The sequence below is a fragment of the Lacinutrix sp. MEBiC02595 genome, assembly GCF_053601555.1.
In genome coordinates this window covers 115,344-173,014 of sequence record NZ_JBSHNU010000180.1, presented here as the reverse complement: position 1 = coordinate 173,014, position 57,671 = coordinate 115,344, and the positions used below count along the sequence as shown (strand labels likewise).

Here is a 57,671-nt window from a genome sequence, read left to right as displayed (position 1 = left end):
CCAAATTATTCCAAATAAGGTTATCTACTTTTTTATGAAAGGTTTTCTTTTCAATATAATTCCAATCGGAACTTGTAGCATCTTTAAGCCAAGTATATTGCCATTTCTGCTTTATTAAAATAGCACTCCTATCTGCTTCGATATGAATATCCATTCTATCTGTTTTCTTTGTATAATAAGGCATTTTTTTACGATTAAAAATTAACAAAAAAAAACCTCTTCTTAAAGGAATAAGAAGAGGTTATGAATTTTAAGATTTATTGTTGCTCATAATCTGCATCCCATTCTGTACCATCATCTCCTTTTTGACCATCCATTTTAATCATAAAGTTTTTGGCTGGAAAGTAAGGTTTCATGTGTATATCTAAAAACACACGATCTTTCTGGTTAGGATCTTGTTCAAATCTTTTAATAGAGAAATCTTCAATAAGCTTATCCGGTCCTGTAATACCATCTAAAAACTTAACGATTTGTCCCATTAATTCTTTTCTAGTTTTTGCATTAAAATTCTCAAAAGCACGACGGTTTAAGAAATCCATTAATACTTTGGTTACATAATCGAATACTCTAACTACAGAATAGGTTTGTAAACCTAGATTATCTCCATTAAATAAAGTTTTAGCAGAGAATGCCATTACTTTACCGTATTCATTAACCATTGGTACTAATCCCATTTTTTCTAAATGTGCAATTTCACTCTTTTTAAGATCAAAACGTACACCATCTATTTCATTAATACCACCAAACTTTTTACCTGCAGTAACTTGAGACATTAAGGTTTGGTATATTTTACCTGCTAAAGCACCTGCTGGTGGCACATATAAATCATCTTCCTCTCCCACTTCATCTACTTTTTCTCTACCTACTAACCAGTTACAAGCCATGATTACGTTAGACTTATATTTGTCTCCACTTGTTAAATTAGCAGCTTCAAACATTTCCATAACATCATCTGGCTCATCTAAATGCTCAAAATCGGTTACTAACATTGCTTTATTTTCATATGCAATTTTAGCCCATTTTTCAACCACTTTATTAGATCCTAAATAACCAGGAATTACTAATAACCCGTAATTATCTCTTAAATCTAAACGGTCATAAGTAGATTTTAATTCTTCTGCTACAGCATCAATAAAACGCGTATTATCTAGATCTTTAACTTGTTCTAGTTCTGCATTCATTATCGATATGTTTTTCAACTTATCAGATTCTGTATTTTTATAAAATAATGCCATAGAACGATATGATCTCTCTAAGTCATTGGTAGCTTCTAAAGCCTTATGCAAGTTTTTCTTTAAGGAATCATTAGCCGTTTGCGACTTCGTTTCTGAAGCTTCTACCATTTCTGGAATGCTATCCGATTCGGATAAAACAGAAGACCAAATCTCTAATACTTTTTTAAGCTGTTCTCTATCTTCTTTCTTAGCCTGTTCGGTAAGAAATATTCGTTTACGAGCCTTACGTTCTGGATTCATATTTTGAACGCCTTCAATACAGGATTCTAACAGGTCAAATCCGCCATACTTAGCAAGTTGCTCACTCTTTTCTTTTAAATACTGTGCTGGGTTTTCTACTGGAGAAAATTGTTCTTGTGCTTTTGACATAATTATTTGCTTTCTTCAATTTCTGTTAGTAATGCTCTCATAGCTTCTAATAAAGACGCTTTTGCTTCCGGGTTTTCTAAAGCAGTTTTTAAAATTTTATTCGTTTTTAATTGCTTTACAATTTTAATATACTGATCTTTTTCTGTGTTAAGGTCTTTTAAAAACTTGCTTTGTTTTGTAATTCCTTTTCCGCCAAAGTCCCCTAAATTTTTAAAATTTAAGTTTTCTTTTCTACCAACACCATCCATGTCTTCGAACTCTACTTCTACTTCTGGCTTGTAATGTTCAAAAACTTCTTCTACCGTTTTTAATCCTGTTACAACTTCTGGCTTTATTGGTTGATCTTGTGTTAATTTTTCAACAAAGAGGGTTCTGTTTTGAGGTATTTCTTGAATGGCTTCATTAGCATCTGTTTTTACTTCTGTACCACCAATTCCGTAAGTATCCATATTATTTTGGTTTAATTAATTCTTTAATAATGATAAATATAAGCAAATTATTAGTTTTTCAACTTATTTATATTGCCACTTTAATTCTTTTTTAGCATCTATATCTAGTGAAACTTTTGCTCCTTTTGTAATCTCTCCAGATATTATCATCTTAGATAAAGGCGAGCGTAAGTCTGTTCTAATCACACCGCGTAAAGGTCTTGCTCCATATTTTGGTGTAAACCCTTTTTCTGCAAGGTGCGTCATTGCTTTTTCAGATATATTTAAAGTGATTTCTTGTTTCTCTAAAGCTTTAAGCAATCCTTTTAATTGAATTTTAAAAATCTTCACTACATTTTCTTTGGTTATTGGTGAAAACGGAATGATTTCAGTTAATCTTCCTAAAAATTCTGGTCTAAAATAGCTTCCCATTATTTCTAATAAATCATTAGATTTTGGAATAATTCCTTCATCAAAGGATTCTACAATATGCTGACTTCCAATATTAGAGGTAAATAAAACCACTGCATTTGAAAAATCTCCTACTTTTCCTAATCGGTCACTTAGTTTTCCTTCATCTAATATTTGAAGAAAAATATCAAAAACCGAAGGATGTGCCTTTTCAATTTCGTCAAAAAGAACAATAGAATATGGTTTTTGTCTTATTTTATTAACTAGCAATCCACCTTCTTCATACCCTACATATCCTGGAGGTGCTCCATATAATAAGGCTGCAGAATGTTCTTCTTTAAATTCACTCATATCAAAACGAATAATAGCATTTTCGTCTTGAAATAAAAATTCTGCCAATGATTTTGCTAACTCTGTTTTTCCAGTTCCTGTTGGTCCAGAAAAGAAAAAAGAACCGACTGGTAATCCTGGTTTACTTAAACCAGAACGCGATTCTAAAACTGCCGAAGTGATCACACTAATAGCGTGGTCTTGACCAATCACTCTTCGTTGTAAAACTTCTTCCATATTAAGAAGCCTTTCTTTTTCGTCGGCTTGTAATTTACCTGTTGGAATTCCTGTTTTATTTGCTATTGTAGAAGCAACATCATTTTTATTAATGGCCGTTTTTTCTTGTGAAGCAATTTCTAATAACTGTTTTAAAATTTTATCTAAAGCGGTAAATCCTTGTTTTGGCGTCTTTACTTTTTCAAAATGGTTCTCATCCCCTAACTCATCGAATAACAAATAACTTAATCTGTTTTTCATTAACGCGTATTCCCAAATTTGTTCTTTTAAAACCGCTTCCTTTTTTAATTCTTTATTATTTTTTAGTACTTCTAAATTTTCTTGAATACTATTAATTTCATCAACAGAAGTTTCAATCATATATTTTGCAGCAGACATCGTTCTATCGATTAAATCTATTGCAGAATCTGGTAAACTTCTTTCTTTATTATATCGTTTTGCTAGTCGTATCGCCTCTTGTATGGTTTCCGTATCAATTTCTAAATCATGATGCTCGGTATAATAGGACACGGTGTTTTGTATCATTCGATGTGCCTCATCTTCATTCGGTTCTAGCAGTCTTACCGTTTCAAATTGACGCGATAATCCTTCATCTACTTCTATATGCTTTCTAAAAGCATCATTAGTTGCTGTTCCTATTACAGTAAGTTCTCCTTTAGATAATTCCGATTTCAATAAATTGGCTAAACCTTGATTTCCTTGGTTTTTATCGGTTAGATTATTGATTTCATCTACTAATAAAATGGCTTTCGGAAATTGCTTAATCTCTTCAATTACCTTTTTTAAACGGTCTTCAATTTCACCTTTATAACCTGCTCCAGAAACTAAGTTGATAAAATCTAACTCAAAAATTCTAGCACTTTTTAAATGTTCTGGCACATTATTATTTACAGATGCATAGGCTAATCCATTAAACAAAACGGTTTTACCAACGCCAGGATCTCCAAGAATTAATACGTTTGGCTTCGATCTTCTTCCTAAAATTTCAGCAATCATTTTTATTTCCGATTCCCGTCCTGAAATAGCATCTAACTCATTGTTACTAGCTTTTAAGGTTTTATCAATACAATATTGCGCAAGTGTACTTGTGCCTATCGCTTTATTTTGGTTAGAAGTAGTCGTTTTTCCAGAAGAAGTATTCGAGGTACTTTCTTTCACTCCCAAATTATCAATAATCTCATTTGGTGTTAAAGAAAATGATTTTAATTGCTCAAAAGTAAAGCCAACACCTGGAGTACATAATGCAATAAGCACACAATGTTCTGTAACTTCTTCTAAACCTAATTTTAGTTTAATATTGTCTGCTTCATACAAAACAGCTTCCACAGAACTATCTCCAGAAGGATTCTCTGGAATTTTTGTGGTTTTCGGATAAGATTCTAGTCGTACTTCTGCCCATTCTTCTACATAATAACCGTCTTGACCGATACTATCTAAGTAACTAATCAAACCTATATTTTTATGCATTAGTGCTTTTAGTAAATGTGCAGATGCATACTGTTTGTGTGCATATTCTTTTGCAACCGCTTGTGCTATATGAATTGCTTCTTTTAGTGTATTGGAAAATACATAATCGGACATATCTATTAAGTTTGTTTATTACTTTTAATGATTAAAAAACATTAAAGTCATCATATGCAGGTAAATAATTTCTTTAAGGAGGAACTAATTTAGAAATAATCTAAGAGAATACCAACTATTTTGGTTTCATCCTTTTTAATGATTTTTAAACAATAAATTTACACTAATTTATTGCTACAAAAACTTAATTTTTAATATTATTTCACGTAAAAATCATAGATAATGCAACTCCTTTATAATTGGGAAACAAAAGCTAAAGCCCGAAGTTCATTATAGTAATATGCTCCTTTTTGAATAAAGCCAACATGACCACCAAAATTAGGCATTTCTAAATGTAAATTTTCGTTGTTTTTTGCTTCTTTTATCGGGTAACATTCTGGAGATAAAAAAGAATCGTTTAAAGCATTTATGACTAAAGTAGGTACTTTGATGTTTGGTAAAAACTGAAGACAACTAGACTTTGTATAATAGTCTGTTGCATCTTTAAAACCATGTGCTTTAGAGGTATAAACGGCATCAAAATCTCTCAACAACTTTATAGAATCGACTTCTTGTGAGGTGATTCGATTTGGAAACTGAAGCAACTTCGGTTTTAATTTTTCTACTAGGTGTTTTTTAAATCGGATTGCATATGGTTTGTTTTTTAGCTTGTGTAATTCGTTAGCAGAACCTTCTAAAAAACAAGGCACAGAAATAGCTATAGCTGCTTTTATTTGCTTTGGAAGCATTCGGCCTTCCCCCAAATATTTTAGTGTAATATTTGCTCCCAAACTAATTCCTTTTATATACATCTCGGAATAGCTTTTATTTTCTAATATATGCTGAATGATTTCGTGTAAATCTTCGGTTGCACCAGAATGGTAACTTCTGTATTTTAAATTTGGTTCTCCGCTACAACCTCTAAAATTTACGCAAACAGCATCTACTCCATTTTCATTAAATAATTTTGCGGGACCAGTAACATAAGGTCGCTGCGCATTACCTTCCAAACCATGTAAAACAATCACTAATTTGTTGGATTTTTCTTTCGCATAACTCCAATCTAAATCTAGAAAATCGCCATCACTAAGCGTTAAGCGTTCCCGAGTTTGTTTGATTTTTACTTTTCGGATTAGTCCAGAATATATGGTAGCAATATTTCCGTTTCTAAATAAAAAGGGTGGTTTGTATGTGGTGTTAAGTATTGGCATTACACTTCTAAACTAGTAAATTTAAAATCGGTACCACTAAATAGTCCTTTGTCACTTAATTTTAAATCTGGAATGACCAGTAAAGCCATAAAAGATAAAGTCATATAAGGTGCATGCAACGTGCTTCCTAATTGTTTTGCCATTTTATCAAGAGCGGCGTAATCTTTACCAATAGTGGCACCATCTTGATCGCTCATAATTCCTGCAACTGGAAGTGGAACAATTTTTTCTTCGGAATTGCTAATCGCACAAATTCCGCCTTTATTTTCAATGATTAGATTTACCGCTTTACAAATCGCTTCGTCAGAAACACCAACAGCAATAATATTATGCGAATCGTGACCAACAGAACTTGCTATTGCGCCTTCTTTTAATCCGAAATTCTTTATAAATGCGATTGCTGGTTTATCGTTATTATAGCGATTTACGACCGTCATTTTTAGGATATCATTTTCGGTATTAGAAACCAGGTTTCCATTTTCAATGGTAGCTTCCGTAATGATTTCGTTAGTAACTAACTGCCCTTCTAAAGCTTCAATTACCCGAATTTTTTCTGCTGAAGAATTAAACTTAAAATCTTCAACTTTCTTCTTTTCGGTATTAAAATTATTCAGATTTTTAAAAGCTACATCTTTAATATTGACCTTTCCGAAGTCATACACCAATTCCCCATCTACGTAGGTTTGAAGCGTTTTAAAATTGGTTAAATCTTCTACCACAATACAATCTGCTGCATCCCCAACTTCCAATAAACCAACATCTAGATTATAATGTTTCACCGGATTGATACATGCTGCTTGCAATACTTGAAATACATCTATCTTTTTAGCGATTGCTCTTGCACATAATGCATTGATATGTGATATGATTAAATCGTCTGGATGCTTATCATCACTACAAAACATCATATTTTCAAAATGTTTTGGCATTAAATCGATTAGCGCTTCAAAGTTTTTGGCTGCAGAACCTTCACGAATTAGAATTTTCATTCCTTTTTGCAGTTTTTCTAAAGCCTCATCATAGGTAAAACACTCGTGATCGGTGTAAATACCTGCCGCTATATATTTGGTAATATCTTCTCCTCGAACGCCTGGAGCATGACCATCTACCGGTTTATTATTCGCTTTTGCATGTGCTATTTTTTTAAGCACTTCTTCATCATCAAACAAAACACCAGGATAATTCATCATTTCTGCCAAATATTTAATATCTGGATTTTCCATTAGCTTTTTAATGCCTTCGGAATCAATAATTGCTCCGGCAGATTCAAAACTAGTTGCAGGAACGCAACTTGGCGCACCAAAATTAAATTTAAAAGGCACTTTTTTTCCGTTTTCAATCATGAATTCCACACCTGGAACTCCTAAAACGTTTGCTATTTCATGCGGATCAGAAACGGTAGCAACGGTTCCATGTTGTACTGCTAGTTTCGCAAATTCGCTTGGTACTAGCATCGAACTTTCAATATGTATGTGTGCATCTACAAAACCGGGAAGAATGTAATGATTACTAGAAGTTTCCTTTTCTATGATAGATGCAATTTTACCATCTGTAATAGTGATTTCTCCTTTATAGATTCTCTTGTTTTGTATGTCTACTATGTTTCCTTGTAATTTCATATGTATTCCTTTGAAAAAAGGAATCTTATCCTTTAATCTAATTTATTAAATGTAATATTAAACAAAAAAAAGCTTCCATTAAAACGGAAGCTTTATTTTGTTTTAGCAGAACTATTTTTTAAACCATTTTGCAGCTTGCTTTACGTCTACTAAAATCCGTAAATAAAACTGCTAGTTACGTTTTTCATATTCCCGACGAATTCCTTTAACAAGCAAAGTATCACTAATCTTTTCTTCTTTTTCTTTAATTGTTTTTAAGCTTGCAAATTGGATAACATTCCTTATTTCTGTTGCGCTCAATTCATGTTTTTCAGAAAGCATTTCTAGATTTATTTTTGGATCTAGCTTCGTTTTTTCAGGAAGTGCATTTTGCCATAGTTTAAATCTTTCGGCAGCATTAGGTAAGAAAAAAGGCACTTTTACTTGAAACCTCCGACTAATTTCTGGGTCTTGAATACTATCCTTAACCGCAAAAATGATAATGCCCTTAAAGTTCTCCATTATATTTAATAGATAAGAAATTTCTTGATTTGCATAACTGTCATGTGCATCTCCAACTTCCGTTCTTTTTCCAAATAGTGAATCCGCTTCATCAAAAAATAAAATACTATTCGATTTTTCAGCAAAACGAAGCACCTCCATTAGATTTTTTTCGGTCTCCCCAATATATTTTGAAAGCATACGAAATAGGTTTACTCGATATACCTTTTGATTGGTTTTCTTTCCTAATAAAGTTGCTGTTAAAGTTTTCCCTGTACCTGGAGGTCCATGAAATAGCGCGAAATAACTAGGTTTTATTTTATTAGACATTTCCCATTCTTTAAAAAGCACCGCGCTATGTGCTATCCAATCTAATACATCTTCTAATCCTTCCTTTGTTTTATCATTTAAAACTAGATGATCCCAATTCCATGTTGTTTCTAAAACTTCTGCATTTTTTACTGTATTGGGAATACTAGAAAACGTTGCGCTAACTTCTATTCGCAACGGATCGCCATTAGGTTCAAACAAGGTATAGTTTAAATTTAAATCGGAAAGAATTCCCGTAAACACCAAACTATCTCCCCATTTAATTTTTAAAAACCGAGGGTACTTTTCACTAGCCTTTTTAAAATAAACCGTGTGCATAAAAAGGGCTAGTTGCTCTTTAACCGCATGATTAATGGAATTATAAGTATAACCAGCAATGGTATTTGTACCATCCAAAATAAAATCCAACTTTAACTCTTTTGGGGCTGACACTACATACGAATTAATTGTTATTTTGTTGGTTATTAATCGGTAGTTTTGAGAAAACCCTTTAGGATTAACGGGTAGTGAAATTGGGTTTGGTTGTAATTTACACAATGTAGAAAAGCTTCTATTGCTGTAAGCAAAAATCAAAACCTTAATTTGTTTTTCTGGACTTCCCATAATTCCTTTTAAAATATTTTATTGTGAAAATCTGTGTATAGATTGTAGTCCTTAAATGGGTTGAAAGTAATTATATTTCAAGACCAAAGTTTCTATAAGAATCTCTCCTTTCTCTGCATTCAGTTTCCCTAGCTCCCAACGCATTGGCCACACATGAAATAAGCGCCAACGCAATAAAACGGCATGTTTTTCATCTAAAACATCTATATCTACTGCTTCAATTGGATGTTTTACATGATTTTGAAAAGCCTCTTGACACCAATGCACTAGCGCTGTATTTTCTTGGGAAACCATTCCTTTTTTTAAGGTGAGTGGTGTATAAATAATACCGGAAGGAAGTTGATGCACAAATCTATTTTCGCCACCTTCTATTAAGGGTTTACTCTGCACTTGTGCCTGCAACCCAACAACAGACTGAAAGCCCACTTGTAATTGTTTCGCTTTAGGCAAACCAACAAAAGTTACATTAAAATGGAAACTAACAATAGGATATACATCTTTAGCCATTGTGTTATTTTGCTTCTAAAACACGTATACCTTCATGCACTAATATCATGCTTTCTATAGCAATTTCATTACTATCTGCTTTTAAACTTGCCGATTGCACTTTACTTGGCCAAGCATTTTCCAGAAGCCATGTTACTATGGGCTCATGATTTTCATTGAGCAGCTTTATAGATACACTTCTTCTATATAAAGATCCAGTACTGTTTCCTTCTTGAAAAAAATATGTTTTTTGCCACTCTTTAAAAAAGTCGAAATCTCCTTGATACGTGCCTCTTTTCAAGGTAACATCACTATACTTAGTGAGACCTGGTTGCTTTGATTTATTATATTTTTTGCTAATTCCGGAACGATATTCTATGACTTGTGTTTCAAAATCTAATCCGCTTACTTCTGAGAAGTCTAATCTAAAATCGTCTCCCCATTCTACGGAGAAATGAAATTTCACCAAAGGGTAATCTCCAACTGCAGCCATAACTTTATATTTAAAATTAATTCGTTAAAATAAACGCAAAATCCTACAAATCAATATTTTACAATATAAATATACATATTTTACTGGAGATTTTCACCATTCCATATAACAAAAAAAAGCTTCCATTAAAACGGAAGCTCTTTAAAATAATTTTTTACTAAAATTTATTTTTTAATAAACTTCTGCGTTTGTTTTGCATTTTCTGAAATTATCTCTAAAAAGTATATTCCGTTAGATAATGTAGTTACATCTAATTGATATTGTAATGCACTATTCTTTATTTCTATTGCATTTAACTTTCTGCCATTAACATCATAAATTGTTAAACTATTTAAAACAACTTTACTTTTAATGGTGAGCAGACTTTCTGTTGGGTTTGGATACACAGAAAAAGTATTGGTATTAAACTCGCCAACCGATAAGTTTTCTACAATCTCTGTTGCAACTGTATTTGTTGTAATTGCTGGGTTAAAGTCGAAGAAAATATCTGCCGTATTATAAAAAACATCTCCAACTGTCACATCACTTTTTGGCTTTATTTTATAAGCGATAAACCCATGTGAGTTTGGTTCATCATTGGTACTATCTGCTAAATTAATATTATCAAATATAAAATCAACCATCGTACCATTTGTAATTTCTACTTTTCCGGTATGGCTTAGACTTTCTATCTGCATGGTAGTATAATCTAACTTATCATCTAGTACATTTTCTATATGCACATTAATGGCACTTGCGGTTCCTGTATTTTGAAAACGAATGATATAGTGTAAGTATTTATCTGCATCTTCTAGTAGAATCTCTTCCCCTTCTAAAACGCTAATATCATTTGGATCGTAAGAAGCAATTACGGTTTGATTTAATAAAAATATATTATCCTCTGGAGTGTTATCTCCTGTAATTGGTTCAATTGTTGCGGATGCGTTTAAAATATCTCCAAGATTTGTAGTAGGTAAAGTAAATAAGCTGCATACTACATCTATTATTCTAGTTTCAAACGGGTTTAAATCGGAATAATCAAAAGTTAACGTGTTTGTAGTTTGCGATGCAACAGATTCAGTAGCTTCTACGAAATAAAGTTTTGTATCATCAAATTCATAAGTTACAGTACCACTCATAGTCGTTGTACCTATATTTTTATACACGATGCGATACGTAGTATCAAATCCTGGTCTAGGATCATCAAAAGAAGGATAAACGCTAACAACCAAATCATTTACCAACCCTATTGGCTCTAAACAAAACTCGATGGTATCTACATTACCAACTCCAGTAAAAGTAGAGGTTTGTGATGTTGGATTAGAAACATAGTAATACGGTAATTGCGATGTTATAGAAGTTGTATATTCGCCTTCATTTGGGAAAAGCTGATAAAATCCATTACTTAATGAAAAGGTAGCAAGGTTTTCTGAATCACTTTCCGTCAAAATCATTATATTTTCAAGCGTAGGATCTGAAGCATCACAGCCATCCGCATTTAAATCTACACTTAAAATTCCATTAATTTCATTCGCAACAATACCAATATTTCTATACCACGCAATTTTATCATCGTCTTCAGAACATGAAATGATATCCATATCTCCATCATTATCTATATCCATTGCAAAAATTGAATTAGCTCCGTCGGCATCTGTAGATATTATTTGTTCTGTTCCAAAGCTCCCTAATCCATCTATGTTTTCATACCAAGATATTTTATTCTCCCTTGAAGTAGCAGAGCAAACATCTATATCTCCATCGCCATCTACATCCATTGGAAAAACAGCTAAAGTTTTATCTCCAAAAGAAAATGTAGAACCGTTAGTATCTATAATATTATCTGGTCCAAAATCTCCTAAACCATCTAGGTTTTCATACCATGAAATTTTAGCGATATTTTCAGACACAGAAAGCACATCCAAATCACCATCATTATCTATATCAATCGCATATACTAAAGACGCTCCATCATCATTTTGACTAATAATTTGTTCGTCACCAAAATCCCCTAATCCATCTACATTTTCATACCAAGCTATTTTATCATCATACTTGGAAGCTGAAAGCACATCCATATCTCCATCCCCATCCATATCTTGAGCATAAACAGAGAAAGCACCATTTGCATTAACTGTAATAATGTTCTCTGTACCAAAAGAACCTTGACCGTCCAGATTCTCAAACCATGCAATTTTATCATCAAATTCTGAAGAAGTAAGCACATCTTTATCGCCATCGCCATCCATATCTGAAGTATAAATAGAGGTTGCGGTACTAATAGCGGTTGTAATAATTTGCTCTGAACCAAAATTCCCTAGACCATCTATATTTTCAAACCATACTACTTTAGGGTCAAATAAAGCACGTTCAGGCACAGCTAATACATCTATATCTCCATCTCCATCTATATCGTCTAAATGTACATCTAAACCATCAGTAAAGTTAGTAGTAATTACATGCGATAGACTAAAAGTACCCAAACCATCCATGTTTTCATACCATGAAATTTCATTATCTCCATGAAATATAGATATAACATCCATATCACCATCACCATCTATATCTGCCGAATATACAGATTTAGGCATATCTGCATTTTGTTCAATAATATCTCCTCCATTAAAATTACTTATACCATCTAAGTTTTTATGTAATTTAAGAATATGAGAGCTTTGATCTGATCCTGAGAAGGAAAGAATATCTGTATCACCATCCCCATTAAAATCATGATAAAAAAGAGCATTTAACGGATCTGTTTCTATATTTAAATCTTGACTACTCTCAAAATTACCATCACCATCTATACTTCTATACCATACTACTTCATCTTCATATTGCGATGCAACTAAAAGATCTTTAAAACCATCACCATCTAAATCTTCAATGTGTAAAACACCTAAAGTGACTCCTGTTCCAATTATCTCTTCGGAACCAAAATTTCCAGAACCATCATTTCTATGTAAAAGGATATCTCCTGCCGCTCTTACTAAATCTAGATCATTATCTTCATCAATATCTACAAGATAAAATTTTTGTAAAGTTGTAATTGGATAATCTATAGTATGTTCTATAAATTCACCAAAAAGCGTAGTTCTTTCATACCAATAAAAAACATCTAAACTAGTTTCTTTACTATCATACATATCTAAATCACCATCACCATCTATATCTGCAAATACTAATTTATTAATATTTATATTATTTGCCAATACTTGCTCACTACCAAAATCGCCCAAACCAGTAGTATTTTCATACCATACTCTGGTTAGCGAATTATTAATATTTCCTGTTACGTCTAAATCGCCATCATTATCAATGTCTAAAGCTACAATATCTGTAATATCAGATGTTCCAATTAGTTGTTCTTCACTAAAAGTTCCTAATCCATCTACATTATCAAACCAAGCTACAGTAAAAGAATCCCCTCCATTACCATAAGAAAATAGTATATCTATATCGCCATCATTATCTATATCTTTAGCTTGAGCATCCACTAAAGAACTTGTAGAAATTTCTATGGTAAATATGTTTTTTTGTACACCAAAAACACCATTGTTATCTAAATTCTCGTTCCATGCAATTTTATATACATTTTCCCCTTGAAAAGATGCTGTGAGAATATCTAAATCGCCATCACTGTCTATATCGGCAATTGAAATATCTCTGATTCCTTTTGGGTTATAGGTATCATCAATGATTACATTTTCCTGAAACCCTATTTGGGCAGTTGCATAAAAAGTAAGACAAAAAGTAAAAAGGAATAGGAGTACTTGTTTTTTCATAATTTAGGTCTAATAGATTTAGGATACTAACTTACAATAAATAAATAAATTATTTTACATATACACTTCAAAACTAGACCATTTTAAATCTAGAATCACCTATAGCTTTTTAAGATCTTCAAAATTATTAATTGCCCGAGCAAATTAAAAACGAATTGCAAGAACAGAACAATGTGCTCTACAATTAAATTGAAAAGTCACTTTAATATAAAAAAAAAAGCTTCCCTTAAAAACGGAAGCTCTTTAAAATACTAATGTTCAATAATTTACTTTTTAATAAACTTCTGTGTTTCATGCGAGTTTTCAGAAACTAGTTCTACAAAATACATTCCGTTAGATAAATTAGCGACATCTAATTGGTATTGTAATGTATGATTGGATAGTTTTACATCTTTAATTTTTCTACCATTAATATCAAAAATAGTAATAGCACTTAAAGGTGTTTTACTGGTAATGGTTAATTGATTTTCTGTTGGGTTTGGATACACAGAAAAAGTATTGGTATTAAACTCGCTAACCGATAAATTTTCTACAATTTCTGTAGCTACTGTATTGGTTGTAATAGCAGGATTAAAATCGAAGAAAATATCTGCAGTATTATAAAAAACATCACCAACTACTACATCGCTTTTTGGTTTTATTTTATAGGCTATAAATCCATGCGAGTTTGTTTCATCATTGGTACTATCTGCTAAGTTGATATTATTAAATATAAAATCAACCATCGTACCATTTGTAATTTCTACTTTTCCGGTATGGCTTAGACTTTCTATCTGCATGGTAGTATAATCTAACTTATCATCTAGTACATTTTCTACATGCACATTAATGGCACTTGCGGTTCCCGTATTTTGAAAACGAATGATATAATGTAAGTATTTATCTGCCTCTTCTAATAGAATCTCTTCACCTTCTAAAACTCGAATATCATTTGGATCGTAAGAGCCGATAACGGTTTGATTAAGAATAAATGTATTATCTTCTTCTGTTTCATCTCCTGTCACTGGATTTATAGTTGCAGTTGAAATTAGAACATCATCTATATTAGTTGTTGGTGGTGCAAATACATTAAATTCTAAATCAATGGTTCTAGTTTCGAAAGGATTTAAATCTGTAAAATTAAAAGTCAGTGTGTTTGATGTTTGAGAACTTATTGGTTTACTCGCGTTTAAAAAGTTAAGTTTTGTATTGTCAAACTCAAAGGTAATATTATCGCTTAATATTGTTGTTCCTACATTTTTATACACTATTTGGTAACTTGTATCAAAACCTGGTCTTAGATCATCTTGCGAAGGGTAAACCACTATTTTTAAGTCATTTACCGTTTGATTGGAAGTTAAGCAAAAATCTATTGTATCTACATTACCAATACCTATAAAATTTGATGTTTGAGAAACAGGGTTAGATGTATAATAACTAGGTAAATTAGAAATAGAAGTCGTAAAACTCCCTTCATTAACTGCTATTTGATAACTACCATTATTCAAAGTAAATGTAGAAAAGCTGTCGTTGCCATTATCGGCATTTATTAGTAAATTACTAACATTTATATCATTATTATCACAACCATTTAAATCTAAATCTAGTTGTATTACCCCATTTATTTCGTTTCCTAAAACGCCCAAGTTTTTGTACCAGGTTATTCTGTTATCATTTATTGAAGACATGAGTACATCCGCATCACCATCACCATCAATATCACTAGAACAAACAGATACTGGTCTTTGTGGATTAGTAGATATTAATTGACTTGAGGTAAATGTTCCCTGGCCATCAATATTTTCATGCCAAAATATATCGCCAATAGTTAATCCACTACTTGAATATGAAGTTGAAACTATATCCATATCTCCATCGTTATCCATATCGTTCGAAAAAATGGACTTTATTAAAGAAGATTCATCTGTAAATATTGTTTGTTTTGTACCAAAAGACCCTAAACCATCTAAATTTTCATACCAGACTATTTCATGATCTTCGGAAGAAGCGGATACAATATCCATATCATTGTCGTTATCAATGTCTGCTACATAAACCACATCTATTTCACCTATACCTGTAGATATAAGTTGTGGATTTCCAAAAGTTCCTTGTCCATCAATATTTTCTACCCAATAAATATCAGAACTACCAAAAACAATATCATTATCGTTATCATGATCCATATCAATTAAGTAAATAGGACCAGAATATGCGTTTGAAATCAATACTTCCGAAGCACTAAAATCCCCCTGTCCATCTAAGTTTTCAAACCATAAGATATTACCATGACTATTTATTAAAATATCACCATCATTATCACCATCAATATCTTCAACACTTATTGATGTTCCATAAATATTATTATTGGGCACACTACCAATAAAGTGCCTTACAAAAGAAGTTTCCTGACTATCTATATTTTCAAACCACCTTACACTACTAGAAGTAGCAGAAACAACATCTAAATCTCCATCTCCATCAATATCAAATGCAAAAACAAAATTATAACTACCAGAATTAGTGCTACTATTATAATCTATTACTTTAATATTCCCAAAAAGACCATATCCATCAGTATTTTCAAACCAACCCAAAATATTATCCGAACAAAAAAGTATATCTTCATCTCCATCTAAATCCATATCTACGGAAAGAACATCATTGGGGTCGGATACTTTTGCTAATATAATTTTCTCATCACCAAAATTTCCTTGCGTATCTAAATTCTCATTCCATGAAATATTATTATCAAATCTATATCCTCTTAGGATATCTAAATCTCCATCACTATCTAAATCAATTGCTTGTACATGATTTGGATTATTCATATTTATTGGAAAATAAGAAGAGGAAAAATTACCTGAACCATTATTTTTACGCAAAGATCCAGGGGTAATTATATCCAAATATCCATTACCATCTATATCAACTACATCTACAAATGATCCTCCCCCACCAATTTCTGTTCCAGATGAAAAACTCCCCATTCCATCGGTGTTTTCAAACCACTTCATCTGTCCATTTTCGTCTGAAATAGCAATAACATCCATATCTCCATCATTATCATAATCAATGGAAGAGATTGATTTTATTACAGAATCAATTATGTTTCCTACAAACTGAAAAGTACCTAAACCATCTATATTTTCATAAAAACGTACGTAATTATAACCTCCACTAACTATATCTAAATCATTATCATTATCAAAATCAACCAAATGAAAAGAATAAATATCAAATTCATCATTAATAATATTTGGTGCTCCAAAAGTTCCTTGTCCATCCGTATTTTCGAACCAAGCAAATATCCTATCTCCCCCAACAATTTCCCCACTAGATGCAATAATATCTACATCCATATCTCCATCAATATCTGCAAAATAAATTAACTCAGCATCAAAATTTATGGTTTGAGAAATACTAAATGTCCCTAATCCATCTAAGTTTTCATACCAGACTATAGATCCAAGCCGTCCAGAAAGAATATCCTTATCTCCATCATCATCGATATCCACTAGATAGATAGATGAATGCTTATCTTCATAAACATTCGAAAAATCAATAGTTTTAGGCCTTCCAAAATCCCCTAAACCATCTAGATTTTCTAGCCAAGCAAGTTCAGAAGCACCTTTTAAGCCAACAATCAAATCATTGTCCGAGTCGCCATCAATATCTCCTGAGTATATAGGAGTGAAAAAGCCAGAATAAGCTTCATAATTAAGAATAACATTATTTTCTTCAAACCCAATTTGCCCACAAACTGTAAAACAATAAAAAAAAGTAGTAACTACTAAAAGTAATTTTAATTTCATAAGTTTAGATTATTGACCTAAGATAAAATTAATTATTTTTAGTTAGGCCCAATTTTTAAAAAAATGACAAAAAAAAAACCTTCAATTAAATTGAAGGTATTCATCTAAATCACTTATTATCTGACACTTAATTACTCCTTGAAATTCTCCACACCTTTAACCAACCAATCATAATATTCATCTGCATTTGGTGTATATGCTGTAGTATGATTTAAAAGTTCCATATTATGATCTAATAACACATAAAATGGTTGTGAGTTATTCTGAAAATTTAGCGTTTGTAAGGTTGCCCATTTGTCGCCAATGGTCTTTATATTCTTAATGCTTCCGTTGTGTTTTAAGAATTGAAATTGCTCGTCTTTTTCCAATTCCTTTCTATCATCCACATATAAAGAAATGATAACATATTCTTCGTTTAAAATAGTATAAACCTTGTCTTTACTCCAAACTTGTTCTTCCATTTTTCGGCAGTTTACACAAGCCCAACCTGTAAAATCTAGCATGATTGGTTTGTTCTCTGCTTTTGCTGCTGCAACGCCTTCTTCTAAATCCTTATAGCAATTTAATCCTAACGGACAATCCGAATCTTTTTCATATAAACTATATGGTAAAGGTGGCGGAAAACCACTTAACAGTTTTAAGTTTGCGTGTTCTGTATTGGTTAAACCCGGAATTAAATAGATTACAAATGCACCTACTAATACAGCGAAAGAAATTCTACCGAAGCTTAATTTTTTAAGCGGACTATCATGTGGAAACTTAATTTTTCCTAAAAGATACAGTAATAAACCTATTCCTAAAACAATCCAGATACCAATAAAAACTTCACGTTTTAAAAGACCCCAATGTTTTACTAAATCGGCATTCGATAAAAATTTAAAAGCCATTCCTAATTCTAAAAATCCAAGAACTACTTTAACGGTATTTAACCATCCACCAGATTTTGGTAATGCGTTTAACCATTTCGGGAACATTGCAAATAAAGTAAATGGTAACGCTAATGCTAGTCCGAAACCTGTCATTCCCATCGTTAGTTGCATCGCTCCACCATCACTAGTTAACGATCCAGCTAGTAAGGAACCTAAAATGGGTCCAGTACAAGAAAAGGAAACAATAGCAAGTGTTAATGCCATAAAGAAAATACCGATAATTCCACCAACGTTAGATGCCGAATCCATTTTATTCCCCCAAGATGCTGGTAATGTGATTTCATAAAATCCGAAGAAAGAAAACGCAAAAAAAGCAAGGATAATAAAGAAGATAATATTTAGAATGACATTTGTAGAAATAGTATTTAAAATCTCGGGATTTAGTGAATCTAAAAAGTGAAATGGTAAACTTAAAAGCACATAGATTACTAGAATAAACAGTCCGTAAAGCATCGCATTTGCTAATCCTTTCTGACTATTACTAGCACTTTTTGTAAAGAAGGAAACCGTTAACGGAATCATTGGAAAAACACAAGGTGTTAATAATGCGATTAAACCGCCAAGAAACCCAAGAACAAAGATTCCAAAATTCGATTTTTCTTTTACTTCTTCTTTTTCATATTTATCCCAACCCGTTACATTCAGTTGTAGTTTATCAGACAACTCTTTGCTTCTTGCATCGATAGCTGTAGTAGCTTTTGCATTCAAGCTTCCGTCTAAATTTGTGGTAAATGTATACGTCGTTGGTGCAAGACATTTTACGTCGTCACAAGCCTGGTAAAACACTTCTGCTTCTATCGTTTTTAAATCTGAATTTAAAACTTTAAATTTTTGCTTAAAAACGGCTTTGTTTTCAAAATAACGCACTTTCATTTGAAACGCTTGTTCAAAAACTTCTTTGGTTTTAGATTCTTCTATATCGCCAATCAATTCATAATCTTGCGATGTATTATTAAAACTAAACTCGGTTGGTATTGGACCTAATTCAGAATCCTCCACAACCTTTTGTGAATAAAAATGCCAGTCTTTATCTATGGTTGCTTCGTATGCAATTTCATATACATCTTTTTCTATTTCTGTAATATTTGTCGTCCATTTTACCGGATCTAGAATATTGGAATTCGCAGTATTAGAATCCCTAGGAAGTTCAAAATTTAAAACTTCACTGTCAAAAATACATTTCTCATCATCACAGGCTTGAAAAAACACTTCAGAAGAAATAGTCGTTACTTCAGGATCTAGTACTTCTATTTTTTGGGTGAACGTTGCCGAACCATCAAAATAGGTTAAATCCATTTGAAAGACTTTATCAAACTTCGTGATACTCTCACTTTCTAAAACTTCACCAATTCGCTTATAGTCTTGCGTTTGTGCAATAGAATCAAATTCAAACTCTGTTGGTAATGCGCCACCTTCTGGTAAATGTTGCGAGTACAAATGCCAATATGCATCTATTTCTGCTTGATAAATAAGGTTGTATTCTGTTTCTGAAACTTTCTCTACTTCTGTCGACCATTTTACTGGTGTTAGTTGAGCAAAAGATTGGCTAAAAGAAAAAAATGCTAGTAGTACGAGTAAAAAATGCTTCATTATTGTAATGTAATTTTTAATATATTTTCTGTCTTTTCTGTGACTTTATACCGATTGTCACCACGCTTGTTTATAACCCAAACAATATCTTCGCCGGAACACAAAACGAAAGTTTTCTCTTTTTCTACTAAGGAATATTTTTCGTCTTTAAAAAACTTACTCAGCTTCTTTTTGCCTTGCATACCTAAAGGGTAAAAATAGTCGCCTTTTTCCCATTTTCTTACCGATAGCGGAAACTTTAACAAATCTTTATCAACAAAAGACACATTGGTATGTTTGCCCAAAATGGCATCTGCTTCATCAAAGAATAAAACTCCTAAATCCGTTTTTAGTTTTTTTGTATTTTCTTCTATGAATAACCTCTCGACTGCGCTCGAGGCGACATTAGAATCTACTTCCGTTAACAACAAATATGCTCTATCTTTTAATAACCTGTGTGTATTAGAAAAGACTTGCTTTCCGGATTGTGCATCCAATAAATGGTAAACATCATTCCAAGCCGTAAATCCGAATTCTTTTAGCAATTCAAATAAATATGCTTTGGAATTGGATAGTTTCTGAAGCTTTTTAATATCGAATTTTATAATACCATCTTCCACCGAAACTACTTTTTTCTGCACTCCAATTATAGCATCTTCAATAATGCTTTTAGAATCTTGTAAATTATTTTGTGTGGTTTCAAAATTTTGAAGTAGTTCAGAATTCATTTCCTTCAAAACAGGAATTACATCATGACGAAGCTTGTTTCGCAAATACTTTGTGGAAGCATTACTACTATCTTCTCGCCATTTAAAATTATTGCTTTTAGCAAAATTTTCAATTTCTTCTCTAGTACATTTTAATAATGGTCTTACCACATTTTCATTCACTTCGGGAATCCCTGTAAGTCCGTCTAATCCTGTACCTCGAGTAAGATTGATTAAAAAAGTTTCCAGATTATCGTCTGCATGATGCGCTGTTAAGATATAATCGAATTGTAGTTGTTCGCATAAAGCTTCAAACCAATCATATCGCAATTCTCTTGCTGCCATTTGTGTGGAAACCCTATTTGTTTCGGCAAAGGTATTAGTATCAAAACTTTGGGTAAAAACTTCTACTTGTAAATCTTCGGCTAATTGTAATACAAAATCTTGATCGCCATCACTTTCGTTTCCGCGTAAATTAAAATTACAATGTGCCAATGCAAAATTCAGATTTGCACGATGACATAAATGCGTTAAAACTACAGAATCTAATCCGCCAGAAATAGCAATAAGAAGTTTGCTTTCTTGAAGGAAAGGAAGGTTTTGGTTTATATGTTCTTTAAATAATTGAAAAGTCATTAGTTATCAGGCAAAAGTTAGAAGAGATTCGTTTAGCAGTTTTTTAATTAAAACATTGCGCATTTTTTCAATTTCTATGGAAAACGATTTTATTTTTTCTCGATTCTCTTCCTTTATAAAATTTAGGTTTACTGCTATTTGAAATTGTGTTTGCATTTCAAATAAAGAACCTCTGGAGATTTGCAAAAATCTAGTATACTCTTTTGTGAAATTCCGACCATAGCCTACAGCTATATTCGAAGGAATAGAAACGGAACTTCGTTTAATTTGTGAAGTCAAAGCAAACTTTTCATCCTTTGGAAAATCATGGACTAATTTATAGACAAGAGTTACCATGTTTACCGATTTTTGCCAAACAATTAAATCTCTATAACTTTTCATTTAACAAACTTAAACATTTAACTTTTTACTTCCATCTTTTTACCTTTTTACTTACACCTTAACGACTGTTGCCTTTTGCATTTTCCTTTTGCCATTTCCCTTATGCCTTTTCACTTTTCATTTTTCACTTTTCATTTTTCATTTTTCACTTTTCACTTTTCACTTTTCACTTTATCATCCAACCACGCAATTATAGTATTTATCAATTCTTCTTTACAAAAATCATAATGCAATTCATGAAAACCACCTTCAAAAAGCTTTACTTCTGCTTTGGGTGTATTTTCGGCAAATGCTTTGGAAGCTTCCCAACTTGTAATTTTATCACCTGTACCATGACAAACTAGCATTGGAATATTTAATTTATCGGCATTCGCAATAGCATATTCGCCTGCATCAAAAACAGGAAACGAATACATTGGACTAATTTTATCGTGCACTAACGGATCTTTTTGATAACGCGCTACTTCTGCTTTATCTCTAGAAATCCCGGAAGCATCTAGCTCGCTTGGTAACGTAATACCTGGTAGAATATGCAACATAAAACGACCTAGAGCGACTTTCCATTTTGGCGGATTAAATGCTAAACGCAACAACGGACTAGTAGCAACTACTGCTTTAATTTGGGACTGATATTTAAGCGCATAATTAATCACCACATTTCCGCCCATACTATGTCCATAAAGAAAAACGGGGACGTTTGGGTTACGTTTTTTAGCTTCTATGGCAGCTCTGTTTAAACAATCTAAAAGCAATTGATAACTGGCTACATGTCCTCTTTTACCTTCCGTTTTACCATGTCCGATTTGGTCATATGCCAATACCGCATAATTATTTGCTGTTAATTTCGGAATAACAAAAGCTTCATATCGCCCTAAATGTTCTCCCATGCCGTGTAATAAAACTACGGTTGCCTTAGGGTTTTCAGGCTGCCAATATGCTGCATGTAATACCTGATTCTCTATCTTTAATTGAAATGTAGTATGCTCCATATAAATTAATTTTCTAAAACCTCACGCATTGCTTTGGCTTTCACCAAGCATTCTTCGTATTCTTTTAAAGGTACGCTTTTGGCAGTTATTGCTCCGCCAACAGAATACGAAACATATTTATTAGTTGCATTGTATAAAATACTGCGAATAACCACATTAAAGTCGAAATTCCCTTTTGGTGAAAAATAGCCAACTGCACCAGAATATACACCGCGTTTCGTTTCTTCTAAGTCTTCTATAATTTGCATTGCTGAAACTTTTGGAGCGCCAGTCATGCTTCCCATTGGAAACGTACTTTGAATAATATCTACAGGATGTGTCGTTTTTTTTACTTTAGAAACTACCGTAGAAATCATTTGATGTACTTGATCAAACGAATATATTTTACACAATTCTTTTACTTTTACACTTCCTTTTTTTGCAGTTTTAGATAAATCATTCCGAACTAAATCTACAATCATTATGTTTTCACTTCGTTCTTTATCGTCATGCTTTAATTCATATTTTAAAGCTTGATCTTCATTGTGATAGGCGCTACGTTTTGCAGTCCCTTTTATAGGTTGCGAAACAATAGTGTTGCCTTTCTTTTTTATATAGCGTTCTGGTGAAGCCGACAAAATATATTTATCGTTCCTTTTAACAAAGCTTGCAAAAGGCGCTTGTGAAATAGCGTTGAGTTTATTGTAGGTTTCTAACGGATTAATTACGGTTTCTTCGGCATAGAATTCCTGACAAAAATTAGCTTCGTAAATATCGCCTCGATGAATATGTGCAAGCATTTTGTCTAGCTTACGGAAATATTCGTCTTTATGGATTCTTAATTTTATTTTAATATCCTTTGGCTGTTTGTCAAGTCCGGCGTCCTCGCAAAGATGAATTTCTTTTAAATCGGCTTCCAATTCATCATCTACCGCATTTAGATATTTAATTTTTACTGTTTCTCCTTTTATTAAAAAAAGCTTTTTTGGTTGAAAGAAGTACAAATCCGGAAACTGTAATCCATCCAAATTAGCAGATTTTAATTCCTCCACATCATTTTTAAGATCGTAGGTTAGATAGCCAAAAATCCAATCGTTGGTTATGGATTGATATTCCTTCAGCTTTATAAAACCATCGGTATAATCGGTTTGAATACTTGTAAAAGCATCTACTGCCAAAACTGCATCGTAGCTAGAATATTTAGATTTATGGTCGTTGGAATCTAACCAAACGACATCCTCAAATTGCTGGCTCCAAATCAATAACTGATTTTTAAAAGCTGCAATAGACTTCGGTTTATGTGTAGTAGTTGTTCTCAATAAAAAAATATTACGTGTAAAGTTAATGAGAATAGTTAAAAAATAATATATTTTCGGTGTTAGATTAAATCCTTTTTGAAATGTATCAGATATCCAACGCCTCACTAAAAATTGCTATCCGAAAAATTGGCGCAGAACTTTGTGAAATTTCTTCCGTAGAAAACAACACACAATTTATGTGGCATGCCGATCCAAATATATGGGGAAGCTTTGCTCCTAACCTATTTCCGGTGATTGGCGGATTAAAAAACAATGCATACACTTTTGATAATAACACTTACCAAATGCCAAAACATGGTTTTGTTAGACATAATCAGGATATAAAATGTATTAAAGAAGCCGAAAACAGCATTACTTTTCAGCTGACAAACAATACCGAGTTGATGAAAATATATCCTTTTAAATTCAGCTATACCATAACATACACTTTAGAAAACAACGTATTAAACGTTACTAATGAGATTACAAATCTAGATGATAAGTCCATATATTTCTCTCTTGGCGGACATCCGGCTTTTAAATGCCCAGTCTATGAAAACGAAAAATATACCGATTACAGTTTAGTATTTGAACACCAAGAAACTGCAGAAACCTATTTACTAAACACTCAAAATGGTTTACTCACAGATACCACAAAAGCCATATTTAATACTAGTAATACGATACCTTTAAATTATAATCTATTTAATAAAGACGCACTTATTTTTAAAGATTTAAAATCTAGAAAAGTAACGCTAAACAGTAAAACAAAAGGAGATATTTTAACCGTAACACACGCCGATTTTCCGCATTTAGGAATTTGGGCAAAACCAAACGCAGATTATGTTTGTATAGAACCCTGGATAGGTTACGCTGATTTAGAAACCACAAACCAAGATATAACTACCAAAGAAGGCATTATAAAGCTAGAAGCAGCACGTAATTTTAAAGCAAAATACGCCATAGAAATACATAAAGCGCATTTAGTGTAATTAATATATAAGTAGTAGCTTTGCAGCTTATAAGAAAACCATGAGTACTTTTAGAGATTTAAATTTAAATACACCTTTATACAACGCTTTAGACGATTTAGGTTTTACTACACCAACACCTATTCAGGCAGAAGCATTTAATGTTGTTTCTAGCGGAAAAGATATGGTAGGTATTGCACAAACAGGAACAGGTAAAACTTTTGCCTACATGTTACCTATTTTAAAAAATCTTTCTTATTCTAAACAAGAAAACCCTAGAGTGTTAGTTTTAGTGCCAACTAGAGAATTGGTGGTACAAGTGGTAGATGAAATTGAAAAGCTTTCTAAATACATAAACAATCGTGTACTTGGCGTTTATGGTGGAACTAATATTAACACCCAAAAGCAAGCTATTGCAGACGGTATTGATATTTTAGTAGCGACTCCTGGAAGAATGTACGATTTAGCTTTATCTAGAGTTTTACAATTAAAATCGATACAAAAATTAGTAATTGATGAAGTAGACGTGATGCTAGACCTTGGTTTTAGACATCAGCTTATTAATATTTTTGATATCCTTCCAGAAAAAAGACAGAACATCATGTTTTCTGCAACTATGACGGAAGATGTAAGCGCACTTATTAATGATTTCTTTATTAAACCAGAACGTGTTTCTATTGCTGTTTCTGGTACGCCATTAGATAATATTTCACAAACAAAATATACAACGCCTAACTTTCACACCAAACTTAATTTATTAAAGTATTTGCTGAAAGATACCGAAGCATTTAATAAAGTTTTAATTTTTGTGGCCTATAAAAAAATGGCAGACAGACTGTTTGAAGCCTTAGACGAAGAGTTTCATGAAGAACTTTGTGTGATTCACTCGAACAAAACACAAAACTATAGATTGCGAAGTATTGAGCAATTTAGAGAAGGTTTTAATAGAATTTTAGTGGCTACAGATGTAATGGCTCGTGGTTTGGATATTGATAATGTAAGTCATGTTATCAATTTTGACACACCAGATTTCCCAGAGAATTACATGCATAGAATTGGTAGAACTGGTCGTGCAGAACGTGAAGGACAATCTATTATTTTTTCGACGGAAAAAGAACAAGAATACATTGAAAACATCGAAGAGCTAATGCAAATGGAAATTCCTTTTGTTGCTTTTCCTGACGAAGTGCAAATTTCGGATGAATTAATAGAAGAAGAAAGACCACAAATAAAAGAGCATAACAATCCACATAAACGTTTAAAAGACGAAGATGCTCCTGGACCAGCTTTTCATGACAAATCGGAAAAAAATTCGAAAGAAAATTTAGGTGGTTCGTATAAATTTAAAATTGCTGCGAAGTATAAGAAGCCTAAAACACGTGGTGACAAGAATTACGCGAAACATAATAAGAATAAGAAGCGTTAGAGCTATTGGCCGTTAGCTGTTAGCTGTTAGCTGTTAGCTGTTAGCTGTTAGCTGTTAGCTGTTAGCTGTTAGCAATTTAAAAATTTTATTTCAACTTCATTTTCGAAAAACAGATGTATCTCATCGAAAAAAGTTCTGTTTCCGAATAAAAAAAATAATTTTTCGTTAGATTTATGGAAGTACCATAAATAAATTGTCCATGTCTACTGCTATTTTTAATTTGTTTCCTAACCTAGAACCTTTTCATCATGACACCCATTATGAAAATTTGTTCTTAAATCAGCATTGGGTTTTAGTAAATGGCATTACGAATAAAAAAGCTGTTTATATTTTTAAAGATGAAAACACGCTTCATATTATAGAAAACGAAAACACTTCAGAAACTTCTTGGTGTATTGAACTCAAAAACACTTTTTCTATTGAAACCGAAGACGGCAAAACTACCGTAAAAGCCTATTTTAAAGACGAAGATATTTTAGTTTTAAACAGAACACAAACAGACGATTGTGCTGTTTTTATTAACGAAGGAAGCTTTTCGGAAACCTTAAATACGTTGGAAGACGTACAACAATTTCTTCATGACAAATACAAGGAAAAAGCAGCGAGTTTAATATCGGATCACGAGTTTTACTATATTGAAAAAGCCGAAGAATTTGGCCCTTTTACTGTGGCACAACTTTCGGAAAAAGTAGAAAACAAAAAAATAAGCATTCATTGTTTTGTAAGAGACGTAAATGAATACAATTACAATAAACGATTGCGAATTAGGGATTTGATTAAGGAACTATAATGCATTCGTATAGCAAACCTAATTATTATAAATTTTGTAATTTTTTCGCCTTTACATAAATACCTACAAGGTTAAAAAAAACCTTGTAGGATATATTAATAATGGGTTAATAGCATAACTACTCCTTATGCAATCCTTTTAAAAGAAGAATTCCAACTCTGGCAATAATAAAAGTTAGCAAACCAAATAGCGCTGTTAATAAAGACACTTTTAGTCCTCCTGCAAAAACTGCTGGATCTGCATTTCCTAATGCTTCTAAAGAATCGAAAGCCCCAATTAATCCAAAAACAGAAGCAAAAAAGCCAATGACTAGACCTAGCAAACTACTATCTGCAGCTAGTTTTATCATTTTTTTGGATGTGATTACGTGCTTCTTTAAAGTAAGAAATCCTTTAATTAAAAAGAAAATAGATAACAATAAACAGATTAGAATTAAAGTCATCATAAAGGATCCGCCTTCTTCAAAACGATCGGCAATTTGGATGGTTAAAAATTTCATAAGTATTCGTTTTATAATTAATGATGTAACAAACATAGTTTCGTTTTTTAGTTTAAAAATTAAAATGCGATAGATAACCAATTTAGCTCCTTAAATAACCGAAGCCAAGAATAAGTATTTCTTATTTATTCCTCTTTATTCCTCTTTATTCTTATTTATTTATTTTTAAAGCATTTTTTTGGTGTTTCGCCAACTTGATTAAACAACAGCGATTTTTCTTTTATATTAAATTTTAAGACCACTCCTAAGTCTAATTTAAATTCGTTTTCGCTAGTTGCATCTAATGTTTTTAAATCTCTTCCTTCTGGAGCGCCTTGTAATGCTTTTCCATTCGACTTAAAAACTAAATTGAAAGGTAAACCTTCACAAGAATAAACACCTTCATATTGTTGCAACTCCTTTTCGGATAAAGAAACAGAATCAAAATTTGGAATAAATAATGCTTCCCCTTGCATTACAGCCATAGCATTAAACATAATTGGCATTAGTCCAAAATCTAATGCATTCGCTGTAAAGGCTATTGCAATTTTAGAGTCGGGAATATACATAACCATAGACTTAAAAGAATCGATGGAACCATTGTGCGCATAAATGGTTTGTCCGTTTTTTTCTGCACTCATAATGCCGCTTCCATATTCATCCTTTATAGTTGTCATCCTTTTAAAACTCTTTTTTGACATGAGTTTATTAGTAAACAATGCATCCATAAAAACCACTAAATCTTCAGGATTAGAAACGATTGCTCCTGCGCCACCAGGATTACTTAAATGTGCTTGATTCGCTTCGTGTAGCATTTCTTCTTCGTCGTAATAATACGAAAGTGCCTCGTTATTTTTTGGATTAATCACATCGCCATAATAGGTGTTTTTTAGTTGAAGCTTATTTACAATACGATCTTGTAAAATGGTTTTGTAAGATGCATTCTCTATCTTTTCTAAAATATAACCGAGTAAAATATAGTTGGTGTTGCTGTATTCATTTTTTTCGTTTGGCTGAAAATCTACAGCATGCGATTTAATTAAGGCTACCATTTCGTTTTTCGTAATCGGATGGTGTTCGTTAAAATTTTCGTCTCTAGGAATATTGAACAAGCCACTACTATGATCTAATAAATTGGCAATGCTAATGGCACTCGCATTTGGAATTTCAGGAAAGTAATTCGATAGCTTTTCCTCTAGCTTTATCTTTCCTTCATCTACAAGCTGAAAAATCATAACGGCTGTAAATGTCTTTGTTACCGAGCCAATTCTATATTTGGAAGTTATGGTGTTTAGTGCTTTTTCTTCCGAAATAATAGATCGATATCCTACCGATTTATGGTAAACCGATTTCCCTTCTTTTAAAACAGACATACTTCCCATGAGCTTATTATTGGCATGAAGGACTTCTAAAAATGAATCTAACTGTTCGAAATTTTGCGCTTTAGAACTATTGTAAGCGATAATAAACAGAAGTATTATAAGTATTTTTCTCATTGTTAAGGTATTAAATTAAACATACTACAAACGTAAAAAAGAAAGACTTAGGCTCCGTTTATTTGCGATGACCGACTTGTTTAGCAATGAAAATAACTAGGGTGTTAAAACAAGTGCTAAAACTGTTATTCGTCTACAAAAAATATAATCGCGCAAAAAATATAGTATTATTGTAAATTAATAAAGCACATGTTTTCCAAAAAAGACATTTTAAATAAATTAGGACAAATAGCACTTCACATCATTTTCTGGGGTATTGTGCTCTTGTTTTTTACTTATTTTTTTGGTGTTGGCAGTAAAAACTATGAAGAAACCTTAACGTTTTCCTTGTTTTTATTACCAATAACAATAGCGACTACTTATGTTTCCATTTATAAATTAATACCAGATTATTTAGTCACTAAAAGGTACTTTCGATTTGTTTTATATAGCGTCTACACGATAATTATTTCTGGATATTTAATCATGGTTTCCGTTTTTTTTAGTCTGATATATGTATCGAATTTTAAGTATGCGGATATGAATCCGTTAACGAGGAACATTATTTTAATTACCACTGCAGTTTACATAGTAGTTGTTTTGGTTAGTGCTTTTAAATTATTAAAATTGAATTTGAAACATGCCGAAAAAACCAAAGCATTAGAAACTAAAGTTCTAGATAGTCAGCTAAAATTAAAAGAACAAGAATTGCACTATTTAAAGATGCAGATTCATCCTCATTTTTTGTTCAACACCTTAAATACCATGTACGGTTTCGCTTTAAAAAAAGCAGATGAAACGCCAGAAATGATATTAAAACTTTCTAATTTATTAGATTACTTACTGTATCAAGTAGATAAGCCTTTTGTGCTTTTAGCAGATGAAATAAATCACATAAAAGACTATATCGCTTTAGAAAAAATGCGTTTTAATAATTCCTTAGATATTACTTTTAATAGTGAAGATATTCTAGAAACCACCCAAATAGCGCCTATGCTTTTGCTTCCATTTATAGAAAACAGTTTTAAACATGGAAGTATAAAAAATGGGGTATTAAAAATTGAAATTGAATTAGTGACTACTCCAGAAAATATTCTTTTTTCCATTAAAAACACAAGTGCTATTCCCGAAAACGAAAATAAAGGTATCGGTTTGCAGAACATAAAAAAAAGGTTAGATTTACTCTATAAGGATAAGTACGATTTAACAATTGACACTTCAGAAAAGCACTTTAAAGTCGCTTTAAAACTAAACAACAACTAATTGCAAAACCATAAAAACATAAACTGCCTGATTGTAGATGATGAAGCTATTGCTAGAGAAATTATAGCAACGCATCTTTCTATAATCGACAATATAAACGTTGTTGCAAGTTGTAGTAATGCGATGGAAGCTTTTAATGTAATTAGCAATCATACCATCGATTTGGTTTTTCTAGATATTAATATGCCAGAGATTTCCGGAATCTCTTTTGCTAAATCTATAAACAAAGACATTAAAATTATTTTCACCACTGCATACAGAGATTATGCGGTAGAAGGTTTTGAATTACAAGCTGTCGATTACCTGTTGAAGCCCATTCCGTTTGCGCGTTTATTAAAGGCGGTAAACACCTATTTTGAAGTGTATAGTACTACAAAAGTAGATGCACCAAAAGAAATAGAAATTGCGGATTTTATGTTTGTCCGATCGGACAGACGCATGCTAAAAGTCGATTTTGAAGCCATCCGTTATGTAGAAAGTTATAGCGATTATATAAAGATTCACCTTGCAAACGAAACCATAGTTACTCGCGAAACCATTAGCGCCATTGAAGCAAAGTTACCATCGAACACCTTTTTACGAATCCACAGATCGTTTATCATTTCGTTACATCATATCACTTCTTTTACCAATGAGCATGTTACGATAAAAGAAAAAGCGTTGCCAATAAGCAGAAGTTACAAAAAGGATGTTTTAAGCGTATTGGAAAAATATTAATAATAAAAAAAGCGAATCTAAATGATTCGCTTTTTTTTTATTTAAGACACTTCGACTGCGCTCCGTGTAACCTATAAGTTTAGATATGCAAAGCTCTATCGTTTGCCGCTAAAGCCGCCTCTTTTATTGCTTCTGTAAATGTTGGATGTGCATGAGACATACGCGAAACATCTTCCGCAGACGCTCTGTATTCCATAGCAACAACTGCTTCTGCAATCATATCTGCTGCACGAGCACCAACCATGTGTACTCCTAAAATTTCGTCTGTAGTTTTATCTGCAAGAATTTTTACAAATCCGTCTAAATCCATACTCGCTCTACTTCTACCTAAAGCACGCATTGGAAATTGACCAACTTTATAATCTACTCCAGATTCTTTTAACTGTTCTTCTGTTTTACCAACAGAAGCTACTTCTGGCCAAGTATAAACAACACCAGGAATTAAGTTATAATCGATATGTGGTTTTTGTCCGGCTAAAGTTTCGGCAACAAAAGTTCCTTCTTCTTCCGATTTATGTGCAAGCATTGCTCCTTTAATAACATCACCAATAGCATAAATATTAGAAGCGCTAGTTTGTAAATTCTCATTCACTTCTACTTTTCCTCTTTCTGTTAATTTTACTCCGGCAGCTTCTACATTTAAACCATCTGTGTATGCATGACGACCAACAGAAACCAAGACATAATCTCCAGTAAAGCTTACTTCTTCTCCTTTTTTGTTCTCTGCTTTTACAACAACGGCATCGCCATTACGTTCTACAGATGTTACTTTATGTGAGATATTTATTTTAAATTTCTGTTTCTTTAAAACTTTATTTAATTCTTTAGAAATACCAGAATCCATGGTTGGTAAGATTCTATCCATATATTCTATCACAGACACTTCCGCACCTAATCTTTTATATACTTGACCAAGTTCTAACCCAATAACTCCACCACCAATTACGATTAAGTGTTTCGGAACTTCTTTTAATTTTAAAGCTTCGGTAGAAGTGATTACGCGTTCTTTATCTAATTTTATAAATGGTAATGTAGACGGTTTAGATCCTGTAGCAATAATGGTATTTTTTGCTTCAATTTCTGTAGTTTCTTCACCAGTAATCGTGATATGTGTGGCATCTTTAAAGCTTCCTACACCAACATAAACATCGATCTTATTTTTCTTCATTAAGAAATCAATTCCGCTAGTAGTTTGATCTACAACAGATTGTTTTCTTGCAATCATTTGCTTTAAATTCACTTTTATTTCCCCTGGAATATCGATACCATGCTCTTCAAAATGTTTGACAGCATCTTCGTAATGATGTGAAGAATCTAAAAGTGCTTTACTTGGTATACAACCAACATTTAAACAGGTTCCTCCAAGTGTAGAATATTTTTCAATAATTGCAGTTTTCATTCCTAATTGTGCGCAACGTATTGCTGCTACATATCCTCCAGGTCCTGAACCTATTATTGCTACATCGTATGAATTCATAAGATAATTTTTGTGATTTATTAATTTGTATAACAAAAGTACAACATTGATTTATGTTTTACGAATTACGATTAACGAAATTTAATAGAATTTGTATGGGAAAGAAAAGGAAGCAGGAAACTATTAAATATAAATAGCCTACTCATAAGAATAAATAAATTTAAACTTTAGAATAGGCTAATTCCCTAGTACTGACTAATAGCAATACAAATTTCATGTATTTAGAAGCTAAACACAATACTCAAATTGAGTAATTTTTTAGAAAACTTTTAAATTAGATTTTTATTTGTTTTTAGCATTCCTACTAATTCTCCTGTAGAAGAGATATTTAATTTTTTCAGAATATTTCTTCGGTGTGTATCTACGGTATGTGAGCTAATATTTAGTTTTTCTGAAATTTGCTTACTGCTATTATTTAACACCAATAACCGAACAACATCGCGCTCTCTATTACTTATTCCGCCTTGCAATAGTTTTTGAGAATGATTATTAAAGTATACGGTTTCATATTCATTTTTATTGTTTAACAACTTTGCAGAAGCTGTAATTTCCATTTTTATATTCCCATCTAAAACCGTGTAATGCGCTAAACCTATAATGGGTTTCATATCCGAATCAAAAGCTAAAGGCGTTGTGTTTTGAATAATATTTACATAATCCCCTTTTGCATTTTTTAATCTATAGTTCCAGGTGTAATTGGCATTCTTCCTTTTATCTTCTGGTATTTTACCAATAGTGAACTCCATCAAGCTATTTAAGGCGCTCAACCACACATCAATGTCATCTGGATGTATTCTACTCCAGAAATACCGCATTCCTTTTGCTTTTAAGTCATTGGCATCAATCCCTAAGCATGACTTAAAGTTTTTACTTATATATTCGAAGGTAAGGTCCTGCGTATTTGTAATACAGTAAAAAGTGGAACTATATGGCAAATAAAAATCTAAGTCAATAATTTTTTGAATATGCGTTTCTAAAGATGGTGTATCGTAAGACTCGAAAATGGATTTATACTGTTCTTTAATTTGAGTAAATTTCATAAATACGAATTGCTAACTATTAGAAAATAATTAGCAATTTATAAAATATATTTTTAACTAGGAAAACCAAGCATTTCTCCCATACCAACTGTAAATAGCCAGCAACCATAAATAGCGTGCTCGATAGAAACTAAAAGCGTAGACTTCGTTTTATTATAGGTTATTGCGAAAAGTATTCCTCCTAAAAAAGTCATAATTAGTACTAGAATATTTTTAAAAAACAAATGTGCTAAAGAAAACACTATCGCATTGACTAAAAAGAGTACAACCTCACTTTTGAATAACTTTTTATACCGTTGAAAATAGAAAGTTCTATACAACAACTCTTGCGGATATACAGAAAAAACGCTATAAAAAAACAAAATAGCAATCCATAAAAAAGGTTTATTTAATAACACACTAAAAAGACTTTCTTTACTTGTAAACCATACAAATAATATCGTTAAAATTGCTATCAAAAACGTTTTTAGTAACGTCATTTTCCAAAAATGAATCCAATTTAAATTCGGATTTATTTTAAATGTATTCTTCTCTACTTTAAGCAAAATATAAAGTACATACCCAAACCCAAAAAAACCAAAAATTAGTTTTATAATAACGGAGTAGTTCCATATAAAACTTACTGGAAGTAGAATAAAAATAATAAAGAATTCTATAAATCTATAAAACTTAGGTTGCATAATTAAATGTACAAAAAATAGCGTTAAGTAGCACAGTTATTATTTGGGTAAAAGCCCTACTCCCTTTTATTTTCAATCGTATTTAAAATCCAATTTAATTCTGGATCGTTATTCTCTTTTCTATCCTTAATCGTTGGTAAGATTACATGATCTGGTTTCACGCCATAACCATCTGGTTCTTGTTTATGTGGTGTTTCTAATTGCATTAAACCTATTCTAATTTTTAATTTCGTTTCGGGTAATTCATAGACTTTAAAAATACCTGCAACGGTAGAATTATATGCTCCTCCCGTTTCTTCACCAACAAAAACAGCTCTTTTATTTGCTTGTAATTGGTTAGATAGAACAGAGGATGCAGAAAATGAATGTCCGTTAATTAAAACGTAAACATCTCCTTTGTAATTATTTTCTTTAGGATCTGCTAATTTGCTTTCCTTAAATTTATAATATAATTTACCATCTTCTTTTTTAGTTTTAAAGAGACCATACGTTGCTATAAGTGGTGAAAATGCACCAATTAAAACTTTAGTTGCTGTAGAAGATGTATTCGCCATTGCCATTTTTAAAAAAGGAATTCTACTATTTACTTCTCCTGCTTCCAGAAACTGAAATGGTTTATCTGTTAAGTAGGCATATAATTCTGCTATTTCAGCTAGACTTCCTCCTCCATTATCTCGTAAATCAATGATTAAGTTTTCGGCTTTTACAGAATCTATTTCTTTAAAAGCTTCCTCATAAAATGCTTTATATCTACCACCCATGAAACCTCTTATTTTCATATAAGCAACGGTGCTATCTTTGCCAACAAATTCTACATTTCGAGTGTATTCATTTCTAGATTTTACATAGCCATACATCTGATTATGTTTTCTTATTACCTTTGCCTTTTGCTTATTCTCTTTACGTTGCTCCTTTGATAATTTAACTACTACCTCTTTTTTTGTGCTATCTTTTTTTATAGAATCTTTATTTTTCTCTTCTTTATCTATTCGATTAAAAACCATGTTAAACAAAGAGTCTTCCTTTTTAAAAGTAACCTGTAAACTATCTATAAAATATTTATCGCTACTGTAAAAGGAAGCAAATCTTTTGCCTAAAACTCTATTATATAAAGTGGTATTATACCCATCAGATGTAATTTGCGTTTTGTACTTCTTTACTAAATCCGAAATATTCTCTCCTTCCATTTTAACCACTTCACTTCCTAAAAGAAAAGAATCTTTAGACCTTATATTGGTTACTAAAAGTTTATCTTCTAAATAATCAAAATCTAAGTCGTTAAATGTAAATTCTTTTTTAGAAAGCGCTTTATACTCTTTTCTTTCCAATCGCTTTTTTGGCGCAAACACACTAATATGCCCTTGTCTTATACTACCAATAACTGGCCCTATTTTTGCGTAAAACGCATAACTTGTTAACGGTTTATCGATACTCTTTTTTAAGCTATCCATCTTAAAATCTAATCGTTCTTTAGAGATATATAAATTAAGATTAGGATGGTGTCGCTTTAATTGTGCGTAGGCTTTATCGACATCGTTCTGTAAAGTTTCTACGGTATGCAAAGATGTTATTTGGGTGTTATATTTTTCAGTATTTGCACAAGAAGCTAAAACTAAAGCTATGGATAAAAGAAGTAAAAGTTTTTTCATGTAATTCGTATATCATTGATTAACAATAAGATGAAAATTAAACCCTCTTATTTCACTTTAAATATAATGTTAATCTGATTTTTGAATCTAGATTTTTTGATAATTTTATGAAAATTATTTACTTTTAGAATTAAATCGTTATTGCAGTAGTATGCTTCACTTCATTAATCATAAACATACTATGTGTGCTCCCAATATGATTAATTTTCGTTAACCTATTTACCATAAACTCTCTAAAAGCTTCCATATCTTTTACAAGCACTTTTAAAAGGTAATCGTAATCTCCACTTATATGATAGCACTCTAAAACCTCTTGTAAATCTGCTACTTCTTTTTCAAATTTAATCACATAATCTTGGGTGTGTTGCGTCAATTTTACATGGCAAAAAGCGACAAAAGATTTGGCTACTTTTTCCTTATTCACCAAAGCCACATACTTATTAATAACACCTTGATTCTCCAGTTTTTTTATTCTTTCATAAACTGCGGTAACAGAAAGATTTAATTTATTAGAAAGCGCTTTATTGGTTTGTTTGCTATCTTCTTGTAATAGCTGAATCAGTTTTTTATCTATCGCATCAAAAGTCATATCGAAAAATTTTCAGTAAAAACAGAAATAACCTTATTTCTAATTACTATTAAACTACTAAAATAACAAATAATAGATTTAAAATCTAAATATAAACACATCTATTGATTATTAATCTAATAACACGGAAGTTTACATCTATATAAACTAAATCAACTTACCATTATGGCATTTAAACCAGCAAATAACATACAAGATCTTCAATACTTTGGAGAATTTGGAGGTGTAAACCCTTCCATTTCAGATTCCTCGACCTATACCTTCTTATCTGCAAAAACCATGTTCGATACTTTTGAAGGTAATGCAGATGGATGCTATTTATACTCGCGTCACTCTACGCCTTCTAATTTATATTTGGGTGAAGCACTTGCTGCAATGGAAGGTACAGAAACGGCAAACGTTACTGCATCAGGAATGGGTGCAATTACTCCTGTAATCTTACAATTATGTGGCTCTGGAGATCATATTGTTTCTAGCAGAACTATTTACGGAGGGACATACGCTTTCTTAAAAAACTTTACACCTCGTTTTAGTATTGCAACGTCTTTTGTAGATATTACAAAATTAGATATTGTGGAAGCTGCTATTACTCCGAATACCAAAATAATATTCTGTGAATCTGTTAGTAATCCGTTATTAGAGGTTGCAGATATAGCAGGATTAGCCAAGCTAGCAAAAAAACATAATTTAAAATTGGTAGTAGATAACACCTTTTCCCCTTTATCTATTTCTCCGGGACAATTGGGTGCAGATATTGTGATCCACAGTTTAACAAAATTCATTAATGGTTCTAGTGATACTGTTGGTGGTGTTGTTTGTGGTACCCAAGAATTTATTAATGATTTACGCAATGTAAATAACGGTGCTTGCATGCTTTTAGGATCTACCATGGATAGTTTACGAGCAGCCTCGGTTTTAAAAAATCTAAGAACCCTTCATATTAGAATGCAACAACATAGTTTAAATGCGACGTATTTAGCTGAGAAATTTGAAAATTTAGGTATCAAAACCGTATATCCCGGATTAGCTTCGCATCCTTCGCATGAATTATTTAAATCTATGATGAACGAAAAATATGGATTTGGCGGCATGCTTACTATCGATGTTGGTTCTATAGATAAAGCGAATGCTTTAATGGAATTAATGCAAGAAAAAAACCTAGGTTATTTAGCAGTAAGTTTAGGGTTTTACAAAACGCTTTTCTCTGCTCCAGGAAGCTCTACTTCTTCTGAAATACCAGAAGACGAACAAAAAGAAATGGGATTAAGTGATGGCCTTATTCGTTTTTCTATAGGATTGGATGCAGATATAGAACGTACTTTTGACACTATGAAATCGTGTATGAAAACATTAGATATTCTTAAACCAGAAATGGTTTAATTCTAATCTATTTCCTAAAATAGCTAAGTGAAATAATAGTACATAAGAAATCCGTTGAAACATTTTCAACGGATTTTTAAATATTAAACTTGCTTGCTTCTTAGTAACCTTATTTTTTAATCATTTTCTTGGTAAGCGTTCCATTGTTACTTTGTATTTCTAACAAGTAAACTCCTGCTTCTAAATTAGAAATATCCATAGTTTCTTCTAAAGAACCAGAATTTAAAGGAATCGATTTTACTAGCCTTCCTCTTAAATCATATAGATTCACGTTATTTAAAACCAATTGCTTCGGATTGCTTAACGTAATTGTATGGTAAGCAGGATTTGGATATACAGCTAAACTCTCCATTACATTATCTTCTGCAGATAAAGTAAATGTTCCTGTTAAACGAATATTGTCAATAGCCATTTCTTCTTGTACACCACTTAAAGTTGTAACTCTAATATTCATGGTAGTACCAGCTATACTATATCCCGAAATACTATTTAAATTTGCGTTAAAATATTCCATTTCTGTTTCTATTACGGTTTCAAAAGAACTATAAAAACCATCACGATTATCATCATACCTAAATCTTCCTGCTGTACTTGCTGTCTCTGGTCCTCCAGAAGCATAATGCGCTCGTGTCCATATTCCGCCATCCACTTGGTATTCCACCATTATGAAATCTTCTGCTTCGTATCGGTTATATGTTGCATTTGGTGCTGCCATTCCAATACTAAGCTCCATATTTAAATAATTAGAAATATTAATTGGATCTAGTGTAATCGTTATGGAGCCATCGCCACCAATATGACCATCAAAATCTTCCCATAGTAAGAAATTGGAACCTTCGTAATTTGAAATATTTGTCCAACACGTAGGACAAGTGGTATCATTATTTCCTCTTAAAAAATAATCACTACCAGAATAATCCATAAAAAGCACAGAAGTAGTATACCCTGAATAATCAGAATCCTCAAAGCTTTCATGCTTGATTAATGTTTGAGAATACATGCTGTTATTTAATAATAAGGCACATAAAACTAATAAAGAATTTAATGTAATTTTTTTCATAATTTTAGATTAAGTTATTGATTTGGGCGACAAAAGTAATCTTTTCTATCTAAAACCATACGCATTTTCCGGGTTTTGTGAGATCAAAAAACACTACAACAAACAGCAGACAAAACATCACCTTAAATCACTAAATTCAAGCTATATACATCAAAAAAAAGAGCCATAACTTTTCTTTTCTTATAGCATAATAAGCAGCTATTGATCATGCTTCAAGAGATATAATTTTATAGGAAAGCATTACATGTTCTTCCATCCTCAGTTACCTAAAAAGCATTTTAACATAGAAAAAAGGATCTATAATTCCATTTGCATACTTTATACGAAAATCGTAACATTACATTTCTTAAACCAACTAAATTGATGAATAAAGACGATAATCTTTCCGAAATAAATATTCAAGACCAAAAAATTATTGACAATAAAGAACTTAATATATGGGAAGCGCTTATTCCTGTTGTTATTTTAATGGGCTTATTAGCTTACAATATCTTTCTTGCAGAGGGCGAAATGTTTGGGGAATACTCCAATCAAATCATTCTATTAATTGGTGGTTTTGTTGCGTTTATTGATGGTTTATATAATAAAGTGACTCCTTTAATAATGGTTAAAGAAATTTGGGAGAACCTCAGAAGTGTCTTTGTTCCCATTATGATACTTTTTCTTGTTGGTGCTTTAGCAGGAACTTGGTTAGTTAGTGGTGTAATTCCTGCAATGGTATATTATGGATTACAAGTTCTAAGTCCTGCTATATTTTTACCAGCTTCCGTAATTATTTGTGCTATTATATCTATTGCAACCGGAAGTTCCTGGACAACCTCTGCAACCGTTGGTATTGCATTAGTTGGTATTGGTACTGCATTAGGTATAAACCCTGGAATGATTGCTGGAGCTGTAATTTCTGGCGCTTATTTTGGAGATAAAATGTCACCATTAAGTGATACAACAAACCTTGCTCCTGCAATGGCTGGAACAGATTTGTTTACGCATATTAAATACATGGCCATTACAACGGTGCCAACCATTATTATTACACTTATTGCATTTGCTATTATGAGTGCTACTATCGATACTACAGGAAGTGCAGATATTAGCGGCTTACTTACTAGTATAAAAAGCACTTTTAATATTACACCTTTATTATTTCTTGTGCCATTAGGTGTAATCGCTTTAATATTACTTAAAACAAAACCGTTAATAGCGCTTGGTGCTGGTGTATTATTAGCTGCTGTTTTTGCTTTTGTTTTTCAAATGGATGTTTTAAATGGGTTATCCGATTCTAACTTCTCTGCAATTTCAAACGCTATTTTTACAGACACACAAATAACTACAGATAATGAAAAATTAAATGATTTATTTAGTTCTGGAGGAATGAAAGGTATGCTTTGGACTATCTTTTTAATTTGTTGTGCTATGGTTTTTGGAGGTATCATGGATGCCATTGGTGCTTTATCCAGAATTACCAAAGAACTTTTAAAATTAGCAACTACCGTATTTGGTTTATTTGCAAGTACCGTAATTAGTTGTTTAGGATTAAATGCAATTGCCAGTGACCAATATCTAGCGATAGTAATCCCCGGAAAAATGTTTAAAAAAGCATACGAAGACAAAGGTCTTGCTCCCGAAAACCTAAGCAGAACTTTAGAAGATTCGGGTACTGTAACTTCTGTTCTTATCCCTTGGAATACCTGTGGTGCATATCAATCTGGCGTTTTAGGTGTTGGTGTTGGAGAGTACTTTGTGTATGCCATTTTTAACTGGCTAAGCCCATTTACCACGCTCCTTTTTGCGGCACTAAATATTAAAATAAGACAGCTAAAATCCAAATAACCGTAAACTATCACGTTTTCATTTTACTATAATTAAAACTTATAGCCTAATAAGATTTTAAAATTTTATTAGGCTTGTTTTTTTAGTCTTCCAATGTATCTTTGTTCTCAGAAAACACAATGTAATAATTATAAAATTTTAAAATAATGGCAATAGTAGGAAAACAATTCCCCGATTTAAATGTGGATGCAATGAACGAAATGGGAGATACTTTCAAAATAAACGTTCTTGAAGAAGCAAAAAACAATAAGAAAAAAGTATTATTATTCTGGTACCCAAAAGATTTTACTTTTGTTTGCCCAACAGAATTACACGCTTTTGAAGCTGCTAAAGAAGAATTTGCAAAAAGAAACACGATTGTAATTGGTGCTTCTTGTGATACTCCAGAAGTACACTTTGCATGGTTAAATACACCAAAAAATAATGGTGGTATTGAAGGTGTTACATACCCAATCTTAGCAGATTCGAACAGAAACCTAGCAAATACTTTAGGTATTTTAGATATCACTAACGAAAAATATAACGAAGAAACGGGTGTTGTTACTGTAGATGGTGACAACGTAACTTACCGTGCGACTTACGTAATAGATGAAGATGGTGTGGTACAACACGAAGGTATAAACAACATGCCAATTGGTAGAAACGTAAATGAGTTTTTACGTATTATCGATGCTTTAACGCACGTGCAAGAAAAAGGAGAAGTTTGTCCTGCAAACTGGGAAGAAGGTAAAGACGCAATGAGTGCGGATAGAATAGGTACTGCTGAATATTTAGCGAATCACGTAAACTAATTGGTTATGATTCAAGAATTAAGTCAAGATAATTTAGCCGAAATTATTGCAGCAAACAATACTGTTGTTGTGCAATATTCTGCAACTTGGTGTGGTAACTGTCGTATTATGAAACCAAAAGTTAAGAAATTAGCTGGAGAGTTAGAAAATATAACATTTGTTATCGCTGATGCGGAAAAATTCCCAGAATCTAGAAAATTAGCTACTGTAGATAATTTACCAACGTTTGCTACATTTAAAGATGGAAAATTTGTAAATCAAGTACAGACGAACAAATTGGACGTTTTAAAAGAATTAGTAGACGAAGTAGCTTAAATATCAAGTTTCCCGCAGTCGAAACCTCAAACCTTTCGACTGCGTTTAATTTACTATAAATAGATTTCCGTTTTCACGGAAACGAAAATAAAATGTATCAATGAAATTACCAGTAATAAAGCACTTAGCGCAATTTATAGCAGACAATGACGAAGACTATATCATTGAAACCATTGAAACTCTGGAAGCCTTAACCGAAGTTCCTTCATTAAAAGATGATGAACTAGACGTTATTGGAGAATTAATATCTAATATGTACGGCGCTATAGAAGTGAATAAAATGATTAAAGAAGGTGCAACTAAAAAAGATGCAGTAAATAACTTTATGAAACGTGTTTTAGGTTCTATTGATAAGTAAAAATAAAAATTAGTATTTAAAAGCCACTTTGCTAAAGCAAGGTGGTTTTTTGTTATAAATAATTGGTTAACCAATTATTTATCTATCTTATTTTCAACATTAAAGCATTTCATACTCCTCTAATGCCCTATTTCTTTAAAAATAAAAACCACGTTACAATGACAAAACAACCAATTACAGCATTGGCAATAGGCCTATTCTTTAGTATTTTAACAACACTAAACAGTTGTAAAAAAGGAAACACATGGTGGAGATATTCAAAAACAATATGCAGACAGAAACTATGCGGAAGTTTGGTTTAAAACAGGAAGCATATCTATAAGTGACGAGGCCGTTTCTAATGAAGATTATTTTACTGAAAACGATTAAACAAAGCAGTAACTAAAAGAGATGCAGCTATCTACTTTATAAAACATATTTTACATGCTATAGATAAGTAGGAATAAAAACTAAAAACCCAAGTGAAAGCTTGGTTTTTTTTTTTAGTTTATATGAACTTGCTTTTTATTTGTTCTACAATTTGATTCCCGCGATAAATCGCTCCTTCCATATAACCACCATAACTTGGTGAAGTTTCAGAACCAGCAATTATAAACGTACCTCCCAAATACTCTTTTTGATATATGGAATGACCATTGTTTTCATGCGGACTTAAAAATGCATTATTAGCTACATGTAATAAAGGTTCTTGCCTCCAATTCTTTTCTTCATACGAAAGATAATCACTTCCATCTTCTCCGAAAAATTTAAAAAGCTGCTCCTTTACTTTTGCTTCTCGGTATGCTTTAGTCTCCATAGCCAAACCTCCGTTTAAAAAACCCATTAATGCAAAGTGGTTATTTTCAAAATCAGTATGGTCATAGATTTCTGTAAACGGACCAACATTACTAAAACCAACACCAGACAAGCCTTTCTCTTTCCAAAAAGAAGTTTTATAAACCAAAGCAAACTTAATTGCATCTTTCATCCAAGTATGTGTATTATTGGCAACTTTTAAAAGGTTTGCATCTAATTCTGAAGAAAAACCTACTGTATTTACTAGTAATTGAGGTGGTATTGTAGAAACAACAATATCTGCAGTAAAAGCTGTGTTTTCTGTAACTACTTCTATACCGCTTTCCGCGCTTTTAATTTGAACCACTTTTTGGTCTAGTAACAATTCATCCTTTGAGAGATCTGCTGCTAATTTTTCTAAAATAGCAACTGTTCCGCCAGCAATTCTATAACTGATTTCTTGATTTTGTGGAAGCTGAAAACGTTCTGGTAAATTGGCGAGCATTGCTTCAAATAAAGCATCACCTTGCATGTTTTGTTCAAATAAAGTAATGTTTAATTCTTTACACAGTTTTAATAGTTCCTCGTTGTATTTCCAAAGCCAAGTTGCTCCTAATTCGACTTTTGTATTATAAACATTCTTGGTAAAAATTCTTCCACCAATTCTAGTATTAGCTTCCAGAATTTTAACTACAAAACCTTCCTTTTTTAATTTATATCCTAAATACAAACCAGAAAGTCCCCCTCCAATAATTACAATTTTTTTATTCATTACATCAAAGATAAACAAGATAGCCTGGATTAAAAACACTTTCCACGGAAGTGTGGTTTGCAACTGCAACATATTTCTATTAGAATTTAAAAACAGTAAATTCTAAAACAATCGAAAGACCTACTCCATGGCTGCATTTAGAATCCGAAATACTGCGAAAGAAGACGTGATAAGAACACAGCCGTACAGAGTGGAAAAATTAGGAATTACACAAGTAGATAAATACTTTGATTCTTTTTTTGAGTATTTCCATAGCATTGCTCACAGACCATATTCATTTCAATCGGTTGATTTTATAAAAAAAGGGTATAGACGCTGTGTATACGGATCTGATAGTATTTTATTTAAAGCAAATGAAGATGTTGTAGATATAATAACAATAATAGGAAGACAAGATTTAGAGAATACGATTTAAAATACTGCAATGTAAACACGTTGTATATCTATTTGTTAGGTTTTAACGTTAAACAATCATAAAAAGCTTATTCCAAAAGCCCTACAATTTTCATAAAATGCTTTGCTTCGGCATACTCTAAGGCAGTCTTTCCTTCGTTATCTTTAATCGTTTTATCTGCTTTATGTTCTAAAAGTAACTTCACTACTTCTACTTTATCATATTGTGTTGCAAAGGACAAGGCAGTAGTTCCGTTGACATTCACTTCATTCAAATTAGCCCCGTTTTCCATTAAATATTTTACGAAAGCAACATTTCCTTTAAAACTTACGCCTATTAAAGCGGTATTTCCCGAGGCATCTTTAGCATTAATTGGTGCTTTATGTTCTACTAATATTTTTGTCACAGCTTCATTATCAAAATACGTTGCTAAAATTAAAGGAGTAAAACCACGTTCGTCATGAACTTCAGCTAGTTTGGGGTTTCCCTCTAACAATACTTTTAAAGTATTATTATCTCTGTTTTTTATACTTTCAAATAAATTATTTATGTCTTTCATCTCATTCTTATAAATAAAAAAGGAATGCGTTTTTAAACACACTCCTTTTCTCTTGTTATAAATTAATTCCTGTTTTTTATTTTAAATCAAAACGATTAGCCCGCATCACTTTAGTCCAAGCTGCAACAAAATCTGTTACAAATCTTTCTTTATTATCATCTTGCGCATACACTTCTGCATAAGAACGTAAAATAGAGTTAGAACCAAATACTAAATCTACACGAGTTGCAGTAAATTTAACTTCACCAGTTTTACGATTTTTAATTTCATAAATACCATTATCTACAGATTTCCATTCAAAAATCATATCGGTAAGATTTACAAAGAAATCATTAGTTAATGCACCTTCGTTTTCTGTAAAAACACCATGTTTTGTCCCTCCATAATTGGTACCCATAACACGCATTCCTCCAACTAAAACCGTCATTTCTACCGCTGTTAAACCTAGTAATTGTGTTTTATCCAATAACATTTCTTCTGGACTCACTACATATTCTTTTTTCTGATAGTTTCTATAACCATCAGCAAGTGGCTCCATAGACTCAAAAGATTCGACATCGGTCATCTCTTGTGTAGCATCTCCTCTACCTGGAGCAAAAGGAACACTAATATGCATTCCTGCCTTTTTAATTGCTTTTTCTACACCAACATTACCAGCTAACACTATAGCATCTGCAACACTAATACCAAACTCATCTGCAATAGGTTCTAAAACAGCTAATACTTTGTGTAATTGCGCAGGCTCATTACCTTCCCAAGTATTTTGAGGCTCTAAACGAATACGTGCTCCATTTGATCCGCCTCTAAAATCGGATCCTCTATAGGTTCTTGCATTATCCCAAGCGGTAGACACAAGTTCTGAAACAGTTAAATCTGTACTTGCAATTTTATCTTTTACAGCATCGACATTATAATTATAATTTCCCTTTGGAATAGGATCTTGCCAAATTAAATCTTCTTGAGGGATATCTGGACCAAACCAACGGTCTTTTGGTCCCATATCACGATGTGTTAATTTAAACCAAGCACGAGCGAATGTATCAGAAAATGCATCAAAATCATTCATGAATTTTAAGGAAATTTCTCTGTAAATAGGATCCATTTTCATGGCCATATCGGCATCTGTCATCATTGGATTAAGTCTTGTTGTTAAATCCTCAACATCTACGGGCTTATCCTCTTCTTTTATACTAACCGGTTCCCATTGATCTGCGCCTGCAGGACTTTTTCTAGATTCCCATTCGTGGTTAAATAACATTTCAAAAAATCCGTTATCCCATTTTGTTGGGTGAGTTGTCCAAGCACCTTCTAAACCACTTGTTACCGTATATCTACCTTTACCAGATTTTGTTGGATTTGCCCAACCTAAACCTTGTGCATCCACATCAGCACTTTCTGGATCTGGACCTAAAATACTAGCATCTCCGTTACCGTGTGTTTTACCAACGGTATGTCCACCAGCTGTTAAAGCCACCGTTTCTTCATCATTCATTGCCATACGCTTAAATGTTTCGCGTACTTGCAATGCTGTTTTTAACGGATCTTGCTTCCCGTTTACGCCTTCTGGGTTTACGTATATTAATCCCATTTGTACTGCTGCTAATGGATTCTCCATTGTTTCTGGGCTATCCACATTACCATAACGTTCATCACTTGGTGCTAACCATTCTTTTTCGGCACCCCAATACACATCTTTTTCTGGATGCCAAATATCTTGACGACCAAATGCAAAACCGTATATTTTTAGTCCCATACTTTCGTAAGCAATAGTTCCAGCAAGAATAATTAAATCTGCCCAACTTACGGTATTACCATATTTTTTCTTAATAGGCCAAAGTAAACGTCTTGCCTTATCTAAACTAACATTATCTGGCCAAGAATTTAAAGGAGCAAAACGTTGGTTTCCTGTTCCTCCACCGCCACGTCCATCTGCTAATCTATAAGAACCTGCAGAATGCCAAGCCATTCTAATCATTAAACCGCCATAATGTCCCCAATCTGCGGGCCACCAATCTTGACTATCGGTCATAAACTCATGAAGGTCTTTTTTTAAGGCATCTACATCTAACTTCTTTAACTCTTCTTGATAATCAAAATCGGCTCCTAGTGGATTCGTTTTGGTATCCTGTTGATGTAAAATATCTAAATTTAAGGTGTTTGGCCACCAGTCTGTTACAGCTTTCTCTGTGGTAGTAATTGCTCCTTGCATAAAAGGACATTTACTAGCGTCTCCATTATTGTTATGATCCATATTTTAAAATTTTACAGTTTAATTTTTTATAAACTTACTACATAAACAAACCAAATAGCTATAAGTAAAATTGATTATTTTTATTTTCTCATAATATTTACTTATGCTTAAAATATTTAGTTAATCATTAAAATTAAAGAAAGCTACCTTCTTAAACAAAAAAAAGCCACTTCAAATTGAAGTGACTTTTCACTAACTAACCTTAATTAATCCCTAAAACTAAGATTTTGGTAATAAAACAGTATCTATTACATGAATAACGCCATTAGATTGATTAACATCTGCAATAGTAATTTTTGCTTCGTTTCCGTTTGCATCTATAATATATATGTCTTGCCCTTTTAACCAAGCCGTAATCATTCCTCCACTTACGGTTTCTATTTCCGCTTTTCCATTTCCTTTTTTAATCAACTTTAAAACATCCTTTGCATTCCATTTTCCGGCAACTACGTGATACGTTAATACGGTTTGCAATGTTTTTTTATTTTTAGTCATTAACAAAGTCTCGACGGTACCTTCTGGTAGTTTTGCAAATGCTTCGTTTGTTGGTGCAAATACAGTAAAAGGTCCTTCGCTAGTCAATACCTCTACTAATTCTGCTGCTTTTACGGCTGCTACTAAAGTGGTATGCTCTTTAGAATGCACCGCGTTTTCTATTATGTTTTTACTTGGATACATTTCTGCTCCGCCAACCATCACCGTTTTCTCTTGTTGCATTTTGTCACTATTCATTATTTTATCTTGAGAAAAACCACTAATAGAAGTGAAAATTGTTACAGTAAATAATGCAGATTTTAATAATTTTGATGTTTTCATAATTTCGTTTTTTTTTAAATTGTTATTTTCTTGTCTCTATTCTATAAACGAAGATTTACTAATGTTGGTTTTGAGTTTACAGGTGCTTTAACAAGAAATTAACGTAGCCATTAGATATAACGCCATATACAACAACATTTTGAGTGTTTTAAAAAAAATAAAAAAAGTTATCGTTGGATAGTATTAGCATTTAATTATTCTTAATTTTATATTTTAATTAAAACATATAAAAATGGCTAAAATAACATTAGGTGGTGCACCTACAGAAACATGTGGTAGTTTACCAACAGTTGGAGAAAAAGCTCCTGATTTCACATTAACAGTAAGTGATTTATCTACTAAAAAACTATCTGATTTCACAGGACATAAAGTAGTCTTAAATATATTTCCTAGTGTAGACACAGGAACTTGCGCTACTTCTGTGCGGACTTTTAATAAGGAAGCTGCAAAAATGACAAACACTAAAGTAGTGTGTATTTCTAGAGACTTACCATTTGCGCAAGCACGTTTTTGTGGTGCAGAAGGTATAGAAAACGTTAGTATGCTATCTGATTTTAAAACAGGACAGTTTGGTAAAGATTATGGTTTAGAAATTACTACTGGAGCATTTGCAGGATTACATTCCAGATGTGTAGTTGTTTTAGACGAAAATGGAATTGTTACTTATACAGAGCAAGTACAAGAAGTTGGTGATGAACCAAATTATAAAGCTGCATTAGAAGCTTTAAAATAATATATCCTAAAAAGAGGTAGCTTTAAAAGTTATATAATGACAAAAAAAGAATCTTTTCTTGTAAACAGACTTAAAAGTGTGAAATATGCTTTTAAAGGTGCCTTCTTATTAATAACTACCGAAAATAGCATTAAAGTTCAGTTTTGCATTGGTATTATTATGACCTTTCTAGGATTTTATTACGAGATTTCTTCCTCGGAATGGATTATACAAATATTATGTATTTCACTTATTCTAGCACTAGAAGGCGTAAACACAGCTATTGAAGAGATTGCAGATTTTATTCACCCGGAGCATCATACTAAAATCGGACTTATAAAAGATCTTGCAGCTGGAGCTGTTTTTATTTTCGCCATTGCAGCAGCTATCATAGGTTGTATTATATATTTTCCGAAAATTTTTTAATAGAATGCCCCAAACTTCCTATTCTTATAAACATTGTTTACAATTTTTTAGAATAAAGTTTCGTTACCATTTGTAATTTGTATTTTTGTTTTCAATCTAGACTAAAACGGTCTGAAAACATATTCAGCAAAAATTAGAAATTTAAAGATTTTCACTTTTGTGGAAAATACCTATGGCAAAAAAGAAAACGAAGACTACAAAGACTACCACCAAGAAAACTAAATCATTAAAAGCGCCAAGTTTTAAGTTGTCTAGCCAGCAAAAATTGGTTTTAGGAAGCTTATTAATAATACTTGGATTATTGCTTTTTATCGCTTTTCTATCTTTCTTTTTTACAGGAAAGGCAGACCAAAGTACTTTATCTGAGTTTGCTTCTAGAAACGTAGAAACGCAAAACTGGTTAAGTAAATCTGGCGTTTGGTTAAGCGACTTTTTTATACAACGTGGTTTTGGGATTTCTTCCTTTATATTTTCTGGCTTAATATTTCTTTCTGGTGTTTATGTTTTATTAAATCTAAAAAAAGAAAAACTAGGTAAACACTGGTTTTGGGGAACATTGATCGTTGTTTGGCTATCTATCCTATTCGGTTTCTTTGCACATAAAAACGATTTACTAGGAGGTGTAATTGGTTTTGAAATCAATTCCTATTTACAAGATTATATTGGTAAAATAGGAACCGTATTGATGCTCGTTTTTGGTTTAATTACGTATTTAGCTACACGTTTTAAAATGACTGTAGATACGTTTAAAAAAGTATTCCGTAAAGCGAAAAAAGAAATTAATGAAGAGATTGAAGACTTTAAAGAAGAATTCACTCCTTTAGATAATGATTTAACTGCAGAAGCAGAAGAAATAAAAGCAGCATTTAACGTTCCTTTAGATAAAGGCGAAATAAAACTAAGCAAACCGGAAATAAAAAAAGAGGAAAAACCTTTAGTTACAACGGAAGCATTTAAAGTAGAAGTAGCACAAGAAGAAGAAATTGAGGAAGAAGAGCTAGCTATGGAAGTAGAGAAAGTTGCCGAAGAAGTTTCGGAAACCGATAATCTAGCAAACAAACTTGTAGAAGATTTTGGACAATTTGATCCCACTTTAGAACTTAGTAATTACCAATTTCCGCCTTTAGATTTATTAAAAAAATACGATAACGAAGGCATTTCTATAAACCAAGAAGAACTGGAAGGCAACAAAAATAGAATTGTTGAAACCCTAAATAATTATAAAATTGGTATTGCAAGCATAAAAGCGACTATTGGACCGACAGTTACACTTTATGAAATTGTTCCGGAAGCAGGAGTTCGTATTTCAAAAATTAAAAACTTAGAAGATGATATTGCCTTATCGCTTTCGGCTTTAGGTATTCGTATTATTGCACCAATTCCTGGAAAAGGAACTATTGGTATTGAGGTACCAAATAAAAATTCGACCATCGTTTCTATGCGATCTGTAATAGCATCTCAAAAGTTTCAGAAATCAGATATGCAATTACCAATTGCTTTTGGAAAAACCATTAGTAATGAAACTTTTGTTGTCGATCTTGCTAAAATGCCACACATGTTAATGGCTGGAGCAACAGGACAAGGAAAATCGGTAGGTTTAAATGCGGTACTTACTTCCCTCCTTTACAAAAAACATCCTGCAGAAGTGAAGTTTGTTTTGGTCGATCCTAAAAAAGTAGAGCTTACTTTATTTAATAAAATAGAACGTCATTATTTAGCAAAACTTCCAGATGAAGCAGAAGCTATTATTACCGATAATACCAAAGTAATTAATACTCTTAATTCGCTTTGTATTGAAATGGACAATCGTTATGAAATGCTTAAAAATGCATTATGTCGTAACATTGTAGAATATAACACCAAATTTAAAGCACGTAAATTAAATCCGAATGATGGTCATGCTTTTTTGCCGTATATTGTATTGGTTGTCGATGAGTTTGCCGATTTAATTATGACTGCTGGTAAAGAAGTAGAAACGCCGGTTGCTCGTTTAGCACAATTAGCTCGTGCCATTGGAATCCATTTAATTATTGCAACACAAAGACCTTCTGTCAATGTAATTACAGGAATTATTAAAGCCAATTTCCCAGCAAGAATAGCTTTTAGAGTAACGAGTAAGATAGATTCTAGAACTATTTTAGATGGCTCTGGTGCAGACCAACTTATAGGTCGTGGAGATATGCTGTACACCCAAGGAAATGAATTAGTACGTATACAATGTGCTTTTGTAGACACGCCAGAAGTGGAGAAAATAGTAGATTTTATTGGTGCGCAAAAAGCATATCCAGATGCATATTTACTGCCAGAGTATGTTGGTGAAGAAAGTGGCACAAGTCTTGATATAGATATCTCAGACAGAGACAAACTATTTCGTGAAGCTGCCGAACTTATTGTTATTGCACAACAAGGTTCTGCTTCCCTATTACAACGGAAGTTAAAATTAGGGTACAATCGTGCAGGACGTTTAATAGACCAATTAGAAGCTGCCGGAATTGTTGGCGGTTTTGAAGGTAGTAAAGCAAGACAAGTTTTAGTTCCAGATTTAGTAAGTCTCGACCAATTATTAGCAAACGAAAGTTTATAACAAACAAAAAAAAGAAGTATTTATTATGAAGAAGTTAATTTTCATATTCACCATTTTATTAAGCGCTACAAGTTTTGCACAAAATGATGCAAAAAAATTGTTAGACGAAGTTTCTCAAAAAGTAAAAAGCTATGATAATATTGCTATCGATTTTAAGTATGTACTACATAATACTGCAGAAGATATTAATCAAGAAACACGTGGTGATGTTTTTATGCAAGGCGAAAAATATAAGCTAAACATTCTTGGAATTACTAGAATTTACGACGGAAAGACACTTTACAGCATTAGTCCAGAAGACGAACAAGTAACCATTTCTAAAGAAGCGATGGATGACGAAGGTAGCATAACACCTAGTAAAATGTTATCTTTTTACGAAGATGGTTTTACATATAAAATGGACATTGTTCAAAATGTACAAGGAAGAAAAATACAGTATGTAAAATTAATTCCTATAGATTCTAATTCTGAAATAAAATCGGTACTTTTAGGAATAGATGCGCAAACAAAACACATATACAATTTAATTGAAACAGGTAAAAATGGAACAAAAACCACTTTAACCGTTAATTCTTTTAAAACTAATGAGACTATTTCGAAAACCTTATTTACCTTTGACGAAAGTAAGTTTGAAAACTACTACATAGAACAATTAGATTAAGTTAACTAAAAGAATAGCAATACATTTAAAGTGTGAAAATATTAGATCGATACATTTTAAGCACTTATCTCAAAACCTTTATCAGCGTGTTTTTAATACTCATGCTGATTTTTGTTTTACAAACCATCTGGCTCTTTATTAAAGAATTAGCAGGTAAGGATCTAGACTTAATTATAGTTTTAAAGTTCCTATTGTACTACTCACCTAAGTTAATTCCGTTAGTATTACCACTAACCATTCTACTAGCTTCCATTATGGTATTTGGTAATTTTGCCGAAAACTATGAGTTTGCCGCTATGAAATCTACTGGTATTTCATTACAACGCGCCATGACTGGTTTAGGTATATTTATTGGCATACTTGGTATTACCACTTTCTTTTTTAGTAATAGTGTGATACCTTGGGGAGAATACAACTCTTATAACTTACGTAATAACATTAAGAAATTAAAACCTGCAATGGCTATTGCCGAAGGACAATTTAATGATGTTGGAGATATTAATATTAAGGTTGAAGAAAAAAGCGGTATCAACGGAAAAGATCTTAAAGGTGTTGTTATACATAAAAAAAGTAGCACTTCAGGAGGTAATAAAAATCATATCACTATTATTTCTAAAACAGGAGAGCTTATAGGTAACGACAAGTCTAGTGTTTTACAATTAATATTACACGATGGTTATTTTTATGATGACACACCCCCAAAAAGCTTTAAGGAAAGAGAAAAAAATCCTTTAGTAAAGACTGCTTTTAAAAAATACACGGTCAACATTGACTTATCTCAAGAAAACAGTCAGGATTTAGATGAAAAAAATATTTCAGATAAATACAGCATGCTTAATATAAGGGATCTAAACTACACTATAGACTCCCTTACTATTGAAAACAAAAAAGAATACGATGCTTTTTCCGACAACCTATACCTAAGATCACAAATTGCATCCTTAGATAATGGTTTAAATATCAAACAAGATTCTACCTTTAATGGCGATATTTTAAGCTTGTATGATACTAAAAAGAAATTGCAACTAGTAGATTTAGCATTAAATACGACGAATAGCACCAAACAAATAATCATCTCCAAAGAAAATTTTTTAAAGGGAAAAAAAACAAATTACAACAAACATATAGTAGCTTTTCATGAAAAATTTGCCCTAGGATTTGCTTGTATTATCCTATTTTTTGTTGGTGCTCCACTTGGTGCATTAATTAGAAAAGGAGGAATTGGTTTACCTATGGTAATTGCAATTCTATTATTTTTAACCTACCATTTTATTGGTATTTTTGCAAAAAACAGTGCAAATGATGGTAGCATAAACCCTGTATTAGCACCTTGGATTTCTACAATTATCATGTTTCCTTTAGGAGTCTTCCTAACTAGAAGAGCAACAGCAGATAGAGGTTTATTTGAGTTTGACCATATTATTGAACCAATAAAAAAACTCTTTAAAATTAAATCCGCTTCTCAAGAAGAAGAAATTACCACTACAGAAGATAGCTTAATTACACCAGAAGACACCGATACCTTAAAATCTATTTTTAAAGATTATCGTTTTCATTCTAAAACGGCATTAACATTCTATATCTCAGGATTCCTCTTAATTATATTATTCCTTGTATTTAAAAACAATAAACTTCCTAATTTTGCTTCAGCAGCTTTACAACTAAGTATTGTTTCTTTTGTAATATTACTTATTTACTATATAAAATTGTTTTTAAACATGCATGCGATGTATGCCTTAATAAAGGAAAAAACAAACGCAAAGAATCCAATAACACTTCTTTTGGGTTATGTTATTTATCCGTTGACTCATTTTTTAAGACGAAATAAAATTAGTGAAGACTTTTCTAATACATTAAAATAAGAATACCTTTGTAACATGATAACACCAACAAAAGAAAGCAATAAGAAAGAGTACACTCTAGATACTATTGAAGCAGCCATAGCCGATATTAAAAACGGTAAAGTTATTATTGTTGTGGATGATGAAGACAGAGAAAACGAAGGCGATTTTATAGCTGCCGCAGAGAAAGTAACTCCAGAGATGATCAATTTTATGGCTACACATGGTCGTGGATTAATTTGCGCACCACTAACCGAAGATCGCTGTGAAGAATTACATTTGGATTTGATGGTACAAAACAATACGGTTTTACACCATACACCATTTACAGTATCTGTAGATTTAATAGGACATGGTTGTACTACTGGAATTTCAGTACACGACAGATCTAAAACAATTGAGTTCTTAGTAAAAGAAGACACCAAACCCCAAGATTTAGGCCGTCCAGGACATATTTTCCCTTTACGTGCCAAAAACGGAGGTGTTTTACGCAGAACTGGACACACCGAAGCTTCTGTAGATTTAGCACGTTTAGCTGGTTTAAAACCTGCTGGAATTTTAGTAGAAATTTTAAATGAAGACGGAACCATGGCACGTTTACCACAACTGCTAAAAGTTGCTAAGAAATTCGACTTAAAAATTATTTCTATTGAAGACCTTGTTGCTTACCGCATGGAGCACGATTCGTTAATAGAGAAAAAAGAAGATTTTAATATTGAAACACGATTTGGAAATTTCCGTTTAAGAGCATATCATCAAACGACAAATGATCAGATTCATATTGCACTAACCAAAGGTACATGGTCTGCAAACGAAACGGTTTTAACACGTGTAAACTCTACACTTGTTAACAATGACATTCTTGGTACATTAACCAATAATGCAGATAAAAAATTAGACGACATGTTCAAAGTGATTAGCGATGCTGGAAAAGGTGCCGTTATTTTCATCAATCAGCAATCCCAATCGATGAATCTTTTAAAAAGATTAAGTATTTTAAAAGAAACACAAACAGAAGGTCAAGTAATAAAAGCTCCTAGTATTGAAATGGATTCTAAAGATTTCGGTATTGGCGCACAAATTCTACACGATTTAAATATTCATAAACTAAAATTAATCTCGAACACCCAGCAAACCAAACGTGTTGGTATGATTGGTTACGGATTAGAGATTGTAGAATATGTAGGGTATTAAACCTATTAATTACAACATATATTTTAAGTAAAAGAAAAGGGGAACTATTCTAGCGTAAGCTAAAACAGTTCCCCTATCCATATTGATTAATAGCCTTTTAATATCTTATTTATTAATATTTTAAGCTGTTGCTTTACTGTCTTACCCATTTCTGAATATTACCAGAACCACTATAGTTCACAGAAATCCTTAAGGTATCTGCTACACCTAGCTCCATAGAAGCTAGATAATAATTATAATCGCTACCAAGTTCTTCATATATAAAACTATTTGCGTCTAAAGCATATACTTCTTTCCATTTGATATCTCCTAGATTAAATTCCGATAAAGAAGCATCCGTAATGGTTCCTGTATCTTCGACGACATCTACCACAACGCCGTTATTTGTTGGATTATTACCTCCTACGCGAATCCAACTGCCTTGTAATTCCGCTAGAAAAACACTTTGTGGTGTAAAATTAGCTTCGCGAACCCATTTTTGAATGTTTCCTGCACCAGAATGATTTACATCTATACGCAGTGTATCATCTACACCATATTTTATGGTTGCCGGATAGTAGTTATAATCACTTCCTAATTCTTGATGTGTATACTCTCCAGAGCCTAGCCCGAACATGTCTTTCCATTTCACATCTCCTGCTAAAAAGCCAGATTGTTGTGGATCGGTTACTTTCCCTATATTGTTTTGAACATTAACTTTTAATCCATTATTAGTTGGATTATTACCACCAACTCGCACCCAATTGCCTTGCAAGGCATCTAATGAAGTGGATTGCTGTTGTGGATCGTCATCATTGTTTTCAATAGAATCGATACTACAGGACACAGACACCATGGTAAGTATCGTTAGAAGTAAAAGGGATAGATTATTTTTTTTAAATAATTTCATGATTAATACGATTTAAATGTTTTCCTTTTTATGTTTCCAATTTTAGAAAGGTTAACATTTTGTATAAAGCACATAAATCGGTGGGAGAAAATTATGGTATGGTATTACTAATCCGCATAAAAAAAGACCGTTAAAATAATTTAACGATCTTTATATAATCCAATGTTTAGTATCTTTTAAACTAACGCTTTTTTTATAGCCGAAACCATTTTTTCTGCACGTAGTTTTACTTCTTCTTCTGTCCATGATAATTTTATGAGACAAGAAATATTTCTTCCTATATAATGGTCACTTTGTGGGAATGTTTTTTTACTTAATACCGCTAAAGAATCTTTAATTTCTTGAGATAAAGGAAACAAAGATTTAGCATCTTTTAAATGGTTCCATTTTCTAACATAGTGCCAATTGTTATCGAAATAATTCCAACATACATCCACTCCACTTTCTTTAAATCCATCTATTGTTTTTCTTGCCGTTTCCAAATCTGGCAGAAAGAAATTTAAAAAAGCGTAACTCTCCTTTCCTCCTTCTGGCACCGTTCTAAATGTTACTTCCGGTATTTGAGATAAGGCATCTCTTAAAATAGTATAGTGCTTCTCCTGAACTTCTAAAAACTCAGGTAAACGTTGTATTTGCGCTAATCCTACTGCTGCATGCAATTCTGAAATCCTAAAATTATAACCTAAAAAAGGATGTGATTCTGCGCCTCTATCACTACCAATATGATCGTGACCATGATCGCTAAAACGGTCTGCATTAGTATAGTAATCTTTATTATTTGTAATTACAGCTCCACCTTCTCCACAGGTAACTGTTTTAACAAAATCGAAAGAAAAGCAACCTAAATCACCAATACTTCCTAATGGTTTATTATTATATCGTCCGCCAATTGCTTGACAAGCATCTTCCACTAAAAGTAAATTATGTTTATTACAAACCTGTACTAAGTCGTTCATATTGGCCATACTACCGCACATTTGCACAACCATAACCGCTTTCGTTTTTGGTGTAATTGCAGCTTCCACCGCTTTAGCGTCTAAACCTAAAGTATCATCAATATCTACTAAAACAGGAATTGCACCAAGTAATAATATAGCTTCAAAACTAGCAACAAAGGTAAATGTTGGCATAATAACCTCATCTCCTGCTCCAACACCAGCGCTTGCTAATGCAACAGAAACTGCTGAAGTACCATTAGATACTAATTGAACATAATCACACTCTAATGTTTTTTCTAATTCCTTTTCTAAAGCTTTAGCTTTCCAATGTCCATTTCGCATACCATCAAAACCATAGCGCATAAGCACTCCGTTTTCTAGTACATCATTTACTTCTTTACGTTCTTTATCTCCAAAAAGTTCAAATCCAGGCATAATTTAATATAATTGTTGTTACAAATTTACGTTTAATATAAGGAATAAAAAAAGCGTCAAAACTATTCGTTGTGACGCTTTTTAAATATTTAATTTCTTTAATAATTCTCTAAAACCGAATCCACAAATGCATCGTGTCTATCAGTTTCACGTAAAAAGGTATATCCCGAAATTTCACCAATAACCTTTCCACTTGCGTTAAGCGCTACAATATTTGGGTAGCTACCATTTTTATTATACTTATGCACTAAAGCTATATTTTTTTCCTTTTGTTCTGCTGAGATAATATCTATCCTTC

General features: G+C 32.3%; 49 protein-coding genes (2 of these 49 cut by a window edge). 18 read left to right on the top strand and 31 right to left on the bottom strand.

Translation table 11 applies throughout. The annotated features are described in order from the left end of the window. The 16 genes from ACVCZW_RS04475 to pabB form a co-directional block, all read right to left on the bottom strand. Positions 1–184 carry the start of a hypothetical protein gene (locus ACVCZW_RS04475; protein WP_452231742.1) on the bottom strand. 467 nt of this gene lie to the left of the window's left edge, so only the first 184 of its 651 coding nucleotides appear in the window; it begins with the start codon at positions 182–184; the stop codon falls past the left edge of the window. A gap of 73 nt (positions 185–257) precedes the next feature. Beyond that, positions 258–1,604 (bottom strand): DUF5458 family protein, encoded by a 1,347-nt coding sequence (locus ACVCZW_RS04470; protein ID WP_452229065.1) that lies wholly within the window; start codon positions 1,602–1,604, stop codon positions 258–260. A gap of 2 nt (positions 1,605–1,606) precedes the next feature. Further along, positions 1,607–2,053, bottom strand: coding sequence for a hypothetical protein (locus ACVCZW_RS04465; protein WP_452229066.1), 447 nt, complete (start codon positions 2,051–2,053; stop codon positions 1,607–1,609). A 63-nt stretch (positions 2,054–2,116) separates the two neighbouring features. Beyond that, positions 2,117–4,591, bottom strand: a complete 2,475-nt coding sequence (locus ACVCZW_RS04460) for an ATP-dependent Clp protease ATP-binding subunit (protein ID WP_452229067.1) — start codon at positions 4,589–4,591, stop codon at positions 2,117–2,119. 233 nt (positions 4,592–4,824) lie between these two features. Beyond that, positions 4,825–5,781 carry a YheT family hydrolase gene (locus ACVCZW_RS04455; protein WP_452231741.1) on the bottom strand — a complete coding sequence of 319 codons (957 nt, stop codon included), beginning with the start codon at positions 5,779–5,781 and terminating at the stop codon, positions 4,825–4,827. Then, positions 5,781–7,400 (bottom strand): adenine deaminase, encoded by a 1,620-nt coding sequence (ade, locus tag ACVCZW_RS04450; RefSeq protein WP_452231740.1) that lies wholly within the window; start codon positions 7,398–7,400, stop codon positions 5,781–5,783. Before ade ends, ACVCZW_RS04455 begins: the two co-directional genes overlap by 1 nt. Before the next feature lie 171 nt (positions 7,401–7,571). After that, a complete protein-coding gene (locus ACVCZW_RS04445) occupies positions 7,572–8,813 on the bottom strand; it encodes a CIS tube protein (protein WP_452231739.1) in 1,242 nt (413 codons plus the stop codon). Positions 8,814–8,864: 51 nt separating this feature from the next. Continuing rightward, positions 8,865–9,320, bottom strand: a complete 456-nt coding sequence (locus ACVCZW_RS04440; protein WP_452231738.1) for a phage tail protein — start codon at positions 9,318–9,320, stop codon at positions 8,865–8,867. Between the two features lie 4 nt (positions 9,321–9,324). Then, on the bottom strand, positions 9,325–9,792 hold the full coding sequence (locus ACVCZW_RS04435; RefSeq protein WP_452231737.1) for a phage tail protein: 468 nt from the start codon (positions 9,790–9,792) through the stop codon (positions 9,325–9,327). A gap of 164 nt (positions 9,793–9,956) precedes the next feature. After that, the gene (locus tag ACVCZW_RS04430) at positions 9,957–13,556 is read right to left on the bottom strand and encodes an FG-GAP-like repeat-containing protein (RefSeq protein ID WP_452231736.1); all 3,600 of its coding nucleotides are present in this window, start codon (positions 13,554–13,556) and stop codon (positions 9,957–9,959) included. A gap of 266 nt (positions 13,557–13,822) precedes the next feature. After that, positions 13,823–17,350, bottom strand: coding sequence for an FG-GAP-like repeat-containing protein (locus tag ACVCZW_RS04425; RefSeq protein ID WP_452231735.1), 3,528 nt, complete (start codon positions 17,348–17,350; stop codon positions 13,823–13,825). Positions 17,351–17,481: 131 nt separating this feature from the next. Continuing rightward, positions 17,482–19,869 carry a cytochrome c biogenesis protein CcdA gene (locus ACVCZW_RS04420; protein ID WP_452231734.1) on the bottom strand — a complete coding sequence of 796 codons (2,388 nt, stop codon included), beginning with the start codon at positions 19,867–19,869 and terminating at the stop codon, positions 17,482–17,484. Then, complete coding sequence (gene tilS, locus ACVCZW_RS04415; protein WP_452231733.1) at positions 19,869–21,191, bottom strand: tRNA lysidine(34) synthetase TilS; 1,323 nt, start codon at positions 21,189–21,191, stop codon at positions 19,869–19,871. Before tilS ends, ACVCZW_RS04420 begins: the two co-directional genes overlap by 1 nt. Before the next feature lie 6 nt (positions 21,192–21,197). After that, on the bottom strand, positions 21,198–21,572 hold the full coding sequence (locus ACVCZW_RS04410) for a four helix bundle protein (RefSeq protein WP_452229077.1): 375 nt from the start codon (positions 21,570–21,572) through the stop codon (positions 21,198–21,200). A 152-nt stretch (positions 21,573–21,724) separates the two neighbouring features. Next, a complete protein-coding gene (locus tag ACVCZW_RS04405; protein WP_452231732.1) occupies positions 21,725–22,561 on the bottom strand; it encodes an alpha/beta hydrolase in 837 nt (278 codons plus the stop codon). A 5-nt stretch (positions 22,562–22,566) separates the two neighbouring features. Continuing rightward, positions 22,567–23,859 (bottom strand): aminodeoxychorismate synthase component I, encoded by a 1,293-nt coding sequence (pabB, locus tag ACVCZW_RS04400; RefSeq protein WP_452231731.1) that lies wholly within the window; start codon positions 23,857–23,859, stop codon positions 22,567–22,569. 80 nt (positions 23,860–23,939) lie between these two features. On the opposite strand from pabB, the gene ACVCZW_RS04395 reads away from it, so the two are divergent. The 3 genes from ACVCZW_RS04395 to ACVCZW_RS04385 all read left to right on the top strand — a co-directional run bounded on the left by ACVCZW_RS04395 (position 23,940) and on the right by ACVCZW_RS04385 (position 27,025). Continuing rightward, positions 23,940–24,830, top strand: coding sequence for an aldose 1-epimerase family protein (locus ACVCZW_RS04395; RefSeq protein WP_452231730.1), 891 nt, complete (start codon positions 23,940–23,942; stop codon positions 24,828–24,830). A 40-nt stretch (positions 24,831–24,870) separates the two neighbouring features. Further along, positions 24,871–26,235, top strand: a complete 1,365-nt coding sequence (locus ACVCZW_RS04390) for a DEAD/DEAH box helicase (protein ID WP_452229081.1) — start codon at positions 24,871–24,873, stop codon at positions 26,233–26,235. Positions 26,236–26,434: 199 nt separating this feature from the next. Further along, entirely contained in the window at positions 26,435–27,025 is a 591-nt protein-coding gene (locus ACVCZW_RS04385; protein ID WP_452229082.1) for a hypothetical protein, read from the top strand. Positions 27,026–27,143: 118 nt separating this feature from the next. Here ACVCZW_RS04385 and ACVCZW_RS04380 read toward each other — a convergent pair whose 3' ends face one another. Beyond that, complete coding sequence (locus ACVCZW_RS04380) at positions 27,144–27,524, bottom strand: MotA/TolQ/ExbB proton channel family protein (RefSeq protein ID WP_452229083.1); 381 nt, start codon at positions 27,522–27,524, stop codon at positions 27,144–27,146. A gap of 155 nt (positions 27,525–27,679) precedes the next feature. Continuing rightward, positions 27,680–28,999, bottom strand: a complete 1,320-nt coding sequence (locus ACVCZW_RS04375) for a serine hydrolase domain-containing protein (RefSeq protein WP_452231729.1) — start codon at positions 28,997–28,999, stop codon at positions 27,680–27,682. A 189-nt stretch (positions 29,000–29,188) separates the two neighbouring features. Here ACVCZW_RS04375 and ACVCZW_RS04370 point away from each other — a divergent pair, with 189 nt between their 5' ends. Together ACVCZW_RS04370 and ACVCZW_RS04365 are read left to right on the top strand one after the other, a co-directional pair. Continuing rightward, positions 29,189–30,241, top strand: coding sequence for a sensor histidine kinase (locus ACVCZW_RS04370; protein ID WP_452229085.1), 1,053 nt, complete (start codon positions 29,189–29,191; stop codon positions 30,239–30,241). Further along, entirely contained in the window at positions 30,242–30,958 is a 717-nt protein-coding gene (locus ACVCZW_RS04365) for a LytR/AlgR family response regulator transcription factor (protein WP_452231728.1), read from the top strand. A gap of 79 nt (positions 30,959–31,037) precedes the next feature. Here the strand turns inward: ACVCZW_RS04365 and lpdA are convergent, their stop codons facing one another. The 5 genes from lpdA to ACVCZW_RS04340 all read right to left on the bottom strand — a co-directional run bounded on the left by lpdA (position 31,038) and on the right by ACVCZW_RS04340 (position 36,393). After that, complete coding sequence (gene lpdA, locus ACVCZW_RS04360) at positions 31,038–32,435, bottom strand: dihydrolipoyl dehydrogenase (protein WP_452231727.1); 1,398 nt, start codon at positions 32,433–32,435, stop codon at positions 31,038–31,040. A 269-nt stretch (positions 32,436–32,704) separates the two neighbouring features. Further along, positions 32,705–33,475: a LuxR C-terminal-related transcriptional regulator gene (locus ACVCZW_RS04355; protein WP_452231726.1), complete on the bottom strand. Its 771-nt coding sequence runs from the start codon at positions 33,473–33,475 to the stop codon at positions 32,705–32,707. A 53-nt stretch (positions 33,476–33,528) separates the two neighbouring features. After that, the gene (locus tag ACVCZW_RS04350; RefSeq protein WP_452231725.1) at positions 33,529–34,155 is read right to left on the bottom strand and encodes a CPBP family intramembrane glutamic endopeptidase; all 627 of its coding nucleotides are present in this window, start codon (positions 34,153–34,155) and stop codon (positions 33,529–33,531) included. Positions 34,156–34,211: 56 nt separating this feature from the next. Continuing rightward, positions 34,212–35,804 carry a S41 family peptidase gene (locus ACVCZW_RS04345; protein ID WP_452231724.1) on the bottom strand — a complete coding sequence of 531 codons (1,593 nt, stop codon included), beginning with the start codon at positions 35,802–35,804 and terminating at the stop codon, positions 34,212–34,214. A 130-nt stretch (positions 35,805–35,934) separates the two neighbouring features. Further along, positions 35,935–36,393, bottom strand: a complete 459-nt coding sequence (locus ACVCZW_RS04340; protein ID WP_452231723.1) for an Lrp/AsnC family transcriptional regulator — start codon at positions 36,391–36,393, stop codon at positions 35,935–35,937. Between the two features lie 165 nt (positions 36,394–36,558). On the opposite strand from ACVCZW_RS04340, the gene ACVCZW_RS04335 reads away from it, so the two are divergent. Further along, complete coding sequence (locus tag ACVCZW_RS04335; protein ID WP_452229092.1) at positions 36,559–37,773, top strand: aminotransferase class I/II-fold pyridoxal phosphate-dependent enzyme; 1,215 nt, start codon at positions 36,559–36,561, stop codon at positions 37,771–37,773. A gap of 109 nt (positions 37,774–37,882) precedes the next feature. On the opposite strand, the gene ACVCZW_RS04330 is transcribed toward ACVCZW_RS04335, so the two are convergent. After that, positions 37,883–38,833, bottom strand: coding sequence for a T9SS type A sorting domain-containing protein (locus ACVCZW_RS04330; protein WP_452231722.1), 951 nt, complete (start codon positions 38,831–38,833; stop codon positions 37,883–37,885). Positions 38,834–39,196: 363 nt separating this feature from the next. Between ACVCZW_RS04330 and nhaC the strand changes: the two genes are divergently transcribed. From nhaC to ACVCZW_RS04305, 5 genes are all read left to right on the top strand, one after another. Then, positions 39,197–40,663 (top strand): Na+/H+ antiporter NhaC, encoded by a 1,467-nt coding sequence (nhaC, locus tag ACVCZW_RS04325; protein ID WP_452229094.1) that lies wholly within the window; start codon positions 39,197–39,199, stop codon positions 40,661–40,663. A gap of 146 nt (positions 40,664–40,809) precedes the next feature. Beyond that, positions 40,810–41,454, top strand: coding sequence for a redoxin domain-containing protein (locus ACVCZW_RS04320; protein ID WP_452229095.1), 645 nt, complete (start codon positions 40,810–40,812; stop codon positions 41,452–41,454). A 6-nt stretch (positions 41,455–41,460) separates the two neighbouring features. Next, positions 41,461–41,769 carry a thioredoxin family protein gene (locus tag ACVCZW_RS04315; RefSeq protein ID WP_452229096.1) on the top strand — a complete coding sequence of 103 codons (309 nt, stop codon included), beginning with the start codon at positions 41,461–41,463 and terminating at the stop codon, positions 41,767–41,769. A gap of 100 nt (positions 41,770–41,869) precedes the next feature. Next, entirely contained in the window at positions 41,870–42,127 is a 258-nt protein-coding gene (locus tag ACVCZW_RS04310; RefSeq protein WP_452231721.1) for a DUF6952 family protein, read from the top strand. Positions 42,128–42,285: 158 nt separating this feature from the next. Next, positions 42,286–42,429: a hypothetical protein gene (locus ACVCZW_RS04305; protein WP_452229098.1), complete on the top strand. Its 144-nt coding sequence runs from the start codon at positions 42,286–42,288 to the stop codon at positions 42,427–42,429. 185 nt (positions 42,430–42,614) lie between these two features. On the opposite strand, the gene ACVCZW_RS04300 is transcribed toward ACVCZW_RS04305, so the two are convergent. Next, entirely contained in the window at positions 42,615–43,673 is a 1,059-nt protein-coding gene (locus tag ACVCZW_RS04300; protein ID WP_452231720.1) for a flavin monoamine oxidase family protein, read from the bottom strand. 127 nt (positions 43,674–43,800) lie between these two features. On the opposite strand from ACVCZW_RS04300, the gene ACVCZW_RS04295 reads away from it, so the two are divergent. After that, the gene (locus ACVCZW_RS04295) at positions 43,801–44,088 is read left to right on the top strand and encodes a type II toxin-antitoxin system RelE/ParE family toxin (RefSeq protein WP_452231719.1); all 288 of its coding nucleotides are present in this window, start codon (positions 43,801–43,803) and stop codon (positions 44,086–44,088) included. A gap of 67 nt (positions 44,089–44,155) precedes the next feature. On the opposite strand, the gene ACVCZW_RS04290 is transcribed toward ACVCZW_RS04295, so the two are convergent. The 3 genes from ACVCZW_RS04290 to ACVCZW_RS04280 all read right to left on the bottom strand — a co-directional run bounded on the left by ACVCZW_RS04290 (position 44,156) and on the right by ACVCZW_RS04280 (position 47,693). After that, complete coding sequence (locus ACVCZW_RS04290; RefSeq protein WP_452231718.1) at positions 44,156–44,626, bottom strand: ankyrin repeat domain-containing protein; 471 nt, start codon at positions 44,624–44,626, stop codon at positions 44,156–44,158. Between the two features lie 76 nt (positions 44,627–44,702). After that, on the bottom strand, positions 44,703–46,877 hold the full coding sequence (katG, locus tag ACVCZW_RS04285) for a catalase/peroxidase HPI (protein WP_452229102.1): 2,175 nt from the start codon (positions 46,875–46,877) through the stop codon (positions 44,703–44,705). Positions 46,878–47,096: 219 nt separating this feature from the next. After that, positions 47,097–47,693, bottom strand: a complete 597-nt coding sequence (locus tag ACVCZW_RS04280; RefSeq protein WP_452229103.1) for a fasciclin domain-containing protein — start codon at positions 47,691–47,693, stop codon at positions 47,097–47,099. Between the two features lie 232 nt (positions 47,694–47,925). Here ACVCZW_RS04280 and tpx point away from each other — a divergent pair, with 232 nt between their 5' ends. The 6 genes from tpx (at position 47,926) to ribB (ending at position 55,111) form a co-directional block, all read left to right on the top strand. Then, the gene (tpx, locus tag ACVCZW_RS04275) at positions 47,926–48,426 is read left to right on the top strand and encodes a thiol peroxidase (RefSeq protein ID WP_452229104.1); all 501 of its coding nucleotides are present in this window, start codon (positions 47,926–47,928) and stop codon (positions 48,424–48,426) included. Between the two features lie 36 nt (positions 48,427–48,462). After that, positions 48,463–48,831, top strand: coding sequence for a diacylglycerol kinase family protein (locus ACVCZW_RS04270; protein ID WP_452229105.1), 369 nt, complete (start codon positions 48,463–48,465; stop codon positions 48,829–48,831). Between the two features lie 172 nt (positions 48,832–49,003). Beyond that, complete coding sequence (locus ACVCZW_RS04265) at positions 49,004–51,415, top strand: DNA translocase FtsK 4TM domain-containing protein (RefSeq protein WP_452231717.1); 2,412 nt, start codon at positions 49,004–49,006, stop codon at positions 51,413–51,415. A gap of 25 nt (positions 51,416–51,440) precedes the next feature. Next, the gene (locus tag ACVCZW_RS04260; protein ID WP_452231716.1) at positions 51,441–52,076 is read left to right on the top strand and encodes a LolA family protein; all 636 of its coding nucleotides are present in this window, start codon (positions 51,441–51,443) and stop codon (positions 52,074–52,076) included. A 32-nt stretch (positions 52,077–52,108) separates the two neighbouring features. Then, positions 52,109–53,938: an LptF/LptG family permease gene (locus ACVCZW_RS04255; RefSeq protein ID WP_452231715.1), complete on the top strand. Its 1,830-nt coding sequence runs from the start codon at positions 52,109–52,111 to the stop codon at positions 53,936–53,938. A 15-nt stretch (positions 53,939–53,953) separates the two neighbouring features. Then, a complete protein-coding gene (ribB, locus tag ACVCZW_RS04250; RefSeq protein WP_452229109.1) occupies positions 53,954–55,111 on the top strand; it encodes a 3,4-dihydroxy-2-butanone-4-phosphate synthase in 1,158 nt (385 codons plus the stop codon). Positions 55,112–55,244: 133 nt separating this feature from the next. On the opposite strand, the gene ACVCZW_RS04245 is transcribed toward ribB, so the two are convergent. From ACVCZW_RS04245 to ACVCZW_RS04235, 3 genes are all read right to left on the bottom strand, one after another. Next, entirely contained in the window at positions 55,245–56,000 is a 756-nt protein-coding gene (locus ACVCZW_RS04245) for a hypothetical protein (RefSeq protein WP_452231714.1), read from the bottom strand. Positions 56,001–56,176: 176 nt separating this feature from the next. Then, positions 56,177–57,373, bottom strand: a complete 1,197-nt coding sequence (locus ACVCZW_RS04240) for a DegT/DnrJ/EryC1/StrS family aminotransferase (RefSeq protein ID WP_452231713.1) — start codon at positions 57,371–57,373, stop codon at positions 56,177–56,179. A gap of 98 nt (positions 57,374–57,471) precedes the next feature. Then, positions 57,472–57,671, bottom strand: the end of a protein-coding gene (locus ACVCZW_RS04235) for a thioredoxin family protein (protein WP_452231712.1). The gene runs 262 nt beyond the window's last position; 200 of the gene's 462 nt are visible here — the last part of the coding sequence; its start codon lies beyond the right edge, outside the window; its stop codon occupies positions 57,472–57,474.

What these genes read in the sequence shown, in the direction of transcription:
- ACVCZW_RS04470 (WP_452229065.1), bottom strand. Translation starts at nt 1,604, where the DNA reads ATGTCAAAAGCACAAGAACAATTTTCTCCAGTAGAAAACCCAGCACAG.
- ACVCZW_RS04465 (WP_452229066.1), bottom strand. Translation starts at nt 2,053, where the DNA reads ATGGATACTTACGGAATTGGTGGTACAGAAGTAAAAACAGATGCTAAT.
- ACVCZW_RS04460 (WP_452229067.1), bottom strand. Translation starts at nt 4,591, where the DNA reads ATGTCCGATTATGTATTTTCCAATACACTAAAAGAAGCAATTCATATA.
- ACVCZW_RS04455 (WP_452231741.1), bottom strand. Translation starts at nt 5,781, where the DNA reads ATGCCAATACTTAACACCACATACAAACCACCCTTTTTATTTAGAAAC.
- ade (WP_452231740.1), bottom strand. Translation starts at nt 7,400, where the DNA reads ATGAAATTACAAGGAAACATAGTAGACATACAAAACAAGAGAATCTAT.
- ACVCZW_RS04445 (WP_452231739.1), bottom strand. Translation starts at nt 8,813, where the DNA reads ATGGGAAGTCCAGAAAAACAAATTAAGGTTTTGATTTTTGCTTACAGC.
- ACVCZW_RS04440 (WP_452231738.1), bottom strand. Translation starts at nt 9,320, where the DNA reads ATGGCTAAAGATGTATATCCTATTGTTAGTTTCCATTTTAATGTAACT.
- ACVCZW_RS04435 (WP_452231737.1), bottom strand. Translation starts at nt 9,792, where the DNA reads ATGGCTGCAGTTGGAGATTACCCTTTGGTGAAATTTCATTTCTCCGTA.
- ACVCZW_RS04430 (WP_452231736.1), bottom strand. Translation starts at nt 13,556, where the DNA reads ATGAAAAAACAAGTACTCCTATTCCTTTTTACTTTTTGTCTTACTTTT.
- ACVCZW_RS04425 (WP_452231735.1), bottom strand. Translation starts at nt 17,350, where the DNA reads ATGAAATTAAAATTACTTTTAGTAGTTACTACTTTTTTTTATTGTTTT.
- ACVCZW_RS04420 (WP_452231734.1), bottom strand. Translation starts at nt 19,869, where the DNA reads ATGAAGCATTTTTTACTCGTACTACTAGCATTTTTTTCTTTTAGCCAA.
- tilS (WP_452231733.1), bottom strand. Translation starts at nt 21,191, where the DNA reads ATGACTTTTCAATTATTTAAAGAACATATAAACCAAAACCTTCCTTTC.
- ACVCZW_RS04410 (WP_452229077.1), bottom strand. Translation starts at nt 21,572, where the DNA reads ATGAAAAGTTATAGAGATTTAATTGTTTGGCAAAAATCGGTAAACATG.
- ACVCZW_RS04405 (WP_452231732.1), bottom strand. Translation starts at nt 22,561, where the DNA reads ATGGAGCATACTACATTTCAATTAAAGATAGAGAATCAGGTATTACAT.
- ACVCZW_RS04395 (WP_452231730.1), top strand. Translation starts at nt 23,940, where the DNA reads ATGTATCAGATATCCAACGCCTCACTAAAAATTGCTATCCGAAAAATT.
- ACVCZW_RS04390 (WP_452229081.1), top strand. Translation starts at nt 24,871, where the DNA reads ATGAGTACTTTTAGAGATTTAAATTTAAATACACCTTTATACAACGCT.
- ACVCZW_RS04385 (WP_452229082.1), top strand. Translation starts at nt 26,435, where the DNA reads ATGTCTACTGCTATTTTTAATTTGTTTCCTAACCTAGAACCTTTTCAT.
- ACVCZW_RS04380 (WP_452229083.1), bottom strand. Translation starts at nt 27,524, where the DNA reads ATGAAATTTTTAACCATCCAAATTGCCGATCGTTTTGAAGAAGGCGGA.
- ACVCZW_RS04375 (WP_452231729.1), bottom strand. Translation starts at nt 28,999, where the DNA reads ATGAGAAAAATACTTATAATACTTCTGTTTATTATCGCTTACAATAGT.
- ACVCZW_RS04370 (WP_452229085.1), top strand. Translation starts at nt 29,189, where the DNA reads ATGTTTTCCAAAAAAGACATTTTAAATAAATTAGGACAAATAGCACTT.
- lpdA (WP_452231727.1), bottom strand. Translation starts at nt 32,435, where the DNA reads ATGAATTCATACGATGTAGCAATAATAGGTTCAGGACCTGGAGGATAT.
- ACVCZW_RS04355 (WP_452231726.1), bottom strand. Translation starts at nt 33,475, where the DNA reads ATGAAATTTACTCAAATTAAAGAACAGTATAAATCCATTTTCGAGTCT.
- ACVCZW_RS04350 (WP_452231725.1), bottom strand. Translation starts at nt 34,155, where the DNA reads ATGCAACCTAAGTTTTATAGATTTATAGAATTCTTTATTATTTTTATT.
- ACVCZW_RS04345 (WP_452231724.1), bottom strand. Translation starts at nt 35,804, where the DNA reads ATGAAAAAACTTTTACTTCTTTTATCCATAGCTTTAGTTTTAGCTTCT.
- ACVCZW_RS04340 (WP_452231723.1), bottom strand. Translation starts at nt 36,393, where the DNA reads ATGACTTTTGATGCGATAGATAAAAAACTGATTCAGCTATTACAAGAA.
- ACVCZW_RS04335 (WP_452229092.1), top strand. Translation starts at nt 36,559, where the DNA reads ATGGCATTTAAACCAGCAAATAACATACAAGATCTTCAATACTTTGGA.
- ACVCZW_RS04330 (WP_452231722.1), bottom strand. Translation starts at nt 38,833, where the DNA reads ATGAAAAAAATTACATTAAATTCTTTATTAGTTTTATGTGCCTTATTA.
- nhaC (WP_452229094.1), top strand. Translation starts at nt 39,197, where the DNA reads ATGAATAAAGACGATAATCTTTCCGAAATAAATATTCAAGACCAAAAA.
- ACVCZW_RS04320 (WP_452229095.1), top strand. Translation starts at nt 40,810, where the DNA reads ATGGCAATAGTAGGAAAACAATTCCCCGATTTAAATGTGGATGCAATG.
- ACVCZW_RS04315 (WP_452229096.1), top strand. Translation starts at nt 41,461, where the DNA reads ATGATTCAAGAATTAAGTCAAGATAATTTAGCCGAAATTATTGCAGCA.
- ACVCZW_RS04310 (WP_452231721.1), top strand. Translation starts at nt 41,870, where the DNA reads ATGAAATTACCAGTAATAAAGCACTTAGCGCAATTTATAGCAGACAAT.
- ACVCZW_RS04305 (WP_452229098.1), top strand. Translation starts at nt 42,286, where the DNA reads ATGACAAAACAACCAATTACAGCATTGGCAATAGGCCTATTCTTTAGT.
- ACVCZW_RS04300 (WP_452231720.1), bottom strand. Translation starts at nt 43,673, where the DNA reads ATGAATAAAAAAATTGTAATTATTGGAGGGGGACTTTCTGGTTTGTAT.
- ACVCZW_RS04295 (WP_452231719.1), top strand. Translation starts at nt 43,801, where the DNA reads ATGGCTGCATTTAGAATCCGAAATACTGCGAAAGAAGACGTGATAAGA.
- ACVCZW_RS04290 (WP_452231718.1), bottom strand. Translation starts at nt 44,626, where the DNA reads ATGAAAGACATAAATAATTTATTTGAAAGTATAAAAAACAGAGATAAT.
- katG (WP_452229102.1), bottom strand. Translation starts at nt 46,877, where the DNA reads ATGGATCATAACAATAATGGAGACGCTAGTAAATGTCCTTTTATGCAA.
- ACVCZW_RS04280 (WP_452229103.1), bottom strand. Translation starts at nt 47,693, where the DNA reads ATGAAAACATCAAAATTATTAAAATCTGCATTATTTACTGTAACAATT.
- tpx (WP_452229104.1), top strand. Translation starts at nt 47,926, where the DNA reads ATGGCTAAAATAACATTAGGTGGTGCACCTACAGAAACATGTGGTAGT.
- ACVCZW_RS04270 (WP_452229105.1), top strand. Translation starts at nt 48,463, where the DNA reads ATGACAAAAAAAGAATCTTTTCTTGTAAACAGACTTAAAAGTGTGAAA.
- ACVCZW_RS04265 (WP_452231717.1), top strand. Translation starts at nt 49,004, where the DNA reads ATGGCAAAAAAGAAAACGAAGACTACAAAGACTACCACCAAGAAAACT.
- ACVCZW_RS04260 (WP_452231716.1), top strand. Translation starts at nt 51,441, where the DNA reads ATGAAGAAGTTAATTTTCATATTCACCATTTTATTAAGCGCTACAAGT.
- ribB (WP_452229109.1), top strand. Translation starts at nt 53,954, where the DNA reads ATGATAACACCAACAAAAGAAAGCAATAAGAAAGAGTACACTCTAGAT.
- ACVCZW_RS04245 (WP_452231714.1), bottom strand. Translation starts at nt 56,000, where the DNA reads ATGAAATTATTTAAAAAAAATAATCTATCCCTTTTACTTCTAACGATA.
- ACVCZW_RS04240 (WP_452231713.1), bottom strand. Translation starts at nt 57,373, where the DNA reads ATGCCTGGATTTGAACTTTTTGGAGATAAAGAACGTAAAGAAGTAAAT.